This window comes from Paenibacillus helianthi, from assembly GCF_001909055.1.
Lineage (GTDB): Bacteria > Bacillota > Bacilli > Paenibacillales > Paenibacillaceae > Paenibacillus_AQ > Paenibacillus_AQ helianthi.
Window position 1 is genome coordinate 57672 of sequence record NZ_LVWI01000043.1, and the last position, 50285, is coordinate 107956.

Consider the following 50285-nt stretch of genomic DNA (forward strand, 5'->3'; position numbering starts at 1 on the left):
CATAAATACACTCAGCAATGAATATAATGCGTTCATCTTAGGAAATGTGAATTTGAGGAGCACCAGCACGGAAGGTCGTATCGCCGCGGCCGGCAATGCAGAGTTCACCAGCTACAGTCTGAATGGACAAGGGGGCACCCGCAGTAATGCATTGGTCGTCGGAGGGAACTTTATCTTCAACGGAGGAAACGGCGCTGCCATCCGCGGGAACGTCACCTATGGGGGCACCTCGACCATTACGCCGAACAATTCCGTTACGGGTACCGTAACCCAAGGGGCTCCCATCAACTTCGCAGACAGCCAGAAGCTCCTGCTTCGCCAGTCCCAAGCCCTTGGCTCTTTAACGGCAAACGGCAGTGTGGACAGCTATCTTAATTTTACAGGTACAGATAATAATCGGAATGTTTTTGAGGTCAAAACGAATGTGTTGAATAATATAAAAATCAAAGCTCCCCAAAGCTCGACCGTTATCATCAATGTACATGGTGAATCCGTCTCGATTTCGGGCGGGTTTGATTTAACGAATATACAGAGCAGTCATATTATTCTCAATTTTCCGGAGGCCACATCCGTAACCATCAACGGTGTTGGAGTCCAAGCAAGCGTGCTTGCTCCTGTAGCCAGTGTGCAGTTCGATAATGGTCAGCTTACCGGAACCCTTATCGCCAAAGAGCTGAGTACCCATAACGGAGGCTATCTGAGGCTCGGGGCATTTACCGGGACTCTTCCAGAGGTAGTGAAGGACCCGGAACCTGTCTATCCGCAGAAAACGATCTACTTTAATCCGGCAAGCTTCAAAGCGATTGTTAAGGTAACAGGGCTCACCCTGCATAATGCGCGGATTAATGTAGACACTGAACTGGGGATGAAACCCATGGTCACGGTCCTCCCTGACGATGCAGACAACAAAGAGGTCTCCTGGTTATCCCTCAATCCCGAAGTTGCTACAGTAACCGATGAGGGAGTAGTGAAAGGACTTCGGGCAGGTACTGCTACTATTCAAATTAAGACAAGAGACGGCAGCGGCATCACAGCAAGCGCTTCTGTGGAGGTGATTTCTCCCGACCTTAACATTATCGGTGCCAACACGGCTTATGTGGGGGAAGAGGCCCGCTTTGAAGCTCTGTACAGTACCGCTGATGAGATTACATGGTATGAATGGAAGATCAAACCGGGAAGCGATACCGCCGGGGCAGATTTGGTTGTATCTCCGGATTCCCCTTTGAAGAACCATGCTATTCTGGTGGCTGATCATTCCGGTCAGGCTACGCTCGTGGCACAGGTCAATACCAACGTCTCTCCTGCCGGGGCCGCCACCAAAGAGCTTACGGTGACCTTCACGAATCCGGTACGCCAAATCAGGATTGATGGATTGTCACTGGTCAACGTCGGGCAGCAAATCCCGCTGCAGGTACGGGTAATTACGCCAGCCAATGCAGATCCTGCAGTCTACACCTGGAGTCTGGAAGGCGACGGTGGAACCTACGCAGAAATGATTAACGGCTCGGACACCAGCAGCATTCAACTAAAAGGATTAAGGGTCACCGCAACGGACCACCCTATCACCGTTAAAGTTACTACACCGGGACCGGTGCCGGAACAACCGGTAACGGCCACAGCTACCCTTACCGTTGGTGCCAGATTAACCGGCCTTAACCTGCCGGATTCGATTAGCATTGGAGTAGGGAGTGAGAACTCACACAACTTATTCAATACCCATGATCTTACCCTGTTCCCTGAGAGCATGACACTGGCAGATATCCAGGGCAAACTGGAATGGACGAGCAGCAACCCGGCCGTGGTGACAGTACAGGACGGACTTATTACCGGACTCGTCAAAGGCTCTGCCTCCGTCATCGCTGTCTATAAGGACGATCCTTCCATTCAAGATACCATCCTGGTCAAAGTCACCAATGAAGACCGCTATTAAGTAACCATACCCAAACACCTCCCTGCTGCCTACAGCATCTTGTGCTGATAGGCAACAGGGGGGTGTTCATGTATCTGCTGAAGCCCCACTTAACTATGGATTCTGCTCAATTCAGCTTCAATCCTTCTACACGGATATTGACTGCTTTGACACGGGGGAGACCTGCCTGTTGATCGTTGAAGATCTGGTCATTATAGGAAGCTTTGAACCGGATCAGGCGGTTGTCGGGGATAATGTTGATATCGCTTGTGCCACCAGCCGCACTACCCCGCACTGCATTTATGGTTAGATCGCCCTTGGCGAAGAACCCCCCGCTCAGTGAGAAGATCGAGCCCACACCATACAGCTCCGCTGCGGAATCTGTATAGAAAAAAGCATCGAGCGGCGCCGGTTCATCATTGGTGAAAGCGGCCAGCCGGTTGATCAGAATCGGGCCTTGCGAGATAAGCACCAGTTCCTTGCCGTTCAAACCCTTAATCGACGCATCCTCCACGGTGGTCGTATATTCTTCTTGCCCGTTGATGACTTGCGGCTTCTTATACACAAAGAGGGTAGAATCAAACTCCACCTTGCCTCTGATCTCTACTTTGCCTGTTACGAGAATATTGGCACGTACCTGAATGGGTGTAGCGCTGCCGTAATTATTGATCCTCAGATCGCCGTCAATGATATACCAGTTGCGGGGTGAAGCCGAATTCTTAACGTTCTCCGAATACGTGATTCCCCTCAGTTCAGTACCGTCCAAGGTCAAATCTCCATCGTAAATCACTGACTTACTAGGCTGCGTAAGACGCAATACCGCATCTTCGTACTCATGTTGAAGCTCCTGCCCATGGTCAGAGATATCATTAGGGTCAGGCTTCGGCGGAAGAAGTGGATGGTCAAACAGACCGGAGTATGTGCCCGTCAGGTAGGCCGCCAGTGTACCGTTCTTCAAGTTCCTGGAAATGTCTGTTCCATTGGCTCCGCTGCCTATGGCCTCGGCGACTTTATCAATGAAGGAGGATTCGACATCCATTTCAACGAAGCTGCGGTGGTTTTTGATTTTGACATTTTCCTGCGGAATCTTGCCGGTCATCGATGTGGCAGGTGTGATTGTATCTGCTGTACGATCCGGTAACCCCTGCTCCTTATACACTAGTTTACGCAAGGATTGGACATGGGCTTCGCCCGTCAGTTCAAAGGGCTGGGATGTAAAAGTATGATTAATGGTTTTGTATGTGTATTGAGCGGTATCATTAATAGTCAGCGTATCGCCGGCGTAAATATTGCCCTGGATATAAGGTGCCCCGTTAATAGTCAGATTCTTCTCTGACCCTAATGTATATTTAAGAAAATCAGGAGATGTGTCGATAACTACCGTCTGAGTCAGCATCCGCTTTACCCCGTTGACCTCGGCCTCAGCACTCAGAGTCAGTCTGTAGCTGACAGATTGGCCTGCGTGTCCCGTTCCCGTTTTTTCCGAATGAATGCTTGTAATTTTACCGACTGCTTTTTCCCCATCGGCTTGGAGCAGATCAGTACTGGTAAGAAAACCATTGGAACCCACAGGCAGATTCTGCAGGAAGCTGTTGATTTTGTTATCCAGATCGGCTTGGCTTACGTCCACACCTTTATTAATTTCGTCATTCAGACCAGCCGTAATGTAGGCAACCGCCTCGTCCAATGTCTTTTCCGCCAGGTGAAGGCTCTGAACATCGTTCTTTCGCGTCTCTGTTCGCTGGGCTCCTCCAACCGCTGCGCTGAGCACCCCCATCCCTAGAATGGTCAGCAGCAGAACAATAAACATGACCAGCACAAGTGCGGAGCCCTGCTCTCCATGAAGATGCCGGACCGGATTTCCAAGCCTTCTCTTAAGATTCATTTTGCCCGTTAATGGTTCAGACATCGGCCCTTGGCCTCCTAAAATCCGAATTTGCTTTTTAGTTCCATGGTGTAAGTTCTGCCGTCATATTCCTGTGCCAGCTTCAGTGAGATATGAATCAGTCCGCTCTCGTAGGGAAAAGAGATCTGGGGAGCCCTCCCGTCAGCCGCAGAAGAAGAAATACCTGAACCTGAGAGACTCGAATGCACTGCAGTCCTCGGGTCGTCCGGGTCAGGAGCCGCTGCTTGCGCACCGATTACAAGCTGGCCTTGTGCAAAAGCAACTTTAACCACTTCGTCTGCGGCTCCTTCTCTTGTTTTCTTCAATAGAATGCCGTCCGCAGTATTTTCCACAATTTCGGGAGAAAACGTATATAGCTCATTCATAATAGAAGACATAATGATGTCTGCTTCATCTCTTAGTGAATTTTCGATCGTTATTTTGTGATAGCTTCGTATACCAAACATCGTAACCACTGAAATCATGCCGACAATCAGCGAGAAAAGCGTCATAGCGGCAATCATTTCGATCAAGGTAAAACCCCGTTCGGACTTCAAACGCTCAGCGTATTTTCTCATCCGTGATATAACCCTCCACTACCGTACTTGAAGTACGGCCTTGAGGGCCGCCGGGTCCTGTGACAGTGACTTCAACCGGAATTAAATAAGGCGCCATTTCCTTTTTGCGTTCGTCCATTTCACCCGCATCGCCGCCGCTGATTCTGCCGGCCAGCATGTCCTGATGTAGATTCGCCTGGTAGACAATGTTCACCTGATAGCTGATATTATTGATTACCGGATTCAGTACGCTGGCGAGTGCATTGGCGTCCGTAACGACGGTCTGATACGCCCCACAGCTTGCCGCGGCTTCTGTAATGGGTACACAGTCTGAGGCCCGAATGCTGGAATGCCCCGGTATGGCGGGATTTGCCCCCTCTGCCTGCTTCCCCTGAAAATATAAACTCATCGTCTCAAAATCCTGCTTTTCCACATAAAACAGCGCATTACGCGCCAGGTTGACCATGATCGTTCGGTTCTGGTTCGATTTGGAGTAGGACATGGCGTTAGTGAAATAGGAGGTCAGCACCAATGAGACAATTGAGAGAATAACAATGGCTGCCAAAACCTCAATCAAGGTAAAGCCCTGCTGCCTGTTCCATAGAGGGCTATGCTTGTCCTTCCGATGCATTCCGTCCGCTCCTTGTGCCAGATTTGATCTAGCCTGCATTTAATTTGACTGCCGATGGGCTAGCTATGTACTTGTGATTTCAAAAGAATACCGTGTCTTCAGTCCTGTATCCAGATCCAAATCTATGAAACTTTATACCTATTTCCATTATATTCTTTCTGTTCCTGAACCAGCAATCCTTGTGCGTAAGAATTCTAGAGATTTCTACAATTTATATCTAATTTGTGCTGTGCTATCATTTGGGCTGAATGGAAAGGAGACAACAATATGGCTTTGATCGAATGCAGGTTTTATTCGGATGTCCTGGGACTGAGCACCTCTATGACGGTGATTTTGCCGCAGCAGACCACTACACAGATCGGCATGACTAATGTAACTAAAGGCAAGCTTCACCCCACACTCTATTTACTGCACGGCATGTCGGATGACGACTCCATCTGGCTCCGCCGCACCTCCATTGAGCGTTATGTGGCCCAAATGGGGATCGCCGTGGTGATGCCGCAGGTACACCGGAGCTTTTATACGGATATGGCTGAGGGAGGACGGTACTGGACCTTTATCAGTGAAGAACTGCCGGCACTCGCCCGATCCTTTTTCCCGCTGTCACCGGAACGTGAGGATACCTTTGTGGCCGGGCTCTCGATGGGCGGTTATGGGGCGATGAAGCTGGGACTGCGTAAACCTGAAACGTTTGCGGCAGCGGCAAGCCTGTCAGGAGCACTCGATATGGCGCATCATTTCTTGAACTGGGAGGATCCAACTAAGATGACTCCGGAGTACGAACAGATTTTTGGCAAAAAGAGTATTGAAAATACCCCCGATGATCTGCTCTGGCTGCTGAAAGAGGCCGACCGCTCCAAGGGACCGAAGCCGCTTCTCTACCAATGCTGTGGCACGGAGGATTTCCTGTACACGGACAACCAGAGCTTCCGCAAGACTTGCGCCAAAACTTCATTGTCCTTAACCTATGAGGAAGGTCCCGGCGAACACGAGTGGGGTTATTGGGATACCAAGATCCGTGATGTGCTGGCTTGGCTGCCTCTAGGTAAATGAATGAAGACCTGTACCTGAGCCAAGTGGAAAAAGTAAACTTAATTCTCACCACTCTGGCTCCTCTGCAGGTCCAAGTGGAAAAAGTAAACTTATTCCTGGCGGTCTACACCCTCACGGGTGAATTTGCTCAGATTATGCAAGTAGAATAAGTTTACTATTTCCCACAAACCTCTCAGAAAAATGATTTAAAGCTCATTTAAGTTCACTAATTCCACATTACTCCAATGAAGCTAAACATTCTAATTGGGTGTCATGGTAAAGTGAAGCCCATGCGCTCGCAATGAATTCATCAGTCTGCTTGTCTTCATTCTCTAGTGTTATAGAGCAAAAAGAGACTGTCTTCCCACATCCAGTGATGTGGCAGAAAGACAGTCCCTTGGTTCCAGCAGTCTATTTTCAGCCAATCGGCCTCTTCTTACCCTATAGTATTCACATGCTGCGCTATCCACTCACTGGTGTCGTTCAGCGCTGCTTCTGCCCGCTGGGTCGCTGCTATGACTTGCACAGATGCCGTACCGCCATAGACGTTGCGTGCATTTACAACAGCCTCTGGCTGGAGCACGGCATAGATCTGCTCATCGAACAGCGGGGAGAACTGATTGAATTCCTCCAGTGTCAGATCCAGCAGGAATTTGCCTTCGTTAATGCAGTACAGCACCGTCTTGCCAATTACCTCGTGTGCCTGGCGGAAAGGCAGCCCTTTGCCCACCAGGAAGTCGGCGATATCGGTCGCGTTGGAGAAGTCTGTATTCACGGCTTCACGCATCCGGACTTTGTTCACCTTCATGGTGGAGATCATAGGCGCGAACAGCTGCAAGGCACCCGTCAGGGTAGCTACGGTGTCGAACATGCCCTCTTTGTCTTCCTGCATATCCTTATTGTAAGCGAGCGGCAGTGACTTGAGCACAGTCAGCAGGCCGATCAGGTTCCCGTAGACACGACCCGTTTTGCCGCGTACCAGCTCTGGTACATCCGGATTTTTCTTCTGCGGCATAATGCTGCTGCCTGTACAGAAGGCATCATCCAGCTCTACGAAGCTGAACTCTGTGCTGCTCCACAGCACCAGCTCCTCACTGAGCCGGGAAAGGTGAGTCATCACAAGTGCGGCGTTAGCCAGAAACTCGACGATGAAGTCACGGTCACTGACAGCATCCAGGCTGTTCTCATAGACACTGTCAAATCCGAGCTGCTCCGCCACAAAATGACGGTCAATCGGGAAGGTAGTTCCCGCAAGCGCCCCTGCTCCCAGCGGCAATACGTTGATCCGTTTGTAGCTGTCCATCAGACGCTCCGCATCGCGGCGGAACATGGACACATATGCCAGGAGGTGATGGGCGAACAGGATCGGCTGGGCACGCTGCAGATGCGTGTAACCCGGAACGATGGTCTCCACATTGTCCTTGGCTTGCCCAATCAGCGACTCCTGCAGCTCATGCAACAAGGCAACCAGTTCCACTACGCGGTTACGTAGATATAGGTGCATATCCGTAGCCACCTGGTCGTTGCGGCTGCGTCCGGTGTGCAGCTTGCCGCCGACCGGGCCGATCTCCTCGATCAGATTCTTCTCGATATTCATGTGAATGTCTTCATCCGCTACGGAAAAAACAATCTCACCCGCACGTACCTTATGCAGCACCTTGTTCAATCCGTCCTTGATCGTTTCTACATCCTCCAGCGGCAGGATGCCGCATTTGCCCAGCATCGTGACATGGGCCAGACTGCCCTGCACATCCTCTTCAGCAAGTAGTTTATCGAATCCGATAGAGGCTGTGTATTCCTCCACCAGCTTGTTGGTCCCTTTGGTAAAACGTCCGCCCCACAGCTTGCTCACCTGTTGTATCCTCCTCTATTGACGTTAGAAGGGCCGCTCCTGTCCTGACGGGAGGAACGGCCTTCTGCTGTCTGCTTATGTTTGCCCTATCTATATGCCTAACGCTTATCTATTGATTCGATTCCGCCACGCCCGCAGAAACCTTCAGACGCAGGGCATTCAGGCGGATAAAGCCTGTTGCATCCCCCTGATCGTAAGCCTGAGTTGGATCAGCTTCCATGGTGGCGATATCCGGATTGTACAGGCTGACCGGAGACTTCACACCGGCTCCGATGATATTGCCTTTGTACAGCTTGACGCGCACGGTGCCTGTAACGTTCTTCTGGCTTTCCTTCACCAGCGCCTGCAGTGCAAGGCGTTCAGGTGCGAACCAGAACCCGTTGTACACGAGTGTGCTGTATTTAGTAATCAGGCTGTCGCGCAGGTTCATCACTTCACGGTCCATCGTGATGGACTCCATTTTGCGGTGGGCTGTGAACAGGATCGTTCCACCCGGAGTTTCGTACACACCCCGGCTCTTCATGCCGACAAAACGGTTCTCCACCATGTCGACGCGTCCAATTCCATGCTTGCCGCCCAGCTCGTTCAGCTTCTCCATGACTTGCAGCGGAGTTAGCGGCTCGCCATTCAGTGCGATACAGTCGCCCTTGAGAAAGTCCAGCTCCAGGTATTCCGCTTGATCCGGAGCATCCTCCGGTGCGTTACTGAGAAGGAACATGCCTTTGTTCTCCGGTGCACTTGGATCGAACCAGGGATTTTCGAGCACGCCACTCTCATAGCTGATGTGCAGAAGGTTGCGGTCCATGGAATAAGGCTTGGCCGCCGAGGCCTGAACCGGAATTCCATTGGCTTCCGCATAAGCGATCATTTCTGCACGGCCCGGGAACTGGTTGCGGAATTCTTCAAGCCGCCAAGGCGCAATCACCTTGATGCTTGGCGACAAAGCCGCCGCATTCAGCTCGAAGCGCACCTGGTCATTCCCTTTGCCGGTTGCACCATGGGCAATAGCCGTCGCGCCTTCAGCAATGGCAATGTCCACCATACGCTTCGCAATCAGCGGACGGGCGATGCTGGTACCGAGCAAATACTGGCCTTCGTACAAAGCGCCCGATTGGAACATCGGGTAGATGAAGTCATTAGCGAACTCGTCGCGCAGGTCATCGATATAGACCTTCGATGCGCCGGTAGCGAGGGCTTTTTCCTCCAGGCCTTCCAGCTCTTCCTTCTGTCCGATATCTGCTGTAAATGCAATAATCTCAGCGTCATACGTTTCTTTCAGCCATTTCAGGATGACCGAGGTATCCAGCCCGCCGGAATAGGCGAGCACAATTTTTTCTTTAGCCATGGGGGTACAACTTCCTTTCGTGTGGGGGGGGTATAGGACTGAACTTAGCCTGGCGTATGGAGCTTCCGGTGCCTGGACGCAACTGCGTGAAATGTTTGGACTTTCGGCCGCTGTTATAATCGGATTTCTGTGATTTTAAGCCCGCAGGCTGCGGGGGAAATCCGATTATAAAGGCGGACGCATTCGCTCCTACAGTTCCAAACTTTCACTCCGCTGCTTCGCACCAGATTCTAACGCTCAATATTAAGTTCAACCTATATAATGTTTTATATCGTATAAGATCAAGCAAGAGCCTTGCCTGACTTGCATAATCAACTTTCATTTATCCATATCGCTGCTAACTCTGAGCTTTATTTAGCCCGGTAAATCGCTACTTAGCCCATCAAAGCAGCCATCAGCGCTTTCTGCGCATGCAGACGGTTTTCCGCCTGGTCGAAGATAACCGAGTTCGGGCCGTCGATTACGCCTGTGCTAACCTCTTCCTCACGGTGGGCCGGCAGGCAGTGCAGGAACAGATAGTCGCTTTTCGCGCCTTTGACCAGTTCTTCGTTGACCTGATAGTCCTTAAAGGCGGCCTCACGCGCGAGCTGCTCGGCTTCGAAGCCCATACTTGCCCATACGTCCGTGTAGATGACATCCGCGTCCTGTACGGCTTCCTGCGGGCTGCGGGTAACCACAATCACTGAGCCGGTTTCCTTGGCAATCTCGCGTGCCTCTGCCACCACAGCCGCATCGGGCTCATAGCCCTCGGGTCCGGCAATGGAGACATGCACACCCAGCTTGGCACCGCCGATCAGCAGGGAATGCGCCATATTGTTACCATCGCCGATATAAGCCAGCTTCAAGCCCTTCAGCTTGCCCTTGTGCTCATAGACGGTCTGGTAATCGGCCAGCACCTGGCAGGGATGCGCCATATCGCTTAGTCCGTTGATGACAGGAACCGAAGCATATCGGGCCAGATCCTCCACTTTATCATGGCCGAAGGTACGGATCATAATGCCGTCCAGATAACGCGACATCACCTGTGCCGTATCGCCCACGGTTTCTCCGCGTCCGAGCTGGATATCATTTTTACTCAAGAACAACGCATGACCTCCAAGCTGGAACATGCCCACTTCGAACGATACGCGTGTGCGGGTCGAGGATTTTTCAAAAATAAGCCCAATCGTCTTCCCCTTTAGCGGCTGGTAGACCTCACCGCTCTTCTGCTTGCGCTTGAGCTCGATCGCCAAATCAATCAAATACGTAATTTCCTCCGGGCTGTAGTCGTTCAGCTCCAGCAAATCACGGCCTTTGAGCTGCTGCGCGAGTTTTCCGGTATCGCTGTGTACTTCCTGGCTCATGAACCTGCCTCCCATTTTCCATTGTTATAGAACGTGAACTTAAGAATGTAATATACGGAGTTGCCAGAAAGCCTTAAGTATAAGGCTTCACGGCAACTCCCTGCTTCATTCTTAAGTTCATCTTATTTAGCATAAGTATGAATGAGTTCCGAAAGGATGTCCACCGCCTGGTGGATCTCCTCGGTGCTTACATACAGGTTAGGCAGCAGCCGGATGACATTCGGTCCGGCCTGTACGAACAGCAGCCCGCGTTGCTGTCCGGCCAGCACGATATCCGCTACAGGTGCCGCACATTCAATGCCGATGAGCAGGCCTTTGCCGCGGATTTCCTGCACAAAAGGTGTATCTGCCAGCTTCTCTCTAAGCAGCCCTTTCAGATATTCGCCCATTTCGGCAGCTCGCTGCGCCAGATTGTCTTCAAGCATCGTTTCGATCGTCGCTTCCATCACTGCTGCCGCAAGTGGCGTTCCGCCGAAGGTGGACGCATGGCTGCCTGGGCTGAAAGCTTCACGCAAATAACCTTTGCCAAGCATCACACCTGCGGGGAAGCCGCTGGCGACTCCTTTGGCCAGAGTGAATATATCCGGCTCAATGCCGTAGTGCTGATGCGCAAACAGCTTGCCTGTGCGGCCCATACCGGTCTGCACCTCGTCCACGATCAGCAGCAATCCGTGCTCCTTGCACAGTTCTACCACCGCATCCAGGAATTCCTGCTGCACCTCCAGCACGCCGCCCTCAGCCAAAATCATCTCCAGCATAATGGCTGCTGTATTCTCGGAAATAGCCGCCTTCAGCGCCGGAAGATCATGCAGAGGCACGGTCTTGAAGCCTGCCGGGAGCGGCAGGAAGCCTTCTTTTACCTTCTGCTGTCCGGTAGCCGTCAGCGTAGCCAAGGTACGTCCATGGAAGGATTGCTCGAAGGTAATCACCTCATAGCGGCCCGTTCCCTTCACCTTCTGGTGATAACGGCGCGCCAGCTTGATCGCTGCTTCGTTCGCTTCGGCCCCGCTGTTGCAAAAGAACACCTGATCCGCACAGCTGTTAGCCGTCAGCAATGCCGCCACCCGGTCCTGCCCCGGAATGTGGAACAGGTTCGAGACATGCCACAAGGTATCAATCTGTGCCTTCAGCTTAGCCCCAACCTTTTCCGGTGCATGTCCCAGACTCGTTACAGCCAGGCCGCACATGAAATCGAGATACTTGTTGCCCTGATCATCCCATACCCAGCTGCCTTTGCCCTTGACCAGACTAATGTCGTATCTGGCGTAGGACGGGAATACCGCACTCAGCTTGGCAGGAGCAGCCTCCTGAACCTCCTTTTCCACTGAACGGTCCTGCGGCGCCCCTGTCAAAGAATCTTTTTCCGCTTGCGTAAGCTCACTCATTCTTAGTCACTCTCCCACCATGCTGCTTCCGGTATTCCCGTCAGCGCTTGTTATTAGTTATGAACGAATAATCCGTGTTCCCAGCTCTTCACCCTGCAGCACCCGGCTGAGCACCCGTGGCTCTTTGCCGTCAACAATCACTACTTCGGACACACTGCCCTGAATACAATCGATCGCCGCGCGTACTTTGGGAATCATCCCGCCATAAATTTCGCCGCTTTCGATCAAGTCTTCAATCTGTCCCACCGTCACAGACGGGAGTACCGTTTTGCGGCCATCCAGTGTACGCATTATGCCCGGAACATCCGTAACGACGATCATTTGGGGCGACCCGATAAAAGAAGCCACCGCCCCCGCCGCCGTATCCGCATTAATGTTGTATCGCTGGCCTCCGGCATCCACACCAATCGGCGCGATTACAGGGATATAGCCCATCGCCAGAACACCCTGCACAATCTCTGCGTTGACCTCTGTCACTTCACCAACCAGCCCCACTTCATCACTGTTCGCGACCAGCCGGGCGGTGATCAACCGTCCATCCACACCGGATAAGCCTAGCGCTTGCCCCCCGCTGCCCTGAATCCTTCGGACAATTGCCTTGTTAATGCTTCCGGACAGCGTCATCTCCACCACATCCAGCACTTCCTCGGTCGTCACCCGCAGGCCGTTCACGAAGCGGCTCTCAATGCCAAGCTTCTCCAGATTGCCGGATATCGCCGGCCCACCTCCGTGCACGATGACGGGCTGGGCACCGCTCTCCTGCAGCTCCCGCAAATCATCAAAAAACGAATCCGGAAGCGCCGCCAGCGTACTGCCGCCACATTTCATCACGAACAGTCCGCCAGCTTTATGATCCTCAGTAGGTTCTATAGTCATTTTTCGTTATCCTCCCCGTAAGTGGAGTGCCAGCCATGAATCAGGTACGGTATGCGGCATTGATGCGCACATAGTCATACGTCAGGTCGCAGCCCCAGGCGGTAGCCTTGCCGTCTCCGTCAGACAAAGCTACGGTAATCAGCACGGTATCGCTTTTTTGCAAATAATGCAGAGCTTTCTCTTCATCAAAAGCCACTGGCCGCGACTGCTTGAGCACCGGAATTCCGCCAAGTGATATATCCACCCGTTCCGGCGATACCGGCACCCCTGCGCGTCCTACTGCGGCAATTACTCTCCCCCAATTGGCATCCGCGCCAAAAATTGCAGATTTCACAAGACTGGAGCCGACCACCGTTTTGGCAATTGCAGCCGCAGCCTCATCGTGTACCGCACCACTGATCTGCACCTCAATCAGCTTCGTCGCCCCTTCACCATCACGGGCAATGGCCATGGCCAGACTCTGGCAGACATGCGTAAATGCCGCGGCAAAAGCATCCCAGTCCGCATGCAGACGTGTCAGCTTTTCATTCCCCGCAAGTCCGCTCGCCATCGTAATCAGCATATCATTAGTGCTTGTATCTCCATCTACCGTAATCATATTAAAAGTCGTATTCGTCGCAGTACGCAACAGACTGAGCAAATCATCGCCGTCAATTACAGCATCCGTGGTCATGAAACCCAGCATGGTTGCCATATTGGGATGAATCATCCCCGAACCTTTGGCAGCTCCGGCAATCGTTACTTCTATATCCCCGACCTTTACTTTCACACAGCATTCTTTTTTGACCAGATCTGTGGTGAGGATCGCCTGGCAGAACTCCTCTGCTCCGGCAGCTCCTCCATCCAGCTTCTCAGGCAGTCCGGCAATCCCGTTTCGCACACAGTCCATCTTCAGCAATTCGCCGATCACACCGGTAGAAGCAACCGCAACATCCTTTTCATTCACACCTAAGCGGCGGGCTGCGGCAGCACGCATTTCATAGGCATCGGCTTCGCCTTGATCACCTGTACAGGCATTCGCATTCCCGCTGTTCACGATAACTGCCTGAAGTGTACCATTCACCAGACTCTCCCGCGTTACCTGAAGCGGTGCAGCCTGAAAAACATTCGTTGTATATACAGCAGCCGCTGTCGCCGGAACCTCGCAGAGGATGGCTGCCAGGTCATTGCGCTCTGTTTTTTTGAGGCCGCAGTGCAGCCCGCCAGCCTTGAATCCCTTAGGTGTCGTAACACTTCCGCCTTCCAAGACGGTAAAACCTTGCTTCTCACTCATTGTATAGTTGACCGCTGAACCTTAAGGATACACTGGTGTGTAGCCCAGGCCGCGGGTTTCCTCCCATCCCATCATCAAATTCAGGTTCTGAATCGCTTGCCCTGCTGCGCCTTTAACAATATTGTCAATGACGGATACAATGGTCACCCGACCTGTACGGGCATCTGTGGCAAAACCGATATCACAATAATTAGAACCGCTGACCTCTTTGGTTGCTGGCAGCACACCAGCGTCACGAACCCGCACAAACGGCCGTCCTGCATAATATTTACGATATAAGTTCACAAAATCCTGCTCGTTGTACCCACCGTTCATCCCGGCGTACATCGTACTCATAATCCCGCGGGTCATCGGCACGAGATGTGTAGTGAATGTCACCGTCACTTTCTCTCCGGATATCTCCGTCAGGGTCTGTTCAATCTCCGGAATATGCTGATGCTTGTTCACCTTATAAGCTTTGAAATTCTCATTGATTTCGGAGTAATGGACCATCAGACTCGTTCCCCGGCCTGCCCCGGACACACCCGATTTCGCATCAATAATAATGCTGTCATGCTTGATCCAGCCCGCCTGCAGCGCCGGAATTAAGCCCAGCAGCGAAGCGGTAGAATAACAGCCTGGATTGGAAATGAAGTCTGCCCCGGCCGTACGTTCGCCGAACACTTCGCATAATCCGTATACAGCCTGCTGCAAATAGGAATCAGACGGAGCCGGATGCTTATACCATTGCTCATACTCTGCGCCGTCCTTCAGCCGGAAGTCACCGGACAGATCGACGACCTTCAGACCTGCCTCCAGGAGCTGCGGCACCAGCTTGGCACTGACACCCGACGGTGTTGCTGTAAATACCACATCCGCTCTGCCGGCAATCTCTGCTGCGTCCACTCCATCCAGATTGCGCTGCACAATGCCTGTTAAATGAGGAAACCCTTCCTCAATAGGCGCACCTGCGCTTGAAGAGGAAATCACTGAAGTAATCTCTATATCAGGATGGTTCTGCAGCAGCCTAATCAGCTCCACGCCCCCATAACCCGTTGATCCAACAATTGCCGCTCTCAGCTTGCCTGTCACTGTCATCCCCGCTTCCTGCCTGTTATGAATATCATGAATACCGTCCTTCGAAATATGTATTATTATACGACCGAATTAATATAAATACAACATGTAACGTCAAGTTTATTAAGCAAAAAAGATATTAGCGTGAAGCACATTATACTTGTATTTCCAAAAAAAGAGTGCAGCCCCTAAGGAGACTGCACTTCTCTTTTAAACCCTTCGCCCAGCACTTCATGTGCCTCGGTAATAATGACGAACGCCCCCGGATCAACGGAACGCACAATTGCCTTCAGCCGGGTAATCTCATTTTGGCCCACAACGACCATAAGCACTGTGCGGTTATCGCCAGTATAGCCGCCTTGCGCATTCAGCTTGGTCAGACCACGGTCCAGATCGTTCAGGATCGCCTGAGAGATCTCTTCCGTCTTATCGGCAATGATGTAGGCCACCTTGGTCGAGCTGAAGCCAACCTCCAGCGCGTTGATGACCCGGCCCGTCACAAACAAGCCAATCAGCGCATACATTGCCTGTTCCATTCCCAGTACAAAAGCAGCCAGCGTAATCACCGTACCATCCAGCAGCACCACAGACAGCGAGAAGCTGAATCCCGTAATCTTCTGAATGATTTGCGCTAAAATGGTCAAGCCTCCCGTGGAGCCGCGTCCACGGAATACCAGCCCCAGACCCAACCCCACCCCAATCCCGCCATAAATAGAAGCCAGCAGCGGATTCGTGGTCGGCACAGGCCCGTCTTTCGTCAAAAAAATAAACAGCGGCAGCACAAAGCTGCCGAGCAACGACCGAATTCCATATTGCTTGCCCAGGAATATCACCCCAAGAATAAACAGCGGAATGTTCAGCGCCCACTGGGTGAAGGCAGGTTCGGCTTTAAACCAGGCTTCCGCGAGTACGGATAACCCCGATACCCCTCCGGAAGCGATTTGGTTCGGCAGAAAAAACAGATTAAAAGCAAGCCCCGTAATCAGTGAGCCCACCAGAATCAGCACAATATCCACCGTATGGCGCAATGGCCCGTTCAGCGGAATCAGCGGGGGTTTATTGCGTGAATTGATTTTTTGCATGCAGAGTTATTCTCCTTAACGTTTATACTTGAAGCTATTATACACCCTAAACTTCTCAAAAAAATTCCTACACCTCCGAAGACGCGTAGGAATTATCATTATCCCCTTATTCTGCTTCTGTCTTAATCTGGCTGCGCAAATATCCGTCGATAAAAGCGTCCAGATCGCCGTCCATCACCGCTCCAACATTACCGGTTTCCACGGAAGTACGGTGATCCTTTACCATACTATAGGGATGGAATACATAGGAGCGGATCTGGCTTCCCCATGCAATATCCGATTGCTCGCCGCGAATCTCATCGAGATGTTGCTGCTGCTCCTGCAGCTTGCGCTCATACAGCTTGGAACGCAGCATTTTCATCGCTTGTTCACGGTTCTTGATCTGTGAGCGTTCATTCTGGCACGTTACCACTACGCCGGTTGGCAAGTGAGTAATACGCACTGCAGAATCCGTTGTATTAATATGCTGACCGCCTGCGCCACTGGCCCGGTACGTATCGATCTTAAGATCCTCGGTACGGATATCAACCTCTACATCATCTGCAATCTCGGGTACCACATCACAGGATACAAACGAGGTATGGCGTCTGCCTGAGGCATCGAACGGGGAAATGCGCACCAGCCGGTGTACTCCCTTTTCGGCCTTCAGATAGCCATAGACATTGTAGCCTTTGATCAAAAGCGTAACACTCTTAATCCCCGCTTCGTCGCCCGGCAAATAATCCAGGACCTCTACCTTGAAGCCGCGTTTCTCCGCCCAGCGGGTATACATGCGTAACAGCATCTGCCCCCAATCCTGGGACTCCGTTCCGCCAGCACCGGGATGCAGCTCCAATATGGCATTGAGCTTGTCATACGGCTGGTTGAGCAGCAGCTGAAGCTCGAATTCATCGACCTTGCCAGCCACACTGCGAATCGTTCCAGCAACCTCTGCCGCCAAATCCTCATCGCCCTCTTCATCCGCCAGCTCCGCCATCATCGCCGCATCATCATATTCCTGCTGCAGCTTCTCATATTGATCTACGGATGATTTCACCGCGTTCATCTCAGCGATGACGCCTTGTGCCTTCTCTGGATCATCCCAGAATCCGGGCGCTGCCATCTTTTCTTCGAAGTTGGATATCATCTCCTGCTTCAGATCTAAGTCAAAGAGACCCCCTAAGGTCTGTAAGTTTCTTGCCTATTTCACGCAGGTCCTGCTTAACATTAGGATCAATCATGTGTGATCACTTCACCTTTCAATATAAAATCATTGCGCCGGGGCGGCTGGATTGAGCCTGGGGCATATAGTTGATAACCCTCGCTGCCGGAAGCTCATCTTCTTTAACACTCGTTTCCGGTGATGGACGTAACTGCGGGGAATGTTTGGACTTCCGGCCGCTGTTGTTCACAGATTTCCTGATTGGAGACTGCCGCCCGCGGTTGAAATCTGTGAACAAAGGCGGACGCATTCGCTCCTCCAGTTCCAAACTTCCCCTCCGTTACTCCCACCTGAATCCAGGTTTCAAGAATTACGCCTTCCGCTTCGCTCAGGAATCAACATAGCTCCCAAGCTCAAAAAAGCGGCCGGGCCGCAAACGGGGAGTCCCCCGGGCCCAGCCGCTTTTTATTGTCATTATAACCCTTGAACTGTGGAGCAAGACATAAAGTACATAAAGTACAGTTCTGTAAACAGCTTTTGCAGATTAATTTCTGCTCACTGGTTTACTAAGAATGCAAGGCCGAAACCGAAATGCATTAGCCCACTGTACTTACGCGTTCTGTCCATGGCAGTTCTTGTATTTCTTGCCGCTGCCGCAAGGGCATGGATCGTTGCGGCCGATAGCGGCCTCAACATGCACAGGCTGCTTCTCAGCAGGCTCGCCATTAGTGGAGATCTTATTCTCCTCCACTACGGATTGCCGTTCCTGATTGGTCTCAATATGCGCCTTCATAATGTAGGTCGCAACTTCCTCCTGAATGGTAGCGGTCATGGCATTGAACATTTCAAAGCCTTCAAATTGATATTCGCGGAGCGGGTCAGTACCACCATACGCGCGCAAGTGAATCCCTTGACGAAGCTGATCCATCGCATCAATATGATCCATCCATTTACTGTCAACCGAACGCAAGACGATAACCTTTTCGAATTCACGCACCAGCTCAGAGCCAAGGCGTTCTTCACGGGCTGCGTACTTCTCCAGTACACGGCCAAAGATGAATTCGATGATCTCTTCAACTTCTTTGCCCCACATATCGTCCCGTGTCAGCTCGCCTTCTTCCAAAAGCTTGCTGTTCACATAATCAGCAACCTCCTGCAGCTCCCAGTTCTCGGGAATATCGTCACTGCAGTGGGCATGAACAATACGGTCAATAACCGGCTTGATCATTTCAATTACGACGTCTTTGATATTGTCAGACTCCAGAATCTCGCGGCGCTGCTTGTAGATAATCTCACGCTGCTGATTCATGACGTCATCATATTGAAGTACGACTTTACGAATATCGAAGTTGTTGCCTTCGACACGTTTTTGGGCGGATTCTACAGCACGCGTGATCATACGGCTCTCGATCGGCTGATCCTCTTCAAACCCAAGACGGTCCATCATGTTCAGCACGTTGTCTGCACCAAAACGCTTCATCAGTTCGTCACCGAGCGACAAGTAGAACTGAGTGGAACCCGGGTCGCCTTGACGTCCCGCGCGGCCGCGCAGCTGATTGTCGATCCGGCGTGATTCATGGCGTTCTGTACCAATGATATGCAGACCTCCGAGATCTGTCACTCCTTCACCGAGTACGATATCCGTCCCGCGTCCTGCCATATTCGTAGCAATAGTTACGGTTCCCGGCTGACCTGCATGGGAGATGATCTCTGCTTCCGCCGCATGATGCTTGGCATTGAGCACCTGGTGTCTTACACCTTTGCGTTTCAGCATTTCCGATACACGTTCGGAGTTCTCAATAGAAACCGTACCTACCAGCACGGGTTGATTCTTTTTGTGGCGCTCCACAATTTCTGCTACCACTGCGTTAAACTTACCGTTTTCGCTTTTGTATACAACGTCCGGCATATCCGCACGCTGGTTCGGTTTATTGGTTGGCACCTGCAGAACTTCCAGACCATAGATCTTCTTGAACTCTTCTTCTTCGGTCTTCGCAGTCCCCGTCATACCACCCAGCTTACGGTACATCCGGAAGTAGTTCTGGAAGGTAATAGTAGCCAGGGTCATACTCTCATTCTGCACCTGAATTTCTTCTTTGGCTTCGATAGCCTGGTGCAACCCGTCACTATAACGGCGTCCCGCCATCAAACGGCCGGTGAATTCATCGACAATAACAACCTCGTCCTCATTCACTACATAATCAACATCGCGGCGCATAATTACGTTCGCCTTGAGCGCTTGAACAATGTGATGATTCAGAGTTACATTGGCATGGTCATACAGATTTTCCACCCCAAAAGCGCGCTCTGCCGTAGCCACACCTTTTTCAGTCAAAGCCACGGATTTCACCTTGATATCAACAGTATAATCCTCTTCCGCAGTCAGTCTCTTTACGAAACGGTCTGCTGCATAATACAGCTCCGTCGATTTCTCGGCCTGTCCGGAGATAATAAGAGGAGTCCGCGCTTCATCAATCAGGATGGAGTCAACTTCATCAATAATACAGAAATAGAGCGGACGCTGAACCATTTGCTCCTTATAGAGCACCATGTTATCGCGCAGGTAGTCAAAACCAAACTCGTTGTTTGTGCCATACGTAATATCGCAGGCATAAGCTTCTTGCTTATCAGCATGGTCCATGCCGTTCAGGTTTACCCCAACCGTCATACCCAGGAAGTTATAAATTTGTCCCATCTGCGCACTGTCGCGCTGAGCCAGATAGTCATTGACCGTTACAACATGTACACCTTTGCCGAGCAAAGCGTTCAGGTAGACCGGCAGTGTACCTACCAGCGTCTTGCCTTCACCCGTCTTCATCTCGGAGATCCGGCCTTCATGCAGCGCCATACCTCCAACTAATTGAACGTCAAAATGCCGCATGCCCAGCGTCCGTTTGGAAGCTTCGCGTACGGTTGCAAATGCCTCAGGAAGAATTTCCTCCAAGGTTTCGCCCTTCTCAATCCGGGCACGGAATTCATCGGTCTTGGCTTTCAGTTCTTCATCCGAAAGTGATACGAAATCGGGCTCCAACCCATTAATTACATCGACCGTCTTCATGAGACGTTTGACATCACGTTCATTGGTGTCGCCGAATATTTTTTTTACAAGTCCTAGCATGGTTAACCCCTTTCATGCAACACAGATGGTGGAACCGAGCCCATCCTCACTAATATTGAAAGGGCCATATATGATTTCGATTCCGCTGCTTCATAAATTGTAACAGTTTGTAAGAGAAGCCGCAATACAAGCAGCCGCAACCTTATTTTTCAAGTGATCTCATTACTGCCAAAGTGCCGCTATTTTGTCATAAACACATGTATATACGCACAAGAGCCCTATTCGCTTATGGCGAATAGGGGCTCGGTTAATTTTCTTTTGTCAGACTGAAGTAAATCTCTGCTCCAAGTCGGGTTACGGCTTCATGCATCCAAACCTAGTCTTGTTCGATCAGGCCATACTTGCCGTCATTGCGTTTGTAAACAACGCTAACTTCAGAAGTATCAATATTGGAGAACACGAAGAAATTATGTCCAACCATGTTCATTTGCAGGATCGCTTCTTCTACATCCATAGGCTTCAAAGTGAAGCGCTTGTTCCGCACGACTTCCAAATCATCGTAATCCTGTTCCTCAACAGCAATGCTGCTTGGTGCTCCTTCCACAAAGAGCGTTTTCAGGCTTCCTTCCTGACGGAACTTACGATTGAGCTTGGTTTTGTGTTTGCGAATCTGGCGTTCCAGCTTGTCCACCACGGCATCGATGGATGCGTACATATCATCGCTGCGGTCTTCCGCACGAAGCGTTACACCTGCTAGCGGGATCGTGACTTCCACCGTATGAAGGCCGCGAACAACGCCAAGCGTCACATATCCTTCTGAGGTAGGGGGTGCATCGAAGTACTTCTCAAGTCTGCTGAGCTTCTTATCAACATAATCTCTCAAAGCGTCGGTCACTTCAATTTGTTGACCTCGAATGCTGAATTGCATGGGCACTCCTCCTTTGTTTACATAGCCATTATACCAAATTGTCAGGCCTAAGTAAAAAACAAATCATGACAGTGTTTACATCCAGCTAACAAAAGATGTCACAGCCCCCCCATATACATAAATAGGTCCGGCCAGAGCAACTCAAGCTGCCTGGGCCGGACCTAGTGTTATCGGTTAATATTGCAATTATCCAGCTCTTACTTGGTTTGAATACGCAGAATTTCTACAGGTGACCAGACACTGCCGGAACCTGTAATAAAGTATACCTTGTAGCTGGTTTTGGCAGTTAGCCCAGTCAAGCTCAGTGTCTGTCTTACCGCCGGTGAAGGCGCCGGAGTGATCCAACCTGTCCAAGGTGCGGCAAGTTGGGCCCCTGAGCTATTTTGTCCGGCAGCAATCTGCGCCGCAGTCGGGTTGGCGGCATTAGCCGGCAGTACAACATATCTTACTGGAGCCGAAACACCACCTGTCTGCCCATATTTCACATAGACATCTGCTGTCACTGTTCCCATATGTCCCGGTTCAACCAGCGTGATCGATGTTGGAGTACTTGTATTCGTCTTCAAAAGAAGCTTCGATACCGTTGACATGTTCCCGGCAGTATCTGTAACGATGATGTATGTTGCATATTCTGTATTAGGCTGCAACCCGTACACCGAAAAAGAAACAGTTGACCCTGCCGATGTGGCCTTGGTTCCATAGTTCACTCCTTGGGTTCCAGCACTTGTCTTTCCCAGTTTTACCTGCGAGGCACTAGGATTCGGCATGCTGCTGCTGTAAGGAGCCACCACATAATAGATTGCTCCGGTTACGGATGGAGTAAGGTACACATCTGCTGTCACCGAACCCACATGTCCATAAGTTACACCACTTACTGATGGTGTAGTGATAACACCCCCGCCGCCACCGCCACTACCGCCACCAGGTACAGGGGTTGCTGTAGGAGCAGGAGTTGCGCCAGGCGAAGGCTTCGCCGATGGAGTTGGTGTAGGGGTAGGGGTTAATCCAGGAGTAGAAGGTTTAAATACAACCGAATTGCTGATAATCCCCACAGCCTCTGCCCGGGTCAGCGATCTCTTAGGACCAAAGGTTCCATCCGGGTACCCGTTGATGATCTTTTTACCTGCTGCGGCTGCCACTGCCCCTTTTGCCCAAGCAGCAATTTGAGCATTGTCTTTAAAGGTTGTAGAAGCTGCGGCGGTATTCAAGCTAAGCAATTTGGCAGCAATGACGGCTGCCTCTTGTCTGGTCAACGGATTAGCGGGACGGAATGTTTTATTCTCATAACCGCCGATATAACCGGCTTGCACGGCTTTCGCCACCTCGGAGTATACCCAGTTAGTCTTTTTCACGTCGGTGAAGCTGATCGTTCCCGTATCCTTGAACCCGAACAGACGATTAATCAGTGCTACATATTCGCCGCGCGTTATCGCCTTGTTAGGCTTCACCGTACCATCCGGGTAACCGCCTAGATACCCTTTATTCAGCCAATCCTGCAATTGCGTCTGCGCCCAGTGTCCTTGAATATCCTTGGGGGCAGGGGCAGCAGAGACACTGCCTAGAGATCCGAGTAACATACTTGCACCCAGTATCCCTGTCATTAATCCACGCCACGTCTTTTTCATTCTGCTTTTCATCCTCCTGAGTGTTTGATGGGCATAGGCTTACTGCATCGCTCCTGAACAAAGGTCTCGCTCAAAAAGCCACACGCCTAAGCATAAAGAATGTACGTCGAGGCAAGATAGAAAGCCCAACGTCTTCTATTACCCAAATACTGGAGAATGTTAACATTTTCCGTTAAATTAATTTTACACTTTGTCTAATTCCAACTTAATTTCACCACATCTGGAACGATTTTTTGTAAAAAAGCATTAAAAAAGACCCTGGGGAAAATCCCCAGGGTCTACGCTAGCGTTGTCTCAATTGCTAACCATCTACCATATATGTAGGTCGGCTGCGCCGGATGATTATAATTTGATGACGTTAGCTGCTTGTGGTCCGCGTGCACCTTCAACGATGTCGAACTCTACGGATTGGCCTTCATCCAAAGTCTTGAAACCGTCAGTTTGAATCGCGGAGAAGTGTACGAATACGTCGCCACCATCGGCAGTTTCGATAAAACCATAACCTTTTTCTGCGTTAAACCATTTAACTTTACCTTCCATTGACTAAACATTCCCTTCGTCATCAGATGAACGTGAGTCTTGCTCACAACTCGACTATACCACCGCTGCTTCTCCATTGTCAATTGGAATAGTAAATGTTTTCTTTCAATATTTTACCATTCAATAATTAACCAAATTCAAGCAAAAAAATGTGATATCAAGATCAAAAAAAGGAGCAGACGGTATATAATACCCGGCTGCTCCTGAGATGAAACATTTGGAAAAACATTATTTTCGGCGGTCCATTAACAGACTATCCGGTGAATAGACTGCCTCGTATGCACTGCGCTGGACTTTGGCTTGACTACGCTTCTGCAACCAATCCCTAGCTTCCATGCGCAGCTCATTCATCCGGTCAAGCAACGCGTTATCGTTTTCCAGGATTCGATTAATTTCACGCTTTTGTGCAGGTGTTGATGGATTACAAGCGACTTTTTCTGCAATAGCATCGACAAGTTTCTGCCGTTCCTCTACGAAATCCTCAAGCTCCTCATAAGTCGCTTCCTGGAGCCGACTCATCATCCCGTGCGTGAGCTGATCCAGACTGAGGATAAGTTCATCCATTAGCAATCTCTGTCTGGCCCGCCGCAAGCTTGGACGCCTGCAGCCAGGTTTCACGGAGGTCGGTCAAGTAGCCAATGGCCTCTTCTGCTTTTTCTGGATTTTTGTGGATATTAGCTTCCACCAGCAAGAAATTTGTATATTCATATAGAGAAAAGAGGTCCTTAGATATTTCAATAGAGTAGTCCAATGTACTCATCAGCTCGCTTACGATAGTCTGAGCTTTGCCTAAATTGAGGTTTGTTTTTTCATAATCCTGATTTTTGAGGCCCTCCATGCCTGTCCGGATAAAACGAATCGCTCCGTCGTAGAGCATGATTACCAGCTGCGCTGGAGTAGAAGTCTGGACGGAAGACTGGCGGTATTTTTCATAAGGAGATTTAAGCAATTATGTCACCCTCTATTTTATAATAGTTCTGACTAGGCAAACAGCTTCGACGTCTGAGACTGTAACTTATTCATGGCTGTTTCCATAGCTGTGAATTGCTTATAGTAACGAGTTTCGGCTGCATTTAAGTTTTGCTGCATCGTGTAGATTTTATTATTATATTCTGTAAGTTTTTTACCCATAACGCTTTCTGTTTTAAAGCTGCTGCTGAGGTCCATAGAGTATTTATTTGTACCTGCACGTTCAGCAATTTTGTCTAGCGCATTCCCTACTTTATCCGCTAATTTATCAAAGAGTCCCTCTTTCTGAGCGTTGGCGGGACCTTGTAATGTATCCATCGCGAGTTGAGGATTAGCAATAATTGCATTTTTGAGCTTTGCCTGATCAACCACCAGTTTACCGTTTTCCAGATAACCCCCTGTAGTGATTCCGAGAGTACTGAGTGGCCCTAATTTCTCCGTAATAATACCACGCATCTCTGACAAGACGGAGTTAATAATATCATTATTCTTGAAAAGACCACTTTTCGCCTTCTCCGTCCAAGTCTTAATGTCATCATCTTTCATTGCGCTCTTTTGATCATCCGTTAACGGTTTGAAGTCACGATACTGGATTTCATCATCTTTCGCATTCAACGTTTTGATCAGACTGTTGTAGTCTTCTACAAAGGCATTGATTGTCTCTATAGTTTTATCAGGGTCGGTTTGTGTTTTAATAAGGGTCGGAACATCGGTCCCGCTTTTGTCTGTCCTATCCAACAGTGTAAGTTGGACGCCATTGATGTTAATAGTATTGCTATTGGTATCTTTCAGCAAAACATCATTCACCGTGACAACAGCATTCTGCCCATCGGTTGTAGTATAATCACCAGCAGTCGCTTCAGCACGTTTCGCTCCATTAAATAGTTTCAGGAGATTGTAGGAGTCTCCTCCCAACTTCACTTCGCCAGATACTGCCGATAGCTTTAATTTCCCCCCGGTAAATTGTGCTTGAACCCCTGTTGTACCCGTCTCATCATTTATTTTGGTGACCATTTCATCTATAGTTAGCTTTGCGTCAAAAGAGAACGACTTATTATTCAGACTAAACTTATATGTCGATTTCTCCGCATCTTCTAGCTTTGTCCCATCAAGAGCGTTTTGGAGAAACGCCAAAGATTTGGTTCCATCCGTAATTCCTGGGCCATTTGTTTCAACCTGGGTTACAGTTCTTTGGGTAAAGAGAGCCAGCAAAGTACTTCCACTGCCCACAGTTACATCTTTAGTAGAGTCGTAGGTAGTTGCACGAAGGGGATCTCCGCTGGTTTTAGAAGCAATGGTTAATTTCCCCGTGATCTCGTCATAGCTTGCAGTTGCATTCGCCTTGGCATTTGAGTTGATAGTTGACACCATAGTGGATATAGAGGTAAGGCCATTAAACAGTGATTTACCGTCCGAGTCCTTAAATTCCACCCCGTTGATGGTAATGTCAAACCCCTTTTTAAGATATTCGGTTCTACTATCTTCGGATAGAAGGGATAGATCCACCCCTTCAAGCTTAGCGAGTGAAGTAGAACTAGGTACTCCTTGACCTAATCCAGTATTCATCTTTAATGTAGTACTAGCAGCCAACTTAGTGACACTCACCTTCATATCAATCCCAGAAGCAGAAGCCAGAGCCTCGGCTTTAACCGCATCTGTATTTCCCGATACAACCGCCTTATTAGCGTTTAGAGCAGAGCTACCACCATATTTGGCCGTTGAAATTAATTTGTTTGACCTGAAATCAAAAAGCTTACTATTTATTTCACGATATCCGTCACGCGTCCAATTCAAGATCTGCTTGCTCTGATTGAGACTGTCCAGTGGAACGCGTTTGGCAGCCATCATACTCTTAACCATACTATCAATGTCCATACCTGAGAACCCATTTACGCGTGTAACCAAAACAGCACCTCCCTGGCACTAAATTTTTTCGTCTACAAGTATACCTGCAATCTCCATCATTTTTGCTACCAGATCCAGTGTCTTTTCCGGAGGAACCTCACGGATCAGCTCACCTGTATCTTTATTGAGCACCTTAACCATAATATCGTGTGTTTTTTCATGGATGCTAATTTCCAAAGTGGTCTGGGGTCCCTGCAGGGATTGAACAGCCCGTTCAATAGTTCGTATTAACTGTTCCTCAGCAACGGATACATTCACACCCTGCTTTTCTTTCAAGCTCATTTCTCTGGTATTGCGAATAGCCGCCACTTCACTTACAGGTGCCACTGGTCCAGAATTGGAAGATGCAACTTCCGGCTTGTTTTGAGCACTTTTTGTAGAACTTGCTGTAAGTGAGAACTGTACATTCATAACCCCCGACCTCCACCAACACTCATTTTATACCTTATATATCGGTTAGTTTCAGGGATAATTTAGGATTCGGGGCAAAGTCAAGAGAAAAAAGCTCCAAGTTAAGAAATTAACCAGAGCCTTCAGACAAACACTATAGAATTATTGGGATTTCCAGTACTAATTGACTTTCTATAACAATAGAAAAATCAAGTAACCCCCTATTGTCAATCATAAAAAACGCCTTTATAGTCGCCGTTGGCCTTGTCATAATCGGCTGCCTGTCCAATATCAAGCCAGTATTCTCTTAACGGAAAGGCAGATACCTCTTTATTCACCGCAATTAACTTCTTAAACAAATCAGGCATATCATAGAATTCATCCTCGGGGACATATTGCAAAACCTCAGGATCCAGAACATAAATACCCGCATTTACAAAGCTTTTGTGCTTCGGCTTCTCAACAATAGAGACCAAACGGTGTTGCTCCGTTTCTATCACGCCATAAGGGATCTGGTATTCATATTCTCTTACACATAAAGTAGCCATTGATTTCGTCTGCTGATGGAAATCCAGCAGTTGCTCATAGTTAATCTTTGTCAGCAGATCGGAGTTCATTACAAAGAACGGTAGCTTCGGCTGCTGGGACAGTAAAGAAAGCGCTCCTGCTGTTCCTAATCGTTTGCCTTCCTCAATATACTGTATCCGAACCCCAAACTGTGAACCATCCTGGAAATAGTTCTCAATGACTTCCTTTTTATAATTAACTGAGAGCATAAAGTTCGTAAAACCGAAACTCTTAAAGCTCTCGATAATTGTCTCTAGTATAGGCTTGCCACCAACCTTCAGCATCGGCTTCGGAATGTCGTCCGTAAGTGGACGCAGACGCGTTCCCATGCCACCAGCCATCAGAACTACAATATTGTCTTTTTGCAGAAAGTTAAGGATATTCTCCGCAAATAAAATATTCACTATTTGCTTTCTATCATTAACGATTGGGAGCTGCTTCAGTTGTTTCTCTCTGATCGATTCCTTATAGAAAGAAGTCCGCTTCCCTTGTCTCTCATAAACGGGTTGGTTATTCATTACATGCTCAATAGATGTTTCAAGTGGGAATCCGCGCAAAATCCCCCGCCGAATATCTCCATCCGTCACCGTTCCGAGCAAACGGTGTTCAATGTCAACTACCACTGCGAATTGTAAAGATGACCTATCAATAATTTCCATTGTCTTTAATATAGTTGTCTCTGGAGTAATCAATATTTCTCTCCATTTTTCCATCTGCAACACTCCTTGGAATAGTTGTGTTATTGTTCAAGTAACTCGCCTTCCTCAAAGTCCTGCACAGCCGTTGTCTCCAACAGACTCCAGTATTCAAATGGAGAAATTCCCCCACCCGGGCGTTTAACTGCAATATTATTCACTGATAATGTCTCACCTTGCTCAATTTTCTTATGGGCAACAATGCTCTTGCGGGCAATATCAATATTTTTCATTTCGGATTCAGCAGGAATTTTGATGCCTGTGCCTCTTGCAGCCTCCACTTGCCGGATGCTTTGAATGAGCAACTGCAACTCCTGCGGAGAAAGGGAGGCTCTATGATCAGGTCCTTCCGCTTGTTTATCATGTGTGAAATGCTTCTCGATGACAGATGCACCCAGCGCTACCGCGGCAATCGTAACAGCTATACCTTCTGTATGATCCGAGTAACCGGTTGGAAGTCCAAATGCCTTATGCATTGTCTCAATAGCCAGCAAATTAACATCCTCAACTGGAGCTGGATATTCTGTAGTACAGTGAAGCAGTCTAACCTTAGACTGCAACTGCCGCTGTCCCTCTGAAGATAAATATGCCGATCGGAAAGCACTGGCAGAGGGAGCCTCATTTTTTGAAAGAAGACCAAAAGCAATTACACCAAGCGCCGCCTCTACTTCACTTAATGTCGCCATACCAGTGGACAAGATGATATCAGGCTGTTTACGAGCAATATGGTAGAGCAATGGAGCATTTGTTATTTCTCCAGAAGATATTTTAATAGTTGTTAGATTCAACTCATCAATTAAAAAATCCACACTCTCTATATCAAACGGAGTGGATAGAAACTCAATGCCACGCTCGTCACAATAGGCTTTCAACTCCCTAAATTGATTGAACGAAAGTTCCAGCTTCTTCACCATCTCAAATTGTGACTCTTCCTCTCCAGTCGTTTGCCTCTGATATTCCGCTTTTGGTGCGCATGTACTAATTATAAGCTCAGTTTTAAACGTCTGAAACTTTACAGCGTCAGCCTTGCTGTTCACCGCAATATCTATTAACCGCTTGGCCATCTGCAAATCCCCATTATGATTGACACCTGCTTCAGCAATCACATACGTCGCATTCATTCTTCTACCTCCGGAAGTGTAAAAAATGATTTTTGTAATATATTTCGTAGATCTACCGTTTTAAGAATGTTTGCAATCTCAAGAGATGTCTTTGTCCCATCATACTGCAGCACAGTACCCGTTACACTCTGTTGAAATGACGAAGAGGTTGCCTGACGGATGGAATTGATGATATCTTCTTTTTTGGGGACACAATCAATAATGGAGTCCGCTCTGAGCCGTCCCTTCTGCCTATCTCCTATATTAACGGTTGGTTTCGAGAAAACTGGAGCTTCAATAATCCCGCTTGAAGAGTTGCCAATCACTGCCGAGCAATACTTCATTGTGCTCAGGTATCTTAACTGTCCAAGTGAGAAAACAGCCCTAACACGTTCGGGATGCGTTGCAGCATATTCATCTATTTTTTGATTAATAATTCTTCCTTCTGTATCAGCGTTAGCTTTGGTGAAAACTATCATATAATCTCGAAAATGATCCAATGCAGACAGCAGCTCTTCAACTTGCTTCTCTGCTGTTCGCACTTCAAGAGTAACTGGATGGAAAGTGACTAGAAGAAGCTTATCTATTGGGAACTGATAGAAAGCTGCAAGCTCAGCTTCTGTCATTAATGTCATTCTGCGAATCCCTTCAACCCCAAGGCTTCCTACTTGAAATACACGATCCGGCTGTTCTCCAAGCTGAATAACTCGACGAGCATACTCATCCGTGGAAGTAAGGTGAACATGGCTCATCTTCGTGATAGCATGGCGAATAGAATCATCAATGGCTCCTTCTGTTAACTCGCCACCAGAAATATGCGCAACAGGAATCCGCATAACGAGTGCTGTCTGAGCAGCACTCAATATTTCGAAGCGATCCCCAAGCAGAACCAGTATATCCGGCTGTAGGCGTTGAAATGCATCTGCAAGTCCCAACACCGCAACTCCCATGGATTTGGCAACCGAAGAGGGAGTATCCGCTGATAAGAGCATCTCAATCTTCTCATTTATTACGAAACCATCTTTCTCGATTAGCTGGTAGGTTAATCCGAACTCGGGAGACAGATGCATTCCTGTTGCAATAATCTGCAATTCCAATTCAGAGTCCGCATTAATCTCTTGCATCAAGTAATACAACAAACCATATTCTGCTCGGGTACCGGTTACTACACATACTTTTCGTTTAGACATTAGAATCCCCTTTCAATGGAGTAGAAGGGATATTAATAATTCTTCTTTTCAATTGATGTGTAACTGACAAATCAGCCTTAGGGCAATCTGCATATGGTACTAATTCATCTAGCGGGGTCCAAATTGGTCGTGCCATTATACCTTCAGCATGTAGTTGCTCCAGTACCTTGTCCCGATCGTAGAGTTGCTCATCCAACAGTAAAGTCTGCAACCAATAATTACTTGAATTATGCGGTTGCTCTAAGAACAAATCCACCCCTTCAACCTTTTGGAATAAACTACGATACTTCTCTGTCAGAGCGCGTTTAGAAGATAAGAATTCGGGAAGCTTCTCTATCTGGGCACAGCCAAGTGCAGCATTAATATTAGGCATTCTATAGTTAAAAGCTACTTCATCATGCTGATATTCCCAACGGTGCGGCATCTTCGCTGTAGTAGTAATATGCTTGGCGTAATCCGCGAGCTGCACATCATCCGTTACAATTGCTCCGCCACCGCCTGTTGTTATGATCTTATTGCCGTTAAAACTCAGCGCACCGACTAGGCCGAATCCGCCAGTATGCTTACCTTTGTAGTAGGAGCCTAGTGACTCAGCAGCATCTTCAACCATAACTAGGTTATACTGCTGACAAACGTCAAGTAACGCATCCAACTCGACCGGGTGTCCAAACGTATGCATGGGCAGGAGCGCACGAATGACTCTTCCTGTCTGCTTATTTACCAGGCACCCGTCTTTCCGCTCTCCAATTTCTCTGATATGCTCAGCAAGCTTCTGCGGATCAATACCTAAGGTATCTTTAGAAACATCTACGAAGTGTGGAACAGCCTGTAAATAAGAAAGAGCATTAGCTGTAGCAACAAAGGTTAGTGCAGGCATAATTACTTCATCGTTAGCCTGCACCCCTGCGATTTTCAGTGAAATATGCAGTGCTGCTGTACCGTTAACGACAGCTACAGCACGGCGCACTCCTACATAATCTGCAAGTTTCTGTTCAAATTGATCGACATATTTACCAACAGAAGACACCCAACCACTCTGAATACAATCCGTTGCATATTCCAGCTCTAACGTATCAAATGTCGGTTCATGTAATGGAATTATCGATTGTCCGCGATAGATTTCTTTCACGGTTTGGGAAATATCTTGCCATATTGTACTCATATGTTATACACCGATTCCTTGTATTGAGATAGATTTTCCTTATCCCCAAACCAATCGGCTGTTGCTTTCAATCCTCGTTTTAATCCGTCAATACCACCATAGGAAGGTTCCCAGCCCAACAACTGTTTAGCCTTTTGATTGTCTGCCCAGAGCCTTTCAACTTCACTTTTTTCTGGTCGTATACGCATCTCTTCTGTTTCAATCTCTACCTTTTTCCCCATCACTTCTGCAATCAAAGCAACGGTATCCCCAATTGAAATTTCATAATTACTGCCTATGTTAATCACTTCACCAATTGCCTTGTGACTGTTTAAAATAGAAATGAAACCTTTGACAGTATCTTCAACATAATTAAAATCTCTCGTTGGGCGTATGGCTCCCAGTTTAATTCTCTCTTTACCTACTGCCAGTTGTGAAATAATGGTCGGAATAACTGCACGCGCAGACTGGCGTGGACCATAGGTATTAAATGGACGAATAATAGCCACCGGTGTATCGAATGAACGGTAGAATGAGAGTGCCATCTGATCAGCGCCAATCTTGGAGGCCGAATATGGCGATTGTCCCTGCAGTGGATGAAGCTCATCTATAGGTACATATTGTGCCGTTCCATATACTTCACTTGTAGACGTATGGACTACTTTAGAAACACCCAATTCACGGGCCGCTTGCAACACATTCAAGGTTCCCTTTATATTTGTATCAATATACGTTTCCGGAGAATGATAAGAGTAGGGAATGGCGATTAGTGAGGCCAGATGAAGCACCCTGTCGCAGTCTTTCATGGCTGTCTTTACCCCGTATGGATCGCGAATATCTCCAGCGAATACCTCAAACTCTCCTCTATAGGGTGAATGATCCAACCATCCCCAAGAGTTAAAGGAGTTGTAGTAAACGAAAGCCTTCACTTCGTATCCCTGTTCAACCAGCTTTTCTGTTAGATGTGACCCGATAAATCCATCCGCACCTGTAACTAGTATTTTTCCATTTTTCGTCATTTTCTGCACCCCAGCGATTATAAGACTTCTGTAATGACTCGAAATTCATTGTTTATCCTATTTCCCGACATGGATTACCATAAGCAACCACCTGGTTTTTTATATTGGTCACCACTACACTGCCTATTCCAATAGTTGTATCAGAACCTATCATGAGCTGCTGCCTGATCACAGTATTTGCTCCAATATGTGTGTTTTCTCCGATTTGTACTCCTCCACTTAGTACTACTCCAGAAGCAATATGAGCAAAGTTTCCAATAACACAATCATGTTCAATGATTGCCCCAGAATTAATAATTGTCCCAGTATCTATGACAGAACCTGCATTTATTATTGCATGTTTTCCGATGAAAACTCCTGCCCCAATCTGCGCATCACAACTTACGATGGCTGAAGGATCGATGATAACTGGAATCTGAAAACCTACATCTTCTATATGATGAAAAAGCCTGATTCTATGAGCCGGACTGCCAATACTCCCGAGTGTTACAAAGGCACAAGTATACCCCTCAGCGAACAATCTCTCGAGATCATTATCACAACCAATAACAGAGATCCCCATAATGTTCTTCCCTACATTTTTTTGTACGTCGATGATTCCGATATCCGAGTACATGTTTAGTCTAAGAAGGCTGTCCAGAACAGATTTACAATGCCCTCCACCACCAACCAACAGTATTTTTTTATTCATCCTTCTCCAACTTCCAGCTATTGTATTATGACTATAAAGCCTCCGCAGTTGCTTCTAAAATTGAAACGATCTCACTTAGAGCATACACACCAATATCTAGAAATCCAAGATTAACTTCCCGCGCCTGCATTACGTTCACAGGGTTCACTACACGTTCAATGTCATACAAATTCCACACAGAGTTAATCATTGCAGGCTGCAGGCAGTGACGAAGAAGCCAACTATCCAGAACTATTCTAAAATAATCTTCTGTCCTGTCAATCTTCTTTAACGCTTCTTTCAAATCCTTTTCTGTTGAATGCTCGTTGATTCGCTGACGTCTAACCTGTTTACGCTGGTATTCAAATTGCATTTTAATATCGAGAAAATACTTATATTGTTCTCTAATGGCCTGCTTTATTTGTTGTTGCTCTAAAGGATATAGCGCTATCCCCTTCAATATCTCAGAGACAGGTTTAACATTTGTTTGGCAATATTGTGCCTCCACATCTGCTAGACTTAACTGCTCTGTATTAGCAATTTTCGCCCCCCCCTCCGTTGCATTAATTACATGCAATTGCTTATTCGCAATCTCCATCTCGAACCAGGTACGAAAAGCATTCCATATTTCTGTCGTTGCAACCGTCCCACCATAGTATCCTTCTGTTTCAAAACTTTGAATTTCAGCAAACATACTACTAGTTAGTTCCTTATCATCATAAATCGTTCCTCCGGCATGTGTCTCCTTAGCAGAATCCCCATATGCCAAATCTTGCCCTATCAATATAATTGGAGATGCCCCAATATGCTCTGCAACACCGAACGCCACATGTGCACAAGACAAGCCGATACTAATAGAATAATCATCCTTTAGCCCTAAAATTTCCTTTAGCCAAATGAACTCTCCCACTTTCTCCCGCATAGGAATAACTATCTCTCCAGGAAATTCATTAAACACCTCAGGATAGAGGACAAGCGGGCCAACAAGGGTTGACTCAACGGGATATGACTTTCCTTCATAAAAATAAGTATAGGTTTCAATTCCCCGTTCAATGGAGCATATAAAATCAGGAATAATACCTTCATTGCATAGTCGTTGTGCTATCGTATCTACAGCGATGATAAGCGATTTATCTTTCATACTCTGCAATTGTTTTATGTTCTTATTTAGAGACGGACCAGCAGATACTACAATAGCCGGTATGTTACGCATTGCATTTTTCAATAAAGAGACATCCTTCGAACGCGGCAAATGCTTGAGGTTCTTCATGTGATGTCTGAATCCTATCAAGCTGTCTTCTACAGAATTCCCGTACATAAGTGTTTTATATTGTACAACCTCTTTTATGATTCTGACGATATCCACGCTTGAACTGAGGTCATGTTCCCGATAATAATAGGTGAAATAAAATTTGATCGTCTTCAAGTAGAAAATCGCATTTGATAAAAGAAACTCATCCAGGAACAAAGGTAATTCACTTACTTTATCAGCAAATAAAACTGCCGCTGATGATTGAATGAAAGAAAGATCATTATGGTGCAAGGTATAATTAAAAAATGCAGAATTGGGTTCAATAATAACAAGTAAGGACTCATCACCTTTTTTTTGAATAAGCTGCCTTATTTCCTCTACCGAATAAATTCCGATAACAAATATAAGTTCGCGCTTCAGGGGATTAGAGCGATAAGATTTATCAAATTCACTTTTCAAGATGAACGTCTGATCTTGTGTAACAAGTACCTCATTCCCATCATCATCTACACTGAACACCGCCTGGGTTACTTCGCTTGATTCCGGCATTCCAATCTTGTGATTGTGATTGCTAGATAGGATGTCTATATTGCGGCTTAACAGATCCATCATTTCTGCTCCCTTGCTAAGTTTTTCATATTTAATATAGAGAAGTTACAGAACCAGTATAGCAAGAAAGCCCCACAAAGTGGGGCTTTCTTGAGCTATTGTCAGTAATTTCTTCAATTACGCTAAGCTATGGCTTAAATTATCTCAGCAGTTGCAGTACGCCTTGTGGCTGTTGATTTGCTTGCGCCAACATAGCTTGTGCAGCTTGAGCAAGAATGTTGTTCTTGGTCTGGTTCATCATTTCTTTAGCCATATCAACGTCACGGATACGGGATTCAGCAGCTGTCAAGTTCTCGGAAGCTGTTCCCAAGTTATTGATTGTGTGTTCCAGACGGTTCTGCACAGCACCCAGTTTAGCGCGTTCGCTAGATACGAGGGAAGTAGCTTTGTCCAGAACAGCGATTGATTTGGAAGCATCTTCACGGGTAGCGACATTCAATGCAGCTTCTGCTTTGATATCGTTAGAGCCGTTAGTAACCGCATTTTCTTTAGTGAAGCCTGTTTGTCCAGCGTTACCAGTAATACCAAGGGCAGATGCACGCATATCATTGATTTGAAGGGACATGGATTGACCTGTGTTCGCACCAATTTGGAACTTCGTGGTGAAGCCTACGCCTTGTGCTCCAGCACCAACCACTTGTTGAATATTCCCAATAGTTGCAGCAGTACTTAGTCCCATACCCAGTGCAGGGCTAGTACCTAGTACGATATCTTTTCCAGTTTCAGAAACAAATTGGAGCTTGTTATCCTTTGACAAGGAAGCCGTAATTTTGCTGTCCATTCCAGCAGATTGCAGAGATGCGTTGATATCTTTAACCAGGCTATCCATGGCGGCTTTAGCAACGTTAGGATCAGCGTTCACAGTGTCGTAAGTTTTTGGAGCTGTACCAGAGTTAAGATTGATTGTAACTTGGCTTTCAGAGCCAACTGTGAATTTCAACGTTGCACCAACTGCAAGGGTAACGGCAGCAGCTGTAAGCGATTTAGCTCCCTGAAGTCCGGCACGTTCAATAGTTGATGGGGAACCCTGTACCGTCTGTGCAGACGACAATCCCAATTTAGTAATGTCAGTACCAGTAAACTTCAACTGACTAGCTGCTCCCGAAGACTTCGCAGTAAATTCAAGTTTAGCACCATTTACTTTGACGTCTACCAAATCAGACAACTTAACTCCACCAGAAGTTGCTGAATCCAATGCTGTCTTTAATGCAGCCGCAGTAGCAGCACCAGAAGCTGTAGAAGCAACCTTTATGCTCGAAAGATCAAATGTTCTGTTATCAACAGTAATAGTTGCCCCAGCAGTAAGCGATACAGCAGCCGATGTAACTGCATTAGCCGCTACTGCTTTCGCACTTATAGCTTGAGTCAACTTATCACTATCACTTGAACCAATACCACCATTCAGCAACTTTTGAGTATTGAACTCAGTTGTGTTACCGATACGATTGATTTCAGAAGTCAATTGATTCATTTCGTCTTGCAGCGCTTGACGGTCAGAGTCAGTGTTCGTTCCGTTCGCAGATTGGTTAGCGATTTCGCGTTGACGTTGCAGAATGGAGTGAGTTTCGTTCAGCGCACCTTCAGCTGTTTGAATCAAAGAGATACCATCTTGAGCATTACGGGAAGCTTGATCCAAACCGCGGATTTGGCCGCGCATTTTTTCGGAGATTGCCAGACCAGCAGCGTCATCACCAGCACGGTTGATGCGCAGACCAGAAGACAGTTTCTCAATATTTTTGCTAGTATTAGCTGTGTTGATCGACAGTTGGCGGTGAGTGTTCAACGCCGGAATATTGTGGTTAATAATCATTTGATATTTCCTCCCTGAAATTAAGTTAGTTCCACATCCATGTGGTAAACGCCGATCCATTAAGGTCGGCCGCCCTGCCGGACCAGCGTCTAAATTATATATCGTCAGAGAGTGCCGAACTGTTTAGAGTTTCTAATTATTTTTTTTGAAAAATAAGAAGGTTCAACAAAACTAATAAGCGTTCTTAGCTTTTCCGATAATTATAATGATACCATCTTATTTTTCATTAACACGTTAACAATACAATTGGAGGTATAAAATTTGGGGACGCTTGGGTTCAAAATCAAACCGCATGCAGATATTGAATTAGGTTTTTGCAGAGAGGACCTTGATTATTATGTCACGCTACCTGTTAAGGGCGTAACTGACAGAACTGGTCTAATATTATCTATCCCAGGGTTTGGCGGACTTGCCAATTCCACTTATCAAATAGAAAAATTAAACCCTTATCTCGCTGAGAAATATAATTGTATAGTGGTCTCCTTGAATTATTTTGGAATATACCGAGGAATCGAGACGATAATGGATGACAATTTCTTACGAAATATGGAATTTATTTATGGTGTTCCGAGCGCTTACTGGAGCGATATTTCATCTGAAAACGATTTTTATGTGAAGCTAGGAGAAATTCTAGAAAGTAAAGGTGTGGCCCAGTTGGACCCCCGCTGTCAGGCTTTAAAGTCCACAGCGCGAAATGAGTATCAATCCTTTGGCTTTTTACCTGCTCTGGATTGCCTTACTGTTCTAGGTGATGTTATCAGAAAATACCCTAACTTGAACAAGCGGAAAATAATTGCCTATGGATCTTCTTATGGTGGTTATATAGCTATGCTTTGTGGCAAATTCGCACCAAATTTGTTCTCAGTCATCATTGACAACTCCGGCTTTTCACGTGCTCAAATGAAGCATATTGTGGGTAGAGAAATATTGGAGCATGATTATGTTGTTACTGTCAATTACAATAATAAACCTTATACTGTGCCGTTCGCATATAATAATCCTTGGACAATTTTAGATGATACATCACCGTTCTATTTTGGGGATTCTCACAAGCAGATCCGTAATCTGTTACTTAGAGAGCATAGAGTAAAGTCCGATACACGTTATTATATTTTTCATTGCGAAGAGGATCAAATTGCCTCGGTAGAAGACAAAGACAAAGTGGCTGCACTTTTATCAAATTATAATTCCACCTATTATAAACGAGTTGGAATCAATGATCTTGATGGTGTACTTTTTAAAAAATATACACATGCTATGAATGCCTCCTTGCGTAAACTCTTTGACTATGCTGCAGAACAGGATAAAGAATACGGACTAGAAAAAAGGCAGAGTGCAAATGAGTTTTCAACTAATAATGTAAATATATTGAATTGCGGCAGCAAAAATTATATTTTTAATTTTAAAGAGGACTTCACCATGGATGTAACTATTACAGAAAATATAAAAACCGACTATAATTTAATTTTCTCACTCCAGTTAATGCGTAATTTATTGGATATTTGTGAATCAATAGACGAAGGGTTTGACTTTATCGTTACTAATATAACAGACAAAAACTATAATGAGGCTGCTGTAGTTATGCAAGACATAGTGGATGCTCACACAACTATAAATTTACAAATAGATACGTTTTCCATGTTTCTAAGTAAAAACAATCTGCATTCAGTAGGAATTCAGTTCAAAGACAGTCTTCTAGAAGCTGTTGTTCATTTTAATAATGACTCTTGGGATTTATTGAATAACCAAATATCGCAACAAACCGTTCCTGATTTCCTATTATGGAAGAATGAACTACAGAATACTTTTTCTCCTTATTTAAACCATTAATTTGACAATGTATAAATTCTAGTTCAGTGAAAATATCATATTCTTAGAATGAAATTCAAAGAAGCCGGGCATTTCTCAATGCTCGGCGTTTGTAATCACACTAATATTATCTCTAACTACACTCATTTCCTCGTGTGACCTAAACAAATACTCTGCAATGACTTCCATGAGTTCAAAATCATTCTCATTGTCTATATCCAATACTGCCGTATCCATCATCTTAATTACATCACATTTACCTTCGAATATTCCTTTGCCACTTTCGAGAAATAAAGGCGAATACGCGTATAGAGATGCATTCATATCAAAAATCTCAGGCGCTTCCTGCCGGGCGTTAAACGATGATTCAATTACTCTGACATATCCCTCAGTAGATGGCTTGACCATGTTGAAATAGGGATTACGTCTTGAATCCGTTACTGAAAAAACCACATCAGCAGCACCTTCTGCCTTCTTGTCAATTAAGGATTGCAGATCGCCAACGGTTCTTAAGGGAGAGGTGATATCAAGATCCACTACCATATCGTATTCTTGTTTATTTCTGTCCTGCATGATTTTAAGGCTATTCTGTATCACAGCTATTTTGGGCGTATAGTCTTCTCCCAGAGCGGGATCTCTATCAATAAAATCAATTTGTAATTTCAGATTCTGATTAATCAGATTCATCAAATCTACACTGTCCGAATTTACAACGATATCACAGTCTATACGGGAGTTCTGTTTCATGAACAAATCAATTACTGATGCTGTATAAAATACTAATGGGTATCCTAAGAAGTCTTTCAAATTTTTATTTTTAATTCCTTTTGATCCCGCTCTTCCGCAAATCGTAAATAAAATCCTCATTACAGGCTGCCCTCCTTAGCAATTTTTAAAGTCATTACGGCTGAATCTATATCGTTCGGGTTAACGGTCTTTCCTTCTATGACATCGAAAAAAGCGGAGATTTCCTTGAGTTGATAGTCATTTCTGGACTCTGCAAAAGAAATCGTTTCATTTCGCTTCAAATATGTTATTTTACTGTTAGCTATATCTGCAATAATGGTATCTTCATACGTAAATAGCTGGAGTTCCCTGATTGTCTGAACTCCGAAATAGTCCAAATGAATTTCCGCCATCAGATTCTTGTACTTAGCAATATATATTGACAAATCATCGCTATCTATTTCGAGATGTGAAACCTTCCCTCTGAAGTTTTCTACTCTGTCGGGATGTCCAAACAAATACACAATGTAATCCCACTCATGAATAAGATCAATGGAAACACCGCCGCCTTCATCTGCATGAGCACTATAGGTATTCCGATAATCAACGCCAGCTCTCCAATAAGGTAAATAACTGGAACAAATTGTTCTGACACTATAAACTCTACTTAAATCAATCTCATGCTTCACATACTGTATGACATCGGTATACCTTAGCGGACAAGCAACGTAATAAATGCCTTTTTCATTAAGCATTAACTCCTGAACTGAGGGTGCTGTATCACTGAATACAGGTTTTTCGATAAACATATGTTTAGTCTTGGGAACATAGCTTTTTATTGTATCAAAGTGTAGATGGGTTGGATTAGTTATAAAGATCACATCATAATCGTCAGGTACATTAGAATAATCCGTATAAATATTATTGACCATGGATTTAATATCATCGCTTAATTCATTATTGAAATCTCTTCGGATTAAATCGATAGAATAAGAAATACCCCTCGCTTCAAGAACTTTTTCAATGTTAAATAAATGTCTTTTCCCAATAGACCCAAGTCCAATTATCGCAATCTTGTAGTTAATTCCCATATTAAGCCTCAATCTCGTCAATTATTTTTAAGATCGACTTGTCCTTAGAGAAGCTATACAAAGGCTCTTCCCTATTATCAACAACTGCAAAAAAGGATGCAATCTCATCAAAGTATGCATTCTCAACTACGAATTTACTGTATTGTTCCAGTTGATCCACGGTTTCATATAATAGAATTTTTTTTTCTTCTTTGCGTTCAAAATCATATATCTTAATACCTTCGGCAGAACCATCCCACTGCAAAAAAAGCTTCTCGCCAAAAAGCTCAAAGTTTCTTACCGCTTTTCTTGAAACTACATCCACTGCAAGCATACCTTTATGCCCATTTTCATGTTCGATCATCACCATATAATTATCGTCATACTCAATATCTAATGAACTGATTTTATTCTTCATGACATGGACCTTATTAATAGTCCCAAAAACATCTGTCAGCCAAGGAAGCTCAATAGCAAAAATTTCCCTACATCCGTTTGATCGTTTGTCTCCTACAAAAAAATCTTTGTAGTTCTCCCAAGGGTGCCAGTCCGGCAAATATTGACCAATATGGTAGGTATAATTCAAAAGACAATTGTTTTCTTTGATTAACTGTTTTATCTTTCTCACCTCTTGCCGATACAGAAACGTAGATGACAAGAATAGAACCCTTTTGTTTTCTTTAGCGAGCACTATGTTCTCATCGTACCCATCGGTCACTAAGTTCAGTTCAGTAAAAACATGCAGTCCCTTTTCAAGACAATGACTGATTATTTCACTATGAGACAGAGGCGAAGTACAGATAAAAGCACTATCAACTGAGTTTTCCAAAAACAGCTCATCCACATTAGAAAATGTCATAATGCCATATTCTTTTTCACTAGTCTTCCTGCGTTCCTCACTGGAGTCAATCCCAAAAATCCGATACTGACTATTGTATTTTTTGATTAGACGAATTCTTCTCTTCCCCATCGAGCCTAGTCCAATGACTACAACGTTCACGATATAGCACCTCACTATTATAGTTTATTTACATTATATGTTACCCAATGGCATCACAGGTTACTGCAGCCCTAGAGTGAATCGTACCCATAATAAAAGCCAATACAGCGGTCAATACCACTGCATTGGCCATTTCTGTGCCTTCACAATTATTATTTTTTCGGCCCGCGCAGCCGGTTGATCAATGCGTTGAGATCAGATTGCGCTGGTGCAGCTGATTCACGGTTAGCTTCCTGGATAGATAAATATACTTCTTTTCGAAAAATATCTACATGTTTCGGCGCTGAAATGCCAATTTTCACCGTATCACCATCCACTGCCAGGACCGTAATTTCAATCTGATCCTCAATGACAATGGACTCACCTTTTTTTCTGGACAGTACGAGCATTTCATTCACCATCCTTTCCGTCAATTACCGGCTGCTGCTCCTGGAACAAACTATGCTTCGTGTGATATGGCGTTTTGTGCAGCACTACTTGCTTGCCCAACAATCGTTCGGGATTTAAAACAATAGGTGCAAGCAGGTTAATTGTAGACTCTTCCGCTTGCTCTTTGAGCGTAATCATGCAGCGGACAATGACCTGAGAGACAATTTCCAATTCTTCGGCTTCATCACCCGGCAGTTCAAACTCATAGGCCGGATAAAACGCAAACGGATCTCCGAGCAGAAACGACAGACTTTTATTTCCCAGCGACTGCAGGACCCAGAAAGGAGTTCCCTCCATGGCAATCAAAACAAAATCATTTTCATCCTCAAAACCGGGGATTCCTTTGGAGAAATGATACAACTGTTCCTCCTGTACTTCTAGGTTTCCCCAAGCAAGCGTCTCAATAATCAAGCGGTTCACTCCTCAGACAGTTTTGCTATGCAAAACCGGGATAATAAAGGTATCTAAATGTCCTAGCATACTAATGGTATCCAATGACATATAAATAGCACAAAAGCTATAGAAGCGCAGAACGCACATCCATAGCTTATTACACTACATTTGAACATTCAATTCAGGTGGAATAAACTGTACCGAAGCATACTGTTGCATATAGATATTCAGCTTGCCGCGTGTATACTCTGTCTCGGGACGATGACTTTCCACTTGAATATCAACTTGAGCTGCCCGGAAGCTGATTTCAGGGGCTCTTACCTCAAAATGAATCTCAACATTGTCGTAGGCCGCGGGACCGAGAGGCTCTGGGAAGGAGTTCGGTTCAGTATCTGTACCGTAGACTTCAGCAATTGTATTACCCGGCTTAAAAAACTCAGCCATTCGGTTACCCTGCTCAACCTTTCGGGCTATACCCTGGAGATATAATTGCTGTATACCTGAATAAATACGGCTATTCATATCAAGTACACTGCCTCCATTATAGGCCGCCTGTGCTCTCGTCTGATCTATTGTAAGCTCAGGACGGGAAGAATGAATACTCAACTCACCTGGAGTAGTTGTGATGTTAACTTCAGCCTTAGGCTGAGTTATGGAGAAAGCACCTAAATCAGCATCAATGCCAATGATTGCAGGCGTCTGTCGAATTTGCAGGATTGGCTGCATCAACGAGCACCACCTCCGTTATCGGATAAAGTCCACTAGACTTGTAGAGATAATCTTGGCTCCTACAGAAAGAGAAGCATTATAGATGTTCTCCTGAATCTTCGACTGCATGATCAGTCCCTCATAATCTGCATCCTCTGTCTTAGCCTGCAGATCAGTTAGGTTTATGTTCAAATCACTTAAACGATCCTGCATTAATTCCACACGGTTAGTCTTAGCCCCTATTTCGGAGCGTGCCGACAGGATAGTCTCTACACGTGTATCGATTTTGTCAAGTTGAGCGGATACTGCTTTAATATTGCCGGACTTCAAACTCTCGGAGATATTATTAATGATAGAAAACAGATTATCTGCCTCCCCAGTATGACCGAAAACATCATTACCGGTCATATTAATTGGCAGCTGCACACCTTCACCGACAATATATTGAATTTGCCCCGGATCTGTAGTGATGGCTTTGGTCACATCATAGGTACCATCCGAACCTCTGGCAAAATCATAAGGCTTGGTATTATATTGTTCACCATTAAAGATATATTTTCCGTTCAGCTTGCTGTTAGAGATATCCACGAGTTGTTCTTTGAGTTGCATTACTTCTTCATTAATACTATCCAAAGCTGACTGTGGATTGCTCCCAGTAGAGGCCTGTACAGTAAGCTCGCGCAACCGCTGAACCACATCTCCAGCCTGTCCGAGGACGGTGTCGTTATAATCAAGCCAGGACAGCCCGCTATCTACATTCTTGGTGTACTGTTCATTCGAAGACAGCTCGGCACGGTAACGCAGGGAGTAAGTAATCCCTACCGGGTCATCGGAAGGCTTATTGATTTTGCGGCCGCTGGACAGCTGGAGCTGGGTGTCGTTCATGGTGCGCGCATTGCGGTTTAGGTTAAGCAGCAGCTGTGAATTCATCATATTGGAGGTTACCCTCAACATAAGCTATTCCTCCTTTATCTGCCGACGGTGCCGGTAGAATTAATTAGTTTGTCGAGCATTTCGTCATAGGTCGTCATAAACCGAGCAGCGGCGCTATAAGCATGCTGGAATACCAGCATATCCGACATTTCTTGATCCAGGGACACTCCGCTTACAGACTGTCGGCGTGAATTCACCTGTTCCACCAGATAATCGGCATTACTCGTCTGACGTGTAGCTTCCTGGGATTGAATTCCCAGTTGCCCCACCATGGAGCTGAGATATGATCCGATAGTGCCGCTCTTAATACCATCCGCTGTAGTGAAGGTATTGTTGTCCTTCATGTTACTGAACAAAAGCGCCAGTGTATTGTTCCCTTTAATTACCGATACCTTTCCGGCAGTGTCTGTAGTGGCGCGGAGAGAAGTAGCGAATAGGGAAGGATCTGCAGCAATTTCCGGATTCAGTCGAAGATTGCTCGCGGTGATCGCTTCCCCGGCCACTGATGGCGTGAAGAATGGGCGGCCTGTGCTGCCATCCATCGCAAACCCCAGCTGATGCAGACCATTCAGGCCCTTGACTGTAGTTTTCAAATCACCTGTCAACGGGATAGGGACTGCAGCACCGGCAAGGAGCGTTGTTTTGGTGCCATCGGCATTAACAATTTCTGAATCCTTGAACACTGTGGTACCAGCCGGAAGTGTTGAACCCGCAGGAATCGTAACCTTCACCTCGCCATTGGCGATTGTATTGGCCATATCATCCAACTGTTTCTTATAATCCGCGACGTAGGTTTTGCTGGAAAAGATCATTCCGTAAGCCTCTCCAGCCTTGAGATCCCCGGAGGCATAAGCCGTGTTGAGAAACGCGCTGTCTACAGTCGCTGTAACGGCTTGTCCTTGAACCAGCTGCTGGGTACCCAGCGATATATTATAGCCGGCATCGGTCTCCAGAACAGTAATGTTCGCAATCTTGGACAGCTTGTCTGTCATCAGGTCACGCTGATCCCGCAAATCATTGGCGTGATCGCCCATACCTTCGATTTTAGCAATGGATTGATTCAGGTCAGCGATAGAGCTCAAATAGCCCTGAACCTGTTTTCCTTTGACATCAATATTGGTACTAAGATCCCGGTCCAGATTGCTCAACTGCGTACTCATGTAGTTCATTGCATCCGTGAGTGACTCCGCAGTCTGCACAACAATCTTACGGGCTGTAGGATCTTCAGGGTTCTTGCTGAGGTCAGACCAGGACTTCCAGAAATTATCCAGTACTGTTCGAATGCCTGTATCCGAAGGCTCATTCACGATGGCTTCGAGCTTGTCCAGTGTATCGGATTGGATGCTCCAGTTCCCGCTGGCAGAGTTCTCACCCCGGTACTGATCGTCCAGGAACATCTCGCGGATACGTTCGATGGAAGTGAACTCGACCCCGGTACCCAGCTGACCAGGAACCGTGGAATTCGTAAGACCGTATGCTTCAATGGGAGAAGCGGCCTTCATGTTCACACGTTGGCGGGTGTAGCCCTCCGTATTGGCATTGGCGATATTGTGTCCGGTTGTGCTGAGCGCAGCAGTCTGTGTGAACAGGCTTCGTCTTGCCGTCTCAATTGAGTGAAATGTGGATGTCATGCTACTGGTTCCTCCCTTATGATGGCTCCGGCAAAACGGCTTGCAAGAACGGTAAGTCTATCCGCGTGCGTCAAAAAGACCCGGCCGGGTGGAGCCACTGCCCTTGTCGGACGGATGATGGTAAGTAAAATCCTGGTTCGGTCTTCCGACCAGCAAATCCAGGGAATAATCTATAAAGGTAAGCGACTGCTCAATCAGCTTCTGATTCAGCTCATTGGCCTGCTTCAAGCGGCGTAGTGTGCCTGAAAGCTTCTGCTGAATATGCAGCAGCCGCGACTTGTCTTCAGGATCAAATACAAGACGTGAGAGCTCAGAGAGGTTCAGGTTCAGGTTGGAACGAATCCCGACCCCCTGCAGAAAAGCATATGCGGCCTGCGCACGCTGCTCTTCGAGCTGCTCAATTAGCTTCATTAGCTTGGATTCCCGGTTCAGGATGTCAATCAGACCATCCACCTTGTTATCCATAATCGTCTGTTTCTTAAAAGCGGCCAGATCCAGCATTTGAATATGTGCTTCGTCCAGCCGCTCAAGCAATTCCAGCAATGTTGTCAATGGCATGGGTGTCTTCACCTAATTCTCGGAGGATTGCTTAAAGTAGGGGGCGAGTGTGGCTGCGAGCTTGGCTGCATCAACTTGGTAGGTACCTGCGGAAACTTGCTGTTTCAAGCTTTCAATCTTGCTTGCACGTTCGTCGTCAACTTCTCCGCTTTTCTGTGCCTGCAATAGCTTTATCGCTTCATCTGAGATCGAAACCTCATCCTTGCGTGTGCTTTTCTTCAGTTGTTCCTGTCTAGGCGATTCCGCGCTGCGTTGATACGGGTTAATCGCATTAATACGTCCGGTCTCGTTAATTTTCATAACTTCCACCTTCCTTTTAATATAAAAAAGCCGATAATCTTTACTAAGTTTATCGGCCATCTTTGAAACATTCTTTATACCTGCAAGCGTTATTTTGCAGATTTAATTATTCACGCATCTTGTCAACGGCCCGGTAAGCACCTTCCCCAGACTTTTTGGAGGGTTCTGCCGGAGCATCTTCTTTTACTGCATTGGTCAGATCTTTGCGCAGACGGTTGCGGCAGCTGTCACACATATGGCCTTCCCGGATTAAGGTTCCGCAGACCTCACAAGGGTACATCATATTCGGCGCATTCGCTATAGAAATCCGGCCTTCCCGAATAAAACGGGTAATCTCCTTAATCGGAATTTCCGTTGCATCGGACAGCTCCTGAATATTAGTGCCTCTGTTTTCGCGTAAATAACTTACGCAGGTTTCATATTGATGCTCCAAATCCTTAATACAGGGCTGGCACAGGTCCATAATATTTTTGACGTATAACCGGCCGCACCGTGGACAATTGTCTAGATTCATTTTCAGCAGCGGCTCCCTTCCATACATTTTGTGCAGCGTATAATATCTTATGCTCCTAGATTACATGATTGCAGAAGCTTCGTCTATCATTAGTATCGGCTATTGAGGGGCAATGTTTATATTAGTTTTACAAATAAATACTGAAACACTGCTTAGATTAAGGCAGAATCACGAACGTGCCCACGTCAGGCTGTAAATTTCCGCTGTACAGCCTAGGCTACCGGCTAATTCATGAATGGTTTCCGCGCAGGCCCGGATCGTACTTCCTGTTGTGTAAATATCATCAATAATGATGATTTGCAGAGGCTGTGACTGAGTCTGAAGTCCGGCTGACTCAAGCCAATAGACAAACTCTGCGCGAATAGCAAGATCTGGGTTGGCTGCAAAAGCATGCTTCATATCCGCCAGCCGTTCGGCGCGGCTTTTGAAACTCTGTTTACCGGTATGATGGGTGCGGACCAGCAGCGGCAGCTGGGGAATCCTTCTGTGCCGGGATAGAATGTCCGCCAGACGCTCGGCCTGATTGAACCCGCGTTCAGCCAGCCGGGCGTCACTTACCGGAACTGGGACCAGCAGATCCGCCTGCCATAAGCTGGCACGACCGATGCGCTTGAATTTGCCTTTGATAGCAGGAAGCTTCGAATGGATTTGCCGGGAACCTTCACCGCGCAGCTGCCCCCGCTCTGCTTGGAGAACCGTATATGCCCGATCCAGCATCAGACCGAGTACGGGGGCCAGACGCTCGTTCCCCCTATATTTATACTGGCCCAGAACCTCACGCATCACACTTGTGTAAGCTACCGCACTGCGATTGCAGACTATTGGACCCGGGTCCCCGCTGCGGCTGCAATCCGGACAGCCCACATGGCGGCCGCATTTAGAGCAGCGCGGATTACGAATCCAAGGGATGGAGGTCTGGCATATTTTGCAAACTTCTGGAATCTCTGATGATACTTGGGCTTTTTTACCACAAATAAGACAGTCCGAGGCGGAAGGAGCAAGCAGTGACTTGGCTACTTGGAACCATGTGCTCATCAAGATTATAACCCCGCTCCCTTGCTTATGTACCCTTGTCTGCGGGCGATGGTATTCATCGTTCGGATCTGTGCGACTGCTCCCCGTTGTGATTTCGTCCATTGCGGAGAGAAAAACAAAACGGTTCCTGCCGGATCTTCTTTGGAGCGCCCAGCTCTTCCAGCCATCTGCACCAGTGAGGCTTCATCAAAAAGGCTGCTGTCCGCATCCAGTATAAAAACATCACTGCGGGGAACGGTAACCCCCCGTTCGAGGATTGTCGTGGTAACAAGAAGTGAGATTGCGCGGCTGCGGAAAGCCTCAACCTTCTCCGCTCTTGCCGGGTCCCGGGAAGAAGTGCCCTCAATTGCTGCTCCGGGAAAGTCCTGGCGGAGAAGAACCAGTAATCCTTCGATGTGGGCTATTCGCGACACAAACAGAAAAATTTGTGCCTTACGCGCAAAGGACCTGCGAAGTGCCTGCAGCAGATTTCCGGGCAGCGCTCCCCGCTTCAGGCAAACATGGACGGAAGACATCCCAACATGCCGGGGCACCGGCAGCGGATGACCATGGAAGCGGACAGGTACCCTGGCATGCGGCAGCTTACCTGCGCGGGCTAAACGCTGCAAATCCGTTGGCGGTGTAGCTGACAGGTAGATGAACGAACCCCCTGGCTTGCAAGCATGCTCTGCCGCATAGGCCAGCATAGGATCGTTGTGGTAGGGATAGGCATCGAGCTCATCGATGATGACAAGGTCAAAGCTTTGGTAGAAGCGCAGTAGCTGGTGGGTAGTGGCCAGAGTCAACTGGCCGTGGGTCCAGCGGTCTGCGCTGCCGCCGTACAGCACGGCGAGCGTCTCTGCCGGGAACGCCTTGGCTAGCCGCGGCGCGAGCTCCAGCACGACGTCGCGCCGCGGCGTGGCGACGAGCGCACGGCCTCCGGCAGCGAGCACGGCCGCAAGGAGCGGGAACGTGATCTCCGTTTTCCCCGCTCCCGTGACAGCCCAGAGCAGGAACCGCTCTGGGCTCCGGGCGGCGGAGCGCTGCCGCGGCTCCGCCAGGAACCCCAGTGCAGCGCCGGCGGCCCCCGCCTGCGCCGCGCTAAGCCCCCACCGGCGTGCCGCCACGGTGGGGGAAGCCCCGGCCGTGCACCGCACGGCCGGAGAGGCCGCGCTGCGCAGCAGCAGCGCGCAAGCCCGGCTGCGCCCGAGTGCGAGGCAGGCCTCGCAATAGGCGCAGCCTACAAGGCCGCACGCGGCGCAGGCCGTGCGGCCCGTGGGGGCGCTGCCGCAGCGCAGGCAGCGTTCTTCCGCGCGGCGGGCACCCGCGCCGCGCCGGAGCAGGCGCAGCTGCGGCAGGCGGAGCGCCGCAGTGCGCAGGAGGCGGCCGGTGACCGCAGGGAACCGGCCTGCGCCAAGCAGGCGCGCGGAGGTTGCGCGCGCCGTGTGCCATGCCCCTGTGCTGCGAAGCACAGGGGCTGCGCCAACAGCGGCCTCCACGCTCAGCCGCCCCTGCAAATGGCAGAGCTGAACAGCCGCCCGCCACTGTCCAGCCAATCCTGGAAGCTGCTCCTCCAGGAGCGCTTCGACTTCAGGCTGGAGTAATGAACGGCCATCCAGTACCTGCATCAACTGCTCTGCCGCAGCTCCAAGAACATCCGCGCATATGCCTTTTTCACAACCTATAGCTGATCTGTAGTTTTCATCAACTTCCGTATAGAGTCCGCCCACATTCAAGCTGCCGCCGCCTCTTCTCTCCACGTCAATTTCAGTTCTGAGCACCTCAGCCATATATCTCCCCCAGTCTTCCTCCTGCCATTGCCGCGCTGCCCGTGAGGAATCCCAGTGCTCCCTCAGCTTCACTGCCCAACCGAGAGGAAGCGCCGAAGAGAGGAGCACCAGCTTATCCGCAGCCCTATTGTTCCATCCATCCCTTTCTCCCCTGGTACCGCTCCACCATATCCTGTCAACATTCATATGGAGTGAGACCCACAGACTCCAGTCTCCTTCAAGCTCTACCGCATATACTGCTGCCTGCACCTGCTACACCTCCTAAAATTTGTTTGGACTAGAGTAAAGGGCTGGGTTTAACCAGCCCCTCCTCATCAAACCGTACGTGAGGTTTTCCCTCATACGGCTTTCCGATGTTCGTCATTCATGGGCATGCGGATTACAATAACGTTTTTAATCCATATTGGTTGGCAATGTGTCTAACTTCATTCAATGACCCCATCCATCTTCTTCGTTGCCTCTTCTTTGCATACCACCGGGTTAATCGCTGCAAAATATACCAATCCAGTTTCGCTAATCTCTTTTGGCTGTAGTTCGTGTAATAGTAATTTCTCCATCCTTGTATCTTCGGATTG

46 protein-coding genes (1 of these 46 only partly in view) are annotated in these 50285 nt (G+C 47.4%); 3 read left to right on the forward strand and 43 right to left on the reverse strand.

Translation table 11 applies throughout. The features are described 5' to 3' along the window. On the forward strand, positions 1 to 1930 hold the 3' portion of the coding sequence (locus A3844_RS15990) for a collagen-binding domain-containing protein (RefSeq protein ID WP_074107898.1). It extends 2627 nt beyond the left edge of the window; only the last 1930 of its 4557 coding nucleotides appear in the window; its start codon lies off the left edge, out of view; its stop codon occupies positions 1928 to 1930. A gap of 106 nt (positions 1931 to 2036) precedes the next feature. Here the strand turns inward: A3844_RS15990 and A3844_RS15995 are convergent, their stop codons facing one another. The 3 genes from A3844_RS15995 to A3844_RS16005 are packed head-to-tail and all read right to left on the reverse strand — an operon-like array spanning position 2037 to position 4982. Then, complete coding sequence (locus tag A3844_RS15995) at positions 2037 to 3818, reverse strand: hypothetical protein (RefSeq protein WP_074107899.1); 1782 nt, start codon at positions 3816 to 3818, stop codon at positions 2037 to 2039. Positions 3819 to 3832: 14 nt separating this feature from the next. After that, positions 3833 to 4372, reverse strand: coding sequence for a PilW family protein (locus A3844_RS16000; RefSeq protein ID WP_074107900.1), 540 nt, complete (start codon positions 4370 to 4372; stop codon positions 3833 to 3835). Next, positions 4356 to 4982, reverse strand: a complete 627-nt coding sequence (locus A3844_RS16005) for a type IV pilus modification PilV family protein (RefSeq protein ID WP_074087270.1) — start codon at positions 4980 to 4982, stop codon at positions 4356 to 4358. The genes A3844_RS16000 and A3844_RS16005 overlap by 17 nt, the downstream gene beginning before the upstream one ends. 267 nt (positions 4983 to 5249) lie before the next feature. Here A3844_RS16005 and A3844_RS16010 point away from each other — a divergent pair, with 267 nt between their 5' ends. Continuing rightward, the gene (locus A3844_RS16010; protein WP_074107901.1) at positions 5250 to 6035 is read left to right on the forward strand and encodes an alpha/beta hydrolase; all 786 of its coding nucleotides are present in this window, start codon (positions 5250 to 5252) and stop codon (positions 6033 to 6035) included. Between the two features lie 415 nt (positions 6036 to 6450). Here A3844_RS16010 and argH read toward each other — a convergent pair whose 3' ends face one another. The 26 genes from argH to A3844_RS16140 all read right to left on the reverse strand — a co-directional run bounded on the left by argH (position 6451) and on the right by A3844_RS16140 (position 36835). After that, a complete protein-coding gene (gene argH / locus A3844_RS16015) occupies positions 6451 to 7866 on the reverse strand; it encodes an argininosuccinate lyase (protein ID WP_074107902.1) in 1416 nt (471 codons plus the stop codon). Positions 7867 to 7975: 109 nt separating this feature from the next. Beyond that, the gene (locus A3844_RS16020; protein WP_074107903.1) at positions 7976 to 9211 is read right to left on the reverse strand and encodes an argininosuccinate synthase; all 1236 of its coding nucleotides are present in this window, start codon (positions 9209 to 9211) and stop codon (positions 7976 to 7978) included. 374 nt (positions 9212 to 9585) lie between these two features. Further along, entirely contained in the window at positions 9586 to 10554 is a 969-nt protein-coding gene (gene argF, locus A3844_RS16025) for an ornithine carbamoyltransferase (protein WP_074107904.1), read from the reverse strand. A gap of 122 nt (positions 10555 to 10676) precedes the next feature. Continuing rightward, positions 10677 to 11939: an aspartate aminotransferase family protein gene (locus A3844_RS16030; RefSeq protein ID WP_074087275.1), complete on the reverse strand. Its 1263-nt coding sequence runs from the start codon at positions 11937 to 11939 to the stop codon at positions 10677 to 10679. Positions 11940 to 11996: 57 nt separating this feature from the next. After that, complete coding sequence (argB, locus tag A3844_RS16035) at positions 11997 to 12815, reverse strand: acetylglutamate kinase (RefSeq protein ID WP_074107905.1); 819 nt, start codon at positions 12813 to 12815, stop codon at positions 11997 to 11999. Positions 12816 to 12855: 40 nt separating this feature from the next. Next, the gene (argJ, locus tag A3844_RS16040; RefSeq protein WP_074107906.1) at positions 12856 to 14088 is read right to left on the reverse strand and encodes a bifunctional glutamate N-acetyltransferase/amino-acid acetyltransferase ArgJ; all 1233 of its coding nucleotides are present in this window, start codon (positions 14086 to 14088) and stop codon (positions 12856 to 12858) included. Between the two features lie 21 nt (positions 14089 to 14109). After that, a complete protein-coding gene (gene argC, locus A3844_RS16045; RefSeq protein WP_074107907.1) occupies positions 14110 to 15165 on the reverse strand; it encodes an N-acetyl-gamma-glutamyl-phosphate reductase in 1056 nt (351 codons plus the stop codon). Positions 15166 to 15332: 167 nt separating this feature from the next. After that, positions 15333 to 16226 carry a YitT family protein gene (locus A3844_RS16050; RefSeq protein ID WP_074087279.1) on the reverse strand — a complete coding sequence of 298 codons (894 nt, stop codon included), beginning with the start codon at positions 16224 to 16226 and terminating at the stop codon, positions 15333 to 15335. A gap of 106 nt (positions 16227 to 16332) precedes the next feature. Beyond that, positions 16333 to 17446 (reverse strand): peptide chain release factor 2 gene (prfB, locus tag A3844_RS16055; RefSeq protein ID WP_143191777.1). Its coding sequence is split into 2 segments (ribosomal slippage): positions 16333 to 17373 and positions 17375 to 17446, totalling 1113 coding nucleotides; the frame shifts between segments, so codons are not numbered across the junction. 18 nt (positions 17447 to 17464) lie between these two features. Continuing rightward, the gene (locus A3844_RS16060) at positions 17465 to 17695 is read right to left on the reverse strand and encodes a hypothetical protein (RefSeq protein WP_074107908.1); all 231 of its coding nucleotides are present in this window, start codon (positions 17693 to 17695) and stop codon (positions 17465 to 17467) included. Positions 17696 to 17977: 282 nt separating this feature from the next. After that, positions 17978 to 20485, reverse strand: coding sequence for a preprotein translocase subunit SecA (secA, locus tag A3844_RS16065; RefSeq protein ID WP_074087282.1), 2508 nt, complete (start codon positions 20483 to 20485; stop codon positions 17978 to 17980). Between the two features lie 316 nt (positions 20486 to 20801). Next, positions 20802 to 21353, reverse strand: a complete 552-nt coding sequence (hpf, locus tag A3844_RS16070; protein ID WP_074087283.1) for a ribosome hibernation-promoting factor, HPF/YfiA family — start codon at positions 21351 to 21353, stop codon at positions 20802 to 20804. Positions 21354 to 21550: 197 nt separating this feature from the next. Beyond that, positions 21551 to 22978, reverse strand: a complete 1428-nt coding sequence (locus tag A3844_RS16075) for an S-layer homology domain-containing protein (protein WP_074107909.1) — start codon at positions 22976 to 22978, stop codon at positions 21551 to 21553. A 342-nt stretch (positions 22979 to 23320) separates the two neighbouring features. After that, positions 23321 to 23518, reverse strand: a complete 198-nt coding sequence (locus tag A3844_RS16080) for a cold shock domain-containing protein (RefSeq protein ID WP_019915069.1) — start codon at positions 23516 to 23518, stop codon at positions 23321 to 23323. 228 nt (positions 23519 to 23746) lie between these two features. Then, positions 23747 to 24082: a flagellar protein FliT gene (locus tag A3844_RS16085; protein ID WP_074107910.1), complete on the reverse strand. Its 336-nt coding sequence runs from the start codon at positions 24080 to 24082 to the stop codon at positions 23747 to 23749. Continuing rightward, positions 24075 to 24467, reverse strand: a complete 393-nt coding sequence (gene fliS, locus A3844_RS16090; RefSeq protein WP_074107911.1) for a flagellar export chaperone FliS — start codon at positions 24465 to 24467, stop codon at positions 24075 to 24077. The genes A3844_RS16085 and fliS overlap by 8 nt, the downstream gene beginning before the upstream one ends. Before the next feature lie 32 nt (positions 24468 to 24499). Then, the gene (fliD, locus tag A3844_RS16095; protein ID WP_074107912.1) at positions 24500 to 26392 is read right to left on the reverse strand and encodes a flagellar filament capping protein FliD; all 1893 of its coding nucleotides are present in this window, start codon (positions 26390 to 26392) and stop codon (positions 24500 to 24502) included. Positions 26393 to 26410: 18 nt separating this feature from the next. Further along, complete coding sequence (locus A3844_RS16100) at positions 26411 to 26803, reverse strand: flagellar protein FlaG (protein ID WP_074107913.1); 393 nt, start codon at positions 26801 to 26803, stop codon at positions 26411 to 26413. A 206-nt stretch (positions 26804 to 27009) separates the two neighbouring features. Further along, positions 27010 to 28062: a nucleotidyltransferase family protein gene (locus A3844_RS16105; protein ID WP_074107914.1), complete on the reverse strand. Its 1053-nt coding sequence runs from the start codon at positions 28060 to 28062 to the stop codon at positions 27010 to 27012. Between the two features lie 26 nt (positions 28063 to 28088). Further along, entirely contained in the window at positions 28089 to 29165 is a 1077-nt protein-coding gene (gene neuB, locus A3844_RS16110; RefSeq protein ID WP_074107915.1) for an N-acetylneuraminate synthase, read from the reverse strand. After that, positions 29162 to 30334 carry a UDP-N-acetylglucosamine 2-epimerase gene (gene neuC / locus A3844_RS16115; RefSeq protein ID WP_074107916.1) on the reverse strand — a complete coding sequence of 391 codons (1173 nt, stop codon included), beginning with the start codon at positions 30332 to 30334 and terminating at the stop codon, positions 29162 to 29164. Before neuC ends, neuB begins: the two co-directional genes overlap by 4 nt. After that, positions 30327 to 31496: a LegC family aminotransferase gene (locus A3844_RS16120; RefSeq protein WP_074107917.1), complete on the reverse strand. Its 1170-nt coding sequence runs from the start codon at positions 31494 to 31496 to the stop codon at positions 30327 to 30329. The genes neuC and A3844_RS16120 overlap by 8 nt, the downstream gene beginning before the upstream one ends. Continuing rightward, entirely contained in the window at positions 31493 to 32494 is a 1002-nt protein-coding gene (locus tag A3844_RS16125; RefSeq protein ID WP_074107918.1) for an NAD-dependent 4,6-dehydratase LegB, read from the reverse strand. The genes A3844_RS16120 and A3844_RS16125 overlap by 4 nt, the downstream gene beginning before the upstream one ends. Positions 32495 to 32546: 52 nt before the next feature. Beyond that, positions 32547 to 33185, reverse strand: coding sequence for an acetyltransferase (locus A3844_RS16130; protein WP_074107919.1), 639 nt, complete (start codon positions 33183 to 33185; stop codon positions 32547 to 32549). A gap of 31 nt (positions 33186 to 33216) precedes the next feature. Continuing rightward, the gene (locus A3844_RS16135; RefSeq protein ID WP_083606884.1) at positions 33217 to 35028 is read right to left on the reverse strand and encodes a motility associated factor glycosyltransferase family protein; all 1812 of its coding nucleotides are present in this window, start codon (positions 35026 to 35028) and stop codon (positions 33217 to 33219) included. Between the two features lie 136 nt (positions 35029 to 35164). Next, a complete protein-coding gene (locus tag A3844_RS16140; protein WP_074107921.1) occupies positions 35165 to 36835 on the reverse strand; it encodes a flagellin N-terminal helical domain-containing protein in 1671 nt (556 codons plus the stop codon). A 261-nt stretch (positions 36836 to 37096) separates the two neighbouring features. Between A3844_RS16140 and A3844_RS16145 the strand changes: the two genes are divergently transcribed. Then, the gene (locus A3844_RS16145; protein WP_074107922.1) at positions 37097 to 38665 is read left to right on the forward strand and encodes a DUF2920 family protein; all 1569 of its coding nucleotides are present in this window, start codon (positions 37097 to 37099) and stop codon (positions 38663 to 38665) included. 75 nt (positions 38666 to 38740) lie between these two features. Here the strand turns inward: A3844_RS16145 and A3844_RS16150 are convergent, their stop codons facing one another. The 14 genes from A3844_RS16150 to A3844_RS16215 form a co-directional block, all read right to left on the reverse strand. Next, complete coding sequence (locus A3844_RS16150; protein WP_074107923.1) at positions 38741 to 39511, reverse strand: acylneuraminate cytidylyltransferase family protein; 771 nt, start codon at positions 39509 to 39511, stop codon at positions 38741 to 38743. Beyond that, positions 39511 to 40461 (reverse strand): Gfo/Idh/MocA family protein, encoded by a 951-nt coding sequence (locus A3844_RS16155; protein ID WP_074107924.1) that lies wholly within the window; start codon positions 40459 to 40461, stop codon positions 39511 to 39513. The genes A3844_RS16150 and A3844_RS16155 overlap by 1 nt, the downstream gene beginning before the upstream one ends. Before the next feature lies 1 nt (position 40462). Further along, the gene (locus A3844_RS16160; protein WP_074107925.1) at positions 40463 to 41440 is read right to left on the reverse strand and encodes a Gfo/Idh/MocA family protein; all 978 of its coding nucleotides are present in this window, start codon (positions 41438 to 41440) and stop codon (positions 40463 to 40465) included. A 152-nt stretch (positions 41441 to 41592) separates the two neighbouring features. Further along, positions 41593 to 41829: a carbon storage regulator CsrA gene (gene csrA / locus A3844_RS16165; protein ID WP_074107926.1), complete on the reverse strand. Its 237-nt coding sequence runs from the start codon at positions 41827 to 41829 to the stop codon at positions 41593 to 41595. Between the two features lies 1 nt (position 41830). Beyond that, positions 41831 to 42280, reverse strand: a complete 450-nt coding sequence (locus tag A3844_RS16170; RefSeq protein WP_074107927.1) for a flagellar assembly protein FliW — start codon at positions 42278 to 42280, stop codon at positions 41831 to 41833. Between the two features lie 144 nt (positions 42281 to 42424). After that, positions 42425 to 42988 (reverse strand): DUF6470 family protein, encoded by a 564-nt coding sequence (locus tag A3844_RS16175; RefSeq protein WP_074107928.1) that lies wholly within the window; start codon positions 42986 to 42988, stop codon positions 42425 to 42427. An 18-nt stretch (positions 42989 to 43006) separates the two neighbouring features. Beyond that, positions 43007 to 43924 (reverse strand): flagellar hook-associated protein FlgL, encoded by a 918-nt coding sequence (gene flgL, locus A3844_RS16180; protein WP_074107929.1) that lies wholly within the window; start codon positions 43922 to 43924, stop codon positions 43007 to 43009. 14 nt (positions 43925 to 43938) lie between these two features. Beyond that, positions 43939 to 45534, reverse strand: coding sequence for a flagellar hook-associated protein FlgK (gene flgK / locus A3844_RS16185; protein ID WP_074107930.1), 1596 nt, complete (start codon positions 45532 to 45534; stop codon positions 43939 to 43941). 57 nt (positions 45535 to 45591) lie between these two features. Beyond that, complete coding sequence (locus A3844_RS16190; protein ID WP_074087294.1) at positions 45592 to 46092, reverse strand: flagellar protein FlgN; 501 nt, start codon at positions 46090 to 46092, stop codon at positions 45592 to 45594. Positions 46093 to 46104: 12 nt separating this feature from the next. Beyond that, complete coding sequence (flgM, locus tag A3844_RS16195) at positions 46105 to 46392, reverse strand: flagellar biosynthesis anti-sigma factor FlgM (protein ID WP_074087295.1); 288 nt, start codon at positions 46390 to 46392, stop codon at positions 46105 to 46107. Between the two features lie 106 nt (positions 46393 to 46498). Next, positions 46499 to 46906, reverse strand: a complete 408-nt coding sequence (locus tag A3844_RS16200) for a TIGR03826 family flagellar region protein (protein ID WP_074107934.1) — start codon at positions 46904 to 46906, stop codon at positions 46499 to 46501. Positions 46907 to 47074: 168 nt separating this feature from the next. After that, a complete protein-coding gene (locus A3844_RS32360) occupies positions 47075 to 47941 on the reverse strand; it encodes a ComF family protein (protein ID WP_074107935.1) in 867 nt (288 codons plus the stop codon). Between the two features lie 5 nt (positions 47942 to 47946). After that, the gene (locus A3844_RS16210) at positions 47947 to 49959 is read right to left on the reverse strand and encodes an ATP-dependent helicase ComFA (protein WP_074107931.1); all 2013 of its coding nucleotides are present in this window, start codon (positions 49957 to 49959) and stop codon (positions 47947 to 47949) included. Positions 49960 to 50089: 130 nt separating this feature from the next. Next, positions 50090 to 50275 (reverse strand): group II intron maturase-specific domain-containing protein, encoded by a 186-nt coding sequence (locus tag A3844_RS16215; RefSeq protein WP_083607069.1) that lies wholly within the window; start codon positions 50273 to 50275, stop codon positions 50090 to 50092. Positions 50276 to 50285 lie beyond the last annotated feature (10 nt).

Excerpts from the sequence above, each read along its gene's own strand:
- A3844_RS15995 (WP_074107899.1), bottom strand. The coding sequence starts at position 3,818 with ATGTCTGAACCATTAACGGGCAAAATGAATCTTAAGAGAAGGCTTGGA.
- A3844_RS16000 (WP_074107900.1), bottom strand. The coding sequence starts at position 4,372 with ATGAGAAAATACGCTGAGCGTTTGAAGTCCGAACGGGGTTTTACCTTG.
- A3844_RS16005 (WP_074087270.1), bottom strand. The coding sequence starts at position 4,982 with ATGCATCGGAAGGACAAGCATAGCCCTCTATGGAACAGGCAGCAGGGC.
- A3844_RS16010 (WP_074107901.1), top strand. The coding sequence starts at position 5,250 with ATGGCTTTGATCGAATGCAGGTTTTATTCGGATGTCCTGGGACTGAGC.
- A3844_RS16020 (WP_074107903.1), bottom strand. The coding sequence starts at position 9,211 with ATGGCTAAAGAAAAAATTGTGCTCGCCTATTCCGGCGGGCTGGATACC.
- argF (WP_074107904.1), bottom strand. The coding sequence starts at position 10,554 with ATGAGCCAGGAAGTACACAGCGATACCGGAAAACTCGCGCAGCAGCTC.
- A3844_RS16030 (WP_074087275.1), bottom strand. The coding sequence starts at position 11,939 with ATGAGTGAGCTTACGCAAGCGGAAAAAGATTCTTTGACAGGGGCGCCG.
- argB (WP_074107905.1), bottom strand. The coding sequence starts at position 12,815 with ATGACTATAGAACCTACTGAGGATCATAAAGCTGGCGGACTGTTCGTG.
- argJ (WP_074107906.1), bottom strand. The coding sequence starts at position 14,088 with ATGAGTGAGAAGCAAGGTTTTACCGTCTTGGAAGGCGGAAGTGTTACG.
- argC (WP_074107907.1), bottom strand. The coding sequence starts at position 15,165 with ATGACAGTGACAGGCAAGCTGAGAGCGGCAATTGTTGGATCAACGGGT.
- A3844_RS16050 (WP_074087279.1), bottom strand. The coding sequence starts at position 16,226 with ATGCAAAAAATCAATTCACGCAATAAACCCCCGCTGATTCCGCTGAAC.
- secA (WP_074087282.1), bottom strand. The coding sequence starts at position 20,485 with ATGCTAGGACTTGTAAAAAAAATATTCGGCGACACCAATGAACGTGAT.
- hpf (WP_074087283.1), bottom strand. The coding sequence starts at position 21,353 with ATGCAATTCAGCATTCGAGGTCAACAAATTGAAGTGACCGACGCTTTG.
- A3844_RS16075 (WP_074107909.1), bottom strand. The coding sequence starts at position 22,978 with ATGAAAAAGACGTGGCGTGGATTAATGACAGGGATACTGGGTGCAAGT.
- A3844_RS16080 (WP_019915069.1), bottom strand. The coding sequence starts at position 23,518 with ATGGAAGGTAAAGTTAAATGGTTTAACGCAGAAAAAGGTTATGGTTTT.
- A3844_RS16085 (WP_074107910.1), bottom strand. The coding sequence starts at position 24,082 with ATGGATGAACTTATCCTCAGTCTGGATCAGCTCACGCACGGGATGATG.
- A3844_RS16100 (WP_074107913.1), bottom strand. The coding sequence starts at position 26,803 with ATGAATGTACAGTTCTCACTTACAGCAAGTTCTACAAAAAGTGCTCAA.
- A3844_RS16105 (WP_074107914.1), bottom strand. The coding sequence starts at position 28,062 with ATGGAAAAATGGAGAGAAATATTGATTACTCCAGAGACAACTATATTA.
- neuB (WP_074107915.1), bottom strand. The coding sequence starts at position 29,165 with ATGAATGCGACGTATGTGATTGCTGAAGCAGGTGTCAATCATAATGGG.
- neuC (WP_074107916.1), bottom strand. The coding sequence starts at position 30,334 with ATGTCTAAACGAAAAGTATGTGTAGTAACCGGTACCCGAGCAGAATAT.
- A3844_RS16120 (WP_074107917.1), bottom strand. The coding sequence starts at position 31,496 with ATGAGTACAATATGGCAAGATATTTCCCAAACCGTGAAAGAAATCTAT.
- A3844_RS16125 (WP_074107918.1), bottom strand. The coding sequence starts at position 32,494 with ATGACGAAAAATGGAAAAATACTAGTTACAGGTGCGGATGGATTTATC.
- A3844_RS16130 (WP_074107919.1), bottom strand. The coding sequence starts at position 33,185 with ATGAATAAAAAAATACTGTTGGTTGGTGGTGGAGGGCATTGTAAATCT.
- A3844_RS16135 (WP_083606884.1), bottom strand. The coding sequence starts at position 35,028 with ATGATGGATCTGTTAAGCCGCAATATAGACATCCTATCTAGCAATCAC.
- A3844_RS16140 (WP_074107921.1), bottom strand. The coding sequence starts at position 36,835 with ATGATTATTAACCACAATATTCCGGCGTTGAACACTCACCGCCAACTG.
- A3844_RS16150 (WP_074107923.1), bottom strand. The coding sequence starts at position 39,511 with ATGAGGATTTTATTTACGATTTGCGGAAGAGCGGGATCAAAAGGAATT.
- A3844_RS16155 (WP_074107924.1), bottom strand. The coding sequence starts at position 40,461 with ATGGGAATTAACTACAAGATTGCGATAATTGGACTTGGGTCTATTGGG.
- csrA (WP_074107926.1), bottom strand. The coding sequence starts at position 41,829 with ATGCTCGTACTGTCCAGAAAAAAAGGTGAGTCCATTGTCATTGAGGAT.
- A3844_RS16175 (WP_074107928.1), bottom strand. The coding sequence starts at position 42,988 with ATGCAGCCAATCCTGCAAATTCGACAGACGCCTGCAATCATTGGCATT.
- flgL (WP_074107929.1), bottom strand. The coding sequence starts at position 43,924 with ATGTTGAGGGTAACCTCCAATATGATGAATTCACAGCTGCTGCTTAAC.
- flgK (WP_074107930.1), bottom strand. The coding sequence starts at position 45,534 with ATGACATCCACATTTCACTCAATTGAGACGGCAAGACGAAGCCTGTTC.
- A3844_RS16190 (WP_074087294.1), bottom strand. The coding sequence starts at position 46,092 with ATGCCATTGACAACATTGCTGGAATTGCTTGAGCGGCTGGACGAAGCA.
- flgM (WP_074087295.1), bottom strand. The coding sequence starts at position 46,392 with ATGAAAATTAACGAGACCGGACGTATTAATGCGATTAACCCGTATCAA.
- A3844_RS16200 (WP_074107934.1), bottom strand. The coding sequence starts at position 46,906 with ATGAATCTAGACAATTGTCCACGGTGCGGCCGGTTATACGTCAAAAAT.
- A3844_RS32360 (WP_074107935.1), bottom strand. The coding sequence starts at position 47,941 with ATGAGCACATGGTTCCAAGTAGCCAAGTCACTGCTTGCTCCTTCCGCC.